Genomic DNA, 54,994 nt, shown 5'->3' with positions numbered 1-54,994 from the left:
CCGGAGATGCGGTTGCGGTCGACGACGATGCGCTCCGCCACGGGGATGGCGCCCAGGGGGGCGAGCTGGTCGCGCGACAGCCAGTGACAGGCCGAGCGATAGCCGTCCAGCAGACCCGCACCGGCGAGGATCAGGCTTCCGGCGCAGACGGAGGTGACGTAGCGGGCCGAGGCGCCGGCTTTCGCGACGAAGGCCATGACCTCCGGATCGTCCATCACGGCGATCTGGCCGGGACCGCCGCCGACGCAGAGCACGTCCAGCCGGGGGCAGTCCGCGAAGGCCGTGGTCGGCATGAGAATGAGGCCGACGTCGCTGGTGATCGGCTCGATGCGCTTCCACAGGAGGTGCATACGCGCCCCCGGCAGCCGCGCCAGCACCTCGAAGGGGCCGGTGACGTCGAGCTGGGTCATGCCGGGGAAGAACAGCAGCCCGATCTCCAGAGGGGGTGTCGTCAAGATGGCCTCCGTCCGTGGTGCACGCGGTCACTTTGGCCATGACAGGAGGCGGCGGAAACGACATTCTGCCCTCCTTTCCTGCCACGCGGGAATGCGACCCTCTCGAAGGACAGGCCAGTGCAGCGTCACGTCGTCTTCGTGGTCTTTCCCGACGCCCTGATCCTCGATCTGTCGGGTCCGCTGGCGGCGTTCGAGATCTCCTGCGAGACGGCTCCCCGTGAGGCGGCCCCCTATTGCCTGACGGTCGCCTCCGTCGCCGGCGGCCTCGTTCGCACCTCGTCCGGGCTCGAGATCATGACGCGGTCGCTGCACGAGGTCGGCGATGTGGACACGCTCCTCGTCGTCGGTGGCCCCGGCGTGCACGAGGCGGCGAAGGACCCGGAGCTCGTCCGCTGGCTGGCGGACAATGCCGGCCTCACCCGGCGCCTCTGCTCCGTCTGCACGGGCGCCTTCGTCCTCGCCTCGGCCGGGCTACTGAAGGAGCGCAAGGTCGTCACCCACTGGGGCTCGTGCCAGCTCCTGCAGGACCGCCACCCCGAACTCACCGTCTCTCCCGACGCCATCTTCGAGAGGGACGGTTCGATCTGGACCTCGGCCGGGGTCACCGCGGGCATCGACCTCGCGCTGGCCATGATCGAGGAGGACCGCGGCCACGCCGAGGCGATCCGGGTCGCCAAGCGGCTGGTCGTGTTCCTCAAGCGTTCCGGAGGGCAGGCGCAGTTCAGCGTGCCGCTGGCCCTGCAGGAGGCCGACGACGACGGTTTCGAGCCGCTGCACCGCTGGATGGAGGACCACCTGGACGCCGACCTCAGGGTGGAGACGCTGGCCCGGCGCGTCGCCATGAGCCCCCGGACCTTCGCCCGGCTCTACACCGCGCGCACCGGCCGCACGCCGGCGAAGGTGGTGGAGGACATGCGCCTCGAGGCGGCCCGCCGCGCCCTGGAGGAGACCCGTCACAGCATCAAGGACATCGCCCGCAAATGCGGCTTCCTCGACGAGGAACGGATGCGCAGGGCCTTTCGGCGGCGGCTGGGCGTCAGCCCCCAGGACTACCGGATGCAGTTCGGCGCAGCCCCGCCCGCATCACCCGCGCCGACGCGCCAGGTCCCGGCCTGAGGCGGCTCCCCCCTCCCGCTCACCCGCGCCGGACGTTCCAGAACACCGGGTTGCCGTTGAGAATGCCGGTGAGGTTGCTGCGGAAGGCGGTCGGGAAGAACCGCTGGCCCAGCGGGATATAGGGCACCTCCTGGAAGGCGAGTTCCTGCATCCGCCGGGCGATCGCCACCTGCGCGGCGGCGTCCGGGGCCCGGAACCAGTCGTCGCGCATCTGCTCCATGGCCGGGATGCTGGGCCACCCGGGGGCGGCATTGCGCCCGTGGGATCGCAGGAAGGCATGGCCGGCCGGCGTGAACAGGTCGGTGCCGCTCCAGAAGGTGTGGAACACGTTCCAGCCGCCCTGGTCGACGGGATCGGTCTTGGCGCGCCGCTGCACCACCGTGCCCCAGTCCGAGAGCTGGTAGTCGACGTTGAAGCCGAGCTTCTTCAGGAGGTCGGCGCCGACGTCCGACAGGGCCTTGGAACTGGCGATCTCCGCCGCCCCGAGCACCACGACCTTCTCGTCCTTGTAGCCTGCCGCGGCGATGGCGGCCTTCGCCTTCTCCAGTTCGCGCGGTCCGGTGATCGCGGCCATGCCGGCCTCCGTCGCCATCGGCGTGCCCGGGCAGAAGATGCCGACGCCGTCCTTCCACAGCTCGCGGTCGCTGGTCTGCGCCTCCATGAAGTCCGACTGGGTGACGGCCGACAGAACGGCGCGGCGGATCGCAGGATTGTCGAAGGGCGGCACGAGGTGGTTCAGCCGCATGGTGGAGATCCAGCCCGTGGGGTCGATGACGCGGGTCGAAACGCCGCGCATGGCCTTCAGCGCCGGCAGCAGGTCGGCGTCGGGGGAATACCACCAGTCGATCTCGCCCGCCCTCAGGGCTCCCATGGCCGTGTTGGGGTCGGGCATGATCCGCCATTCCACCCGCTCGAAATGGGCGACCTTAGGCCCCGCCGTCCAGTCCGGCGTGCCGCCGGAGCGCGGCACGTAGCCGTCGAACTTCTGGTAGGCGATCAGCGCGCCGGGAACCCGCTCGCCGGCGAGGTAGCGGTATGGGCCGGAGCCGACCATCTCGGTGACACGCTCCATCGGCGGGGTGTTCGCCAGCCGTTCCGGCATCATCGCGCACATGTTGGGCGATGCCTTGCCGAGGGCGTCGGGCAGCAGCGGGAAGGCATGCTTGAGGCGGAAGCGAATGGTCTTGTCGTCGGGCGCGGAAAGCTCGTCCGTCGCCGCCATCAGCACCTGGCCAAAGGCGTCGCGGGCACCCCAGCGCTTGATCGAGGCGACACAGTCGCGCGCGAGGACGGCCGAACCGTCATGGAACTTCAGCCCGTCGCGCAGCGTCAGCGTCCACACCCGCCCGTCGCTTTCGGTGGTCGCGCCGGCGAGCATCTGCGGCTGCATGCGGTACTGGCCGTCCATGCCGAACAGCGTGTCGAAGACCATGTAGCCGTGGTCGCGGGTCGGATAGGTGGTCGTCCAGACCGGATCGAGCACCGCCACGTCGGTCTGCGGCACGAACTTCAGGACGTTGGCGCCCTGCGCCAGCGACAGGGAGGGTGCGGCGAAGGCGGCAGCGGAGGTGGCGAGAAAGCGGCGGCGAGAAAACTGACGGGCCATGGCAGCACCTCATGAACGGGGGAGGGCGCAGGATGGGAGGGCGAGGTTTCTCTGTAAAGTCCACTGTCCCGACAATAATGCCGCAAGTCGGCTTCGCCCGGCCGAAATGAAACGCGTGGAGAGACTGAAAAAAATACCAGTTTCAGCGAGTGATTTCACGGTGAAGGCGTATTTTTCCAAATATAGACTGTGAAAAACGCCGGATCCGCTGCGGAGATTGCCGCTGGCGGTGGTATGAAGATAACGTTTGATGTGTGTGAGGCGCGTGGCCAGACGGGAACCCTTCGGTCCGGGCCTCCTAGCGTCTGAGGCCGGGCGCCTCGATCGGCAGGCCCTGCGCCCGCGCCGCGAGATAGAGCTCGAGCGCGAGGTATTCCGGTGACCCCAGCGAGAACTGCGTCGCCCTGACGCCGAGCGAGCAGGCCCGGAGCCGGCGGTGCAGCGACCCCATGGTGTTCCATTCGAGCCGGTAGGCCGGGAACCCGGTGCCGACGCCGCTGGAGATGATGTCGCCGCGCAGCCGCCGGCCGACATTCTCCGCGTGGCACTGGGCGCAGGAAAGGTTGAACTGGCCCATGCGCGTCTCGAACAGCCGCCGGCCCTCGGCGACGAAGGACGCGGCCGGTCCGTCGGTGGCGACCGCCGTCGGCAGCCCCCTCGACTGCAGCGCGACGGCCGCCGTGAGCGAGAGCAGCGGCTCGCTTTCGTAGCCGTAGGCCGGCGCCTGCTGGTGGCGGCTGCGGCAGGTCTCGATACGGCCTTCGAGGTTGAGGAGGCGTCCGTCCTCGGCCACCTGCGGATAGCGGGTCGCAACGCCGCGCATCCCGCCGATGTCCCCGTGGCAGCCCTGGCAGGACGGGCGTCCGCCGGCCGGCGGCGCGCGCCAGTGCGCCTCGCCGGAATCCACCCAGAGCCAGCCGGGATGCCGCGAGGGGTCGTCCTGCAGCGCCCTGAGGTCCGGGGACAGGAACGCCGCCGGCGCACGCACCTCGCCGGCGCCGGCCGCCACTGCGGCGAGGAGCAGGGCGAGGGCGATCGCCGCCCTCATGTCACGGTGAAGCCCTGGCGGCGCTCATAGGTGACGCCGCCGTCCTCGATCCATTCGAACACGAGCTCGCCGCTCCGCTCGGCGCGGATCGTGAAGGCGACATAGGGATTCGCGGCGATGCCGGACGACAGCTCCATGCGGAAGAGCTCGTGCCCCTCCTGGCTGACGCGCAGGGTGTGGATGATCTTGCGCGCGACGGGCCTGAGGCCGGGGGCGTCGATGGCCCGCTCCATCGGATGGCGGGCGAGAACGCGGATCTCGACGATCTCGCCGCGCTTCGCCTCTGCCGGCATGGTGATGCGGGCGGGCAGGGTGGCATTGGCCATGGCTCAGCCTCCGTCGACGCAGGCGCCGAGAATGACGATGACCTCACGGGCCCCGCGATGGACGACGCCGCGGCTCGTCTCTGCCAGCACCACGATGGTCTGCGTCTCCGCAAGGCGAATGCGCGTCGCAACGTCGGCGCGGCCGGCCTGCGGGCCGATGTGGAAGGTCGCCACCCGCGGCACAGGGTTCTTGTCCGCGAGGACATGGATGCGGGCGACGTGGTCGGCGGCGCTCATCGGGCTGTCCACCCTGACGGCGATGTCCACCGCATTGCCGTTCTCGGAGAGCTGCGGCATCTCGATGGAGAGGCCCGACGCTGCCGGCTCGCGGCCGGCGAGGATCGCCCGTTCGGCGGCGGCGAAGGTTTCCGCAGGGGCCGTCTGGCCCGAAGCGGCGGCGGGAACGAGGGCGGCGGCCGCGGCTGCGGCAATGGCGCCGCGTCGCGTCAGGAGGTCTGGCCGGTCGGACGGAGGTTTGGGCATCATTCACTCCTTCAGGGCGGACAGATAGGCGACCACGTCCTCGATGTCCTGTGCGGAGAGGACCGGTCGCCCGCGCCAGCGCGCGTCGACATGAACGAGGCCGGCTGTGCGATGATAGGCCGGCATCACCGCGTCAGGGTTGGCGAGCGTCGGATCGATCAGCCTGAGCCGGATCTGGCCGGCCGCGAGGCGCGCGCCGACCCCCGCAAGCGGCGGCCCGACCTCGCCCATGAACGCCTCGGTGGCATCGGGGATCGTGTGACAGATCAGGCAATTGGCTGTCTCCCGGTTACGCACGATCCGCCCGCCGCGCTCGGCCGAGCCCGCAAGCCCGCCGAGCGGTGCTGCGACGACGTCGCCGGAGACGACGAAGGGAGCGACCTCCTGCCCCGCCGCGGCTGCGGCGAGGCCGAGGAGCACCAGGGCGGCGAGGGTGGCCCTCACGCCCGCCTGAGGTCCTGGTCCTTCAGCGGCACCGAGCGGATGCGCTTGCCCGTGGCGGCGAAGATGCCGTTCAGCACCGCCGGCGCCGCCACCATGATGGTCGGCTCGCCGACGCCGCCCCAGAAGCCGCCGGAGGGCATGACGATGGTCTCCACCGGGGGCATCTCGTCCATGCGCAGCACGTTGTAGCTGTCGAAATTGGTCTCGACGATCTGCCCGTCCTTCACGGTGCAGGCCCCATAGAGAAGGGCGGAGAGGCCGTAGACGAAGGAGCCCTCCACCTGCATCTCGATCTGGCGCGGGTTGACGGCGACGCCGCAATCAGTGGCCGCGACGATGCGATGAACCTTGAGGCGGCCCTGCGCATTCACCGAGACTTCGGCCGCGGCGGCGACATAGCTGCCGAAGCCCATCTGCTGGGCGATGCCGCGATGGACGCCGGCCGGCGGCGGCTTGTCCCAGCCGATCCGCTCGGCCACCGCGTTGAGCACGGCGAGATGGCGCGGGTGGTTGCCCATCAGCTTGCGTCGGAACGCGAGGGGATCCTGCCCCGCCGCATGGGCGAGTTCGTCGAGGAAGCACTCGAGGTAGATGGCGTTCTGGTTGTGGTTCACGCCCCGCCAGAAATGAGGCGGCACGTGGGTGTTCCGCATGGCGTGGTCAATCAGCAGGTTGGGGAACGAATAGCCGATCTGGCTGTCGTTGCCGCCGGCGTTGAGCCCCTGGAACTGCACGGGGTCGCGGCCGCTCTGCAGCGCCGTGGGGAAGACGTAGGAGAGGATCGACTGGCCGGAAATGCGCATGTGCAGCCCGACCACGTTGCCCTGGGCGTCGAGGCCGCCGGTCATCTTGGCCATGGTCACGGGGTGGTAGCGCCCCTGCACCATGTCCTCCTCGCGCGTCCACTGCGTCTTGATCGGGACGCCGGGGACCTGCTTGGCGATGGTAACCGCCTGGATCAGCCAGTCGTGGGTGGTGCGCCGTCCGAAGCCGCCGCCGAGGTCGACGCGGTGGACGTCGCAGGCCGTCTGCGGCAGGCCGGCCGCCTGGGCGGTGGCGGCCAGCGCCGCCTCGCCGTTCTGCGTCGGGCACCAGACGTCGCAGCGGGTCGGTGTCCACACCACCGTGGCGTTCATCGGCTCCATGGGAGCGTGGTTCTGGAAGGGATAGTCGTAGACCGCCTCGATCTTGCGCGCTGCGCCGGCAATGGCGGCGCGGGCGTCGCCGTTGGTATTGCCGACGAAGGCCTCCGGCGCCTCGAGCCCCTCGCGCAGCTGCGCCGCGATGGTCTCGGAGGAAACCGACCGGTTGGGGCCGTAGTCCCAGGTGACGGGCAGGGCGTCGAGGGCCGTCTTGGCCTGCCAGAACGTGTCGGCCACCACGGCCACCGCGGTATCGGCGACCTTGAGCACGTGGCGCACGCCCGGCATGGAGGAAACCTTGGCGGCGTCGAACGATGCCACCTTGCCGCCGAAGACCGGGCATTCCTTCGGCACGGCCACCAGCATGCCCGGCATCTTGAGGTCCGAGCCGTAGACGAGGGCGCCGGTGGTCTTCGCCGCGGTGTCGAGACGCTTCACCGAGGTGCCGATGACCGTCCAGTCCTTCGGGTCCTTCAGCGGCACGTTGGCGGGCGGCGTCAGCCGCGCCGCGGCCGCTGCGACCTGTCCGTAGCGCACGGAACGGCCTGAGGCGGCGTGCGTAATGACGCTGTCCTTGGCGGTGCACTGTGCCGCGGGAACGCCCCAGGCGTCGGCTGCGGCCTGGATCAGCATGACGCGGGCGGTGGCGCCGCCGCGGCGGACGTATTCGTGGCTCTGGCGAATGCCCTGGCTGCCGGCGGTGAGGAAGGCGCCCCAGGCGCGATTGCGCGCCAGCGACTGGCCGGGCGTGACGTATTCCGTGACGATCTTCGACCAGTCGCAGTGCAACTCCTCGGCGATCATCTGGCAGAGGCCGGTACGGGTGCCCTGACCCATCTCGGAGCGGGCCATGCGCAGCACCACCGTGTCGTCGGGCCGGATGACGACCCAGGCGTTGATCTCGGGCGTTGCCGCGGGTGCCGGTTGCTGGGCGAAGGCACCGGTCGGCAGGCAGAAGCCGACGGTCAGTCCGGCGGCGGCCTTGAGGACGGCGCGGCGGGAGGTGGTCGTGGTCTCGATGAGCGTCATGTCGGCCTCCCTCAGCCCTGGCGGTTCGCGGCGGCCTGCTTGATGCCGGCGCGGACACGGTTGTAGGTGCCGCAGCGGCAGATGTTCGTCATCGCCGCGTCGATGTCCTCGTCAGTGGGGTTCGGCTTCTCGGCGAGCAGTGCCGCCGCCGCCATGATCATGCCGGACTGGCAGTAGCCGCACTGGGGAACGTCGAGGTCGCGCCAGGCGACCTGGACAGGGTGCATGCCGTTCGGCGACAGGCCCTCGATGGTGACGATCTTCTGGTCAGGGGTGACCGCGCTCAGCGGCATGGCGCAGGAGCGCACCGCCTGGCCGTCGATATGCACCGTGCAGGCGCCGCAGGCGGCGATGCCGCAGCCGTATTTCGTGCCGGTGAGGCCCGCATGCTCGCGCAGGGCCCAGAGCAGCGGCGTGTCCTCCGCCGCCTGGACGTCGACCACCTGGCCGTTGATGTTGAGTTTCGCCACCGCAGTCTCCCTTGTCCCACCGGCCCTTGCACGGGCTCTTGTCTGGAACGAGTCCACATTGGACGGCCGATCGGCACAACCCGCTTTGGTGCAGGGCTCCTTCACTTTGTCGAGAGGCGGTGGCCGTCTCGGGTGGTCCGCGGCGCCTTGGGTTATGCGGCCCTGTGCAGCGCCCGTTCCTCGGCCGCCAGATAGGCCTCCATCCGGCCGACGAACTGTACTGCGGCCGCGGGCTGGGCAAGCTCGGCGGGCGCGACGGAGGTCAGGCCGACGATGCCGACATGGCCGAGGTTGGCTGCGGCGCCCTTGATCTGGTGGAGCAGGCCTTCCAGGGCCGTGACGTCGCCCTTGTCGGCTGCGGTGCGGATGTCGGCCAGCAGGCGGCGCGCCTCGTCCACGAAGGTCCCGACGAGCCGTTGCCCGACCTCCGGACCGATGGCATCGAACAGGGAGTTGCGAACGGAGAGGTCCACCCCACCCTGATCCACCTGTTCGGCGGGCGCCGGGGCCGACGAATGCCGCGCCACGACCGCCTCGAGCTTGGCGCGCGTGACGGGCTTGGCGAGGAAGTCGTCCATGCCCGCGTCGAGGCAGGCCTGCCGGTCCGAGGCGAAGGCGTTGGCCGTCAGCCCGATGATGGCGGTGTGTGCGTTCGGTCCGGTGCCGGCGCGCAGGGCCTGGGCGGTCCGGACCCCGTCCATGACCGGCATGTGCATGTCCATCAGGATGACGTCGAAGGCCTGGCGCCCGGCGAGGTCGAGGGCGACCTGGCCGTGGTCGGCGACAGTCACGGTGTGGCCCATGGCGGTGAGCAGCAGCGTTGCCACCTGCTGGTTCACCGCGTTGTCCTCGACGAGAAGCACGCTGAGGTGGTTCGGCAGCCTGGTTCGCGCCGCCCGTTCCGCCGGCTGGGCGACGGCCTTCGCTTCAGGCGCCGGCACGTCGAACCAGAAGACCGAGCCCTTGCCGAGGGTGCTTTCGACGCCGATCTCGCCGCCCATGGCGTCGACGATGCGCTTGCAGATGGCAAGTCCCAGGCCGGTTCCGCCGAAGCGGCGGGTGATGGAGGCGTCGACCTGCGAGAACTCCTTGAAGAGGTGCACGTGCGAGCCCTCGGCGAGGCCGATGCCGGAATCGATGATCGAGAAGCGCAGGCCCTGGCGGCCGCCCGCGAGGGTGCGTGAGCCCACTGAGAGGATGATGCCGCCCGTCAGGGTGAACTTCACCGCATTGGCCACCAGGTTGATGAGAACCTGCCGGATGCGCGTGCCGTCGGTCTCGATGGAAGCCGGCACGTCGTCGGCGATGACGACGTCGAAGCTGAGCTTCTTCTCATGCGCCCGCGGGCCGAGCATCTCCCTGACCGAGGTGGCCAGTCCCCGCACGTCCACGGCCGTCTGCTCCAGCTGGATCGCTCCGGAATCGAGTTTTGCGTAGTCGAGCACGTCGTTGACGATGTCGAGCAGCGCTTCGCCGCATTCGTGGATGGTCTTCAGGTGGCCGCGCTGCTGGGCCGAGAGTTCGGTCGTCTCCAGGATGGACGACATGCCGATGATGCCGTTGAGCGGCGTGCGGATCTCGTGGCTCATGGTGGCCAGGAAGGCGGTCCGCACCTGGGACGCCTTCTCGGCGACGTCGCGGGCATCGCGAAGCGCCGTCTCGAAGCGCTTGCGCTCGGTGATGTCCGTGTAGGTCTGGACGAAGCCGCCGCCGGACAGGTGGCGTGTGCAGATCTCCAGAACCGTATTCCCTCGGACGTGCTCGCGCACAGCGAGGTGATCGGGATCGGGCGGCGCGCCGCCCTGCTCGTCCATCACGATGCTTTCCCCGGTGGCGCGTTCGTGGAGAAGCAGGACCTCGAGAGGGAAACCTTGCCGCGTGAAGGTGGCTGGTAGGCCGAGCAGATCGAGGGCGTTCTGGTTGACCACGGCGACGTGACCGTTGCCGTCGACCATCAGGATGCCCTGCGCCATGTTGTTCAGGGTCAGCGCGAGTTCGCTGGTCGCCGCCCTGGCCGCAGCCTTGCTCCGGGTGAGTGCGGCGAGGGCTGACCCGAAACGACGCCAGTAGGCGATCCCGAGCAGGATCACGCCGAGGACGCCGACCGTGAGGCCCGTAGCGATCAGTCGCATCTGGGCCGCGGTCGCGATCCGGCGCTGCCGTGCATCCGTGTCGTCAACGCGCACGGCGACGATGAGCGGCCAGTCGTTGATCGCCCTGTAGGCCGTCGCCCGGCCCCGCTCCTGGTTCTCGCCCATCTCCACGACGAGCCCGTCGGTGAGGGCCCTGGAAAGGGCTTCTTCGCCTTCGTAGCGGCTGCCGAGCGCCTGGCGGGTCAGGCCCGCCATGGCCCGCACGACCCGGTCGCGGCCGACGACCGCGATGCCGCCGCCCCTCCCAAGATCGATCGTCTCGTAAAAGCGCGACAGGTAGTACGGGTCCAGCGAGGCGACGATGACCCCGCGGAAGGTGCCGTCGGCATCGCTGATCCGCCGCGTCAGCTGGATCGACCAGCGTCCCGACGCCCGACCGAGGACCGGCTTGCTGATGAACAGCGTGTCCTGGTCCGCATCGAGATGCACGCGGAAGTGCTCCCGGTCGCTCAGGTCGACCCGCGGGGTTGCCCCGGCCGTGGTCGTCGTCTCCATCCGGCCGTCGGCCCCGATGATGGTGAACTGCAGCGCCAGTTCCTTGAAGCTGTATTGGTTCGTCACCCAGGCCTGCAGATCGAATGCCCCCCCACCACGCAGATAGTCCTGGCGGATGAACTTGATCGTGTTGTCGGTCTCGTTGATCGCCTGGCGGATATGCTCGTCGAACAGGCGCGCATAGTTCTGCGCGGTCTGGCTCGCCGTCCGCTGGGCGAAGGCCTGCTCCTGGCGGATGTCCATTTCCACTGCGGTCCAGATCATCCCGATCACGGCAAAGCCGAGAGCGGATGCCAGGGCAATGAGACGCCGGACGGATTTCTGCGCGCTGACCTGCGACTGCGCCATGGGATGTTGCCTCGACCGAAGATGGCGGACGCTGTCATGCCCGTCTTCCCCAAGCGTAAAGATCGATCTTGCACGGCCGGATATTTGTGTCTGTGCTAACAACCACTTTCCCTGATGGTCGAAGCTACCCAGGGATGTGGTGATGAGGTCATTTACCTCTTTGCGCTATGCGATAGGGTGCGCCGGCCGAGCGATGGCTGATGAACGAGCGGGATCGCCCATGCCTGTGATGATCGTCGATGACGCGGAGACCAATCTCCTCGTCATCAAGTCCCTGGTTGAGGCCTGCGGAGTACCGGGTTCGACGACGTTCAAGAGCCCGACCGAGGCCATCGACCGGCTCGACGATCTCGCGCCGACCCTGATCCTGGTCGACTACATGATGCCGGATCTCGATGGCATCGCGTTCATCCGTCTGGTCCGGTCGAGGCCGCGGTTCGCCGACACCCCCGTCGTCATGGTGACCACCGCCGACCAGCGTTCGGTCCGCCTGGAGGCCCTGGAGGCCGGGGCCACGGATTTCATCCTGAAGCCGATCGACCCGGCGGAGTTCAAGGCGCGCTTCCGCAACCTGATGCAACTCGCCGACGCCCAGGCGAAACTGAAAGATCAGGCGGCCTGGCTGTCCAGCGAGGTGCACAAGGCGATGGAGGTCGCGCGCGGACGCGAGGCCGAGATCGTCACCCGCCTCGCACGCGCCGCCGAACTCCGCGACCCCGAGACCGGCCAGCACCTCGAACGCATGTCGCGCTATTCCGAGAAGATCGCGCGGGCGCTCGCCCTCGACGACGAGTTCTGCGAGCGGCTGCGGATCGCCGCCCCGATGCACGACATCGGCAAGATCGGCATTCCCGACTCGATCCTGCTCAAGCCCGGGCCTCTCACGCCAGCCGAGCGTCTCGAGATGCAGAAGCACGCCCAGCAGGGTGGCGAAATCCTCGAGCGCTCGACGTCCGAGCTCATCCGCCTGGCGGGCGAGATCGCCATCTCCCACCACGAGCGCTTCGACGGTTCGGGCTATCCCTTCGGCCTCGCCGGAGAAGCCATTCCGCTCTCCGGCCGGATCACCTCCCTCGCCGACGTGTTCGATGCCCTGACGTCCGTGCGGCCCTACAAGAAGGCCTGGGCTCCCGAGGAGGCGCGCTCCTACATCCTCGCGGAGCGGGGGCGTCATTTCGACCCCGCCTGTGTGGACGCGATGATGGCGGCCTGGACCGAGATCCTCGCCATCCACGCCAGTTCCGCCGATCCCGACGGCAAGGCCCGGAGCTAGTGCCCTCCCGGGCACCGACGTCGTGCGGGTGATCGCGCGAGCGGATCACCGGATGCACCGCGGGGGCCCAGGCTGCTATAGCGGACGGTAGGCCGGCCCAGAAAGAGGCCGGCTCCCGGCGCGCTCCTGGAATGCGATCATGGTTCAAACCGACAGCCGCGGCTTGCCCATCACCACCCGGTCGGACGAGGCCGCGAGCCTCTATCGCGCCGGCGTCGACCTCCTTCTCTCCGCCTGGCCCGGCGCCGTCGAGACGCTCGGCAGGGCGGTGGAGGCTGACCCCGACTTCGCACTCGCCCGCGCAGCCCTGGCACGGGCCCATGCCGTGCGGGCGGAGCCCGAGGCGGCGCGGAGCCAGATCGCGAGGGCAGCCGAGCTCGTGGCGGAAGGCGGCACGGACCGGGAGAAGAGCCATGTGCAGGCCCTCGCCCTGGCGATCGCCGGGCAGGGCGCCCAGGCCCTCGATCGCGTCCTCGTCCATCTGGAAGCCTGGCCCCGCGACGTCCTCATCTTCGGGCTTCCCCTCGGCGCCTTCGGGCTCTTCGCCTTTTCCGGCATGGCCGACCACGACCAGGCTCGTGTCGATCTCTGCGACCGCCATGCGGCGCAGTTCGGCGCCGACGACTGGTGGTTCCTGACCTATCGCGGCTGGTCCCATGCCGAGAACGGCGCAGTGGCCTTCGGACGGAGCCTTGCGACGAAGGGTTTCCACCTGAGGCCCGCCAATGCCAATGGCGCCCATGCGGTGTCGCACGCCATGTTCGAGGACGGGGCGGGCGCCGAGGCCGATGCCTTCATCGCCGGCTGGCTGCCGGACTACGACCGGACGGGCGTGCTGCACGGCCACATCGCCTGGCACCAGGCGCTCTCCGCACTGGAGCGCGGGGACGCGGATCGGGCTCTCGCCATCTATCGGACCTTCGTCCAGCCCGCAGCCTCCGCGGGCCTTCCCATCAACATCGTCACCGACTCCGTCTCGCTGCTCTGGCGGCTCGAGGCCTATGGCCACGCCGTTCCCGCCCCGCTCTGGGACGAGGCGGCGCGCTATGCAGGCGAGAGGTTCCCGGGCGCCGTCCATCCCTTCGTCGAGGTGCATCTGGGGCTCGCCGAGGCCATGACCGGCCGCGCCGACCGGCTCGCCGTGCGCATCGACGCCGCCAGCCGCCTGGTCGAGGCCGGACAGCTGCCGGCGGGTCCCGTCGTGCCGGCTCTGTTCAGGGCGGCTCTCGCCTTCGCCGAGGAGCGATACGCCGCCTGCGTCGCCCTCCTCGAGCCCTTGGCGTCCGAGGTCGTGCGGATCGGCGGCAGCGGCGCCCAGCGCGAGGTCTTCGAGGACACGCTGCTGGTGGCGCTGATGAAGGGCGGCGAGGCGGAGAAGGCCCGCGCGCTGCTGGACGAGCGCCTGCACCGCCGTCCCTCGCCCCGCGACAGCGCCTGGCGAGGCGGGCTGATCGCCTGACGGAACAGGCCCCTAGCCCGCCACCGGCGTCAGGCGCGTGATGCGGCTCGGATTGACCTCGGCGAGATAGAGCGTGCCGTCGGCGGTGCCCCAGATGCCGTGGGCGCCGTTCAGCACGGGGCGGCAGGAGCCGACGAGGCGGCCGTCGCGATCGAAGCGGGAGAGCCGCGGCACCTGATCCGTCACGAAGACCGAGCCCTCGGCGTCGCTCCACACGTCCATGGCACGCGGCATGTCCGCCCAGGCGTCGAGCGGCTCGCCTTCGGCCGAGAAGACCTGGAGGCGGTCGTTCTCGCGGTCCGTCACCAGCACCCGCCCGTCGCCGGCCACCCAGACGCCGTGCGGCGTGCTGAACTCGCCCGGCCCCGTGCCGCGCCGGCCGAAGCTCCGGATGAGGTCGCCCGCCGCCGAGAAGTGCTGCACGCGCGATGCCCCGTACCCGTCGGCGACGTAGAAGCTGCCGTCGGCGGCAAAAGCGACGGAGGAGGGGTGCGAGAAGGTCTCGCCCGGGCGTTCCGGCGTGCCAAGCCTGCGCACCACCTTGCCGTCGGAGCCGAAGACGACGATGCGATGGGCGTCACGGTCGACGACGACGACGCGGTCCTCCGGGTCGACCGCCAGCATGTGGGCGTCGAGGATGTCTTCCGCGCCGAAGGACCTGACGAAACCGCCCTGAGGGTCGAGCTCGACGACGGGATCCGCCGGCGCGTCCACCAGCGGGTCCAGCCGCAGCAGCACGAAGACGTGGCCGCGGCTGTCGCAGGCGACGTCGCTGACGATGGAGCGCCCGCGGTCGAAGGCGCCGAAGGGTCGCTCGACGCGGTAGCGCTGCGCGCCCAGCGACACGTAGAGGCTGCGCGAGCCCGGTTCGGCGGTCATGGCGGCGCTCCTGGCGTTGCTGGCGGGACTAGATCGAGGCCATCCGCTTCAGGCCCACCAGCCGGTCGCAGACGATGAGGGCGGCGATGGTGCCGAGGATGAGAAGCGCCGAGATGGCGGCGACCGTCGGGTCCGGCGACATCTCCACCTGGTTCAGGAGCTGGATCGGCAACGTCTTGGTGCGCACGTCCACGAGGAAGATCGAGACGGGATAGTTGTCGAACGAGGCGATGAAGGCGAAGAGCCCGCCGCTGACGAAGCCGGGCAGGATGTTCGGCACCAGCACGGTCCACAGCGCCGCCGGGTAGGACCGGCCGAGCATGCGCGCCGCGTCGACCATGGCGAAGTCGAACAGCGACAGGCTGGCCAGCACCGTGCGCATGATGAAGGGCATGGTGATGACGACGTGGGCGATCAGCAGGGTCGAGTAGGTGTCGCGCAGGCCGAAATCGCGCGCCGCCTGCAGGAAGGCGATGCCGAGCACCAGGCCCGGCAGCATGAGGGGCGAGGCCATGAAGGTCGCCACCGCCTTGGCGCCGGGGATCATGCCGCGCGTGATCGCGATGGCGCAGAGCGTGCCGAGCACCAGCGAGACGGCGGTGGACAGGGCGGCGATCTGCGTCGAGAGCCAGACCGCCTGCAGCATGGAATCCGCGTTGGCGAGGGATGCGTACCAGCGCAGCGAGAACCCGGGCGGCGGGAAGGCGAAGACCGCCGACGAGGAGAACGACACCGTCAGCACGATGAGGATCGGCAGGAACAGGAAGGCGATGACGAGGCCGAGGACGAGGCGGCAGAAGAGCGAGCCGAAAAGGGCCATGGGTCAGCGCCTCTCTCCGCCCGGCGTGCGGACGAGGTAGGAGGAGGCGAGGATGAGCGCTGCGGAGATGACCAGCATGATCACCGCCATGCTCGCGCCCAGCTGGAAGTCGCGGATGTTGAGATAGGCCTTCGCCATGACCTGCGACATGGTCATGAAGCGGTCGCCGACGAGCAGGCCCGGCGTCACATAGGCCGCCACCGAAATGGAGAAGACGAGCGTCCCGCCCGCGATGATGCCGGGCATGGTGAGCGGCAGCGTCACGCGCAGGAAGGTGTGGACCGGGCCGGCACCGAGCGAGGCGGAAGCGTCGAGCAGGCGTGGATCCAGCATGCGCATGACCGAGTAGAGCGGCAGGATCATGAAGGGCAGAAAGACGTTGACCATGCCGAAATAGAGGCTGAACTCGGTGAAGACGAGCCGCATCGGCCGCTCGATGAAGCCGAGGTTGACGAGCATGAAGTTGATGATGCCGTCGCGGCGCATCATGATCGTCAGGCCGAAGGTCTTCACGACGATGGAAACGGTCAGCGGCAGGAAGATCAGCGCGAAGAGGATCACCTGCCAGGCGCCGCGGATGCGGGCCAGCGCCCAGGCGGCGGGATAGCCGATGATGAGGCACGCCCCGGTGGTGATGCAGGCGAGCTGCAGCGAATTGCCGATGATGCCGACATAGTAGGGGTCGCCGAGCACCTTGCGGTAGCCGGCGAGGCTGAAGCCGTCGCGATCGACGAAGCTGTCGCCGACCAGCATCAGAACCGGCACGGCAAAGGCGAGCGCCATGAAGACGAGGCCCGGCGCGGCGATCAGCGCCTTGGCGTCGAACGACCAGCGGGCGGGCCTCGCCGCCGGCATCACCGCCAGATCGTCTCGGGCGAGCGTCATCGGTCGGCACCGCCCGGTGCGGGAAAGACGCGGCTGTCGTCGAGCCGCCAGCGCACCGTCATCTCGACGCCGGGCGCGACGGTGTCCGGCAGCCGGTTCAGCTCGACGTGGAGACGGTCGCCGTCCTGCGCGGTGCGGAAGTGGAGGAGGGTGCGCGAGCCGAAATAGATGACCTCGGCGACGGTCCCCCGCACGGTGTTGTACTCGCCGGCCGGCCCTTCGCCCGCGGCGATCGCTTCCGGCCGGACGCCGACGACCACCTTGCTGCCGGTGAGAAAATGGCCCGGCGCCCGGATGATGCCGAAGGGGGTGTCGATCTCGACGATGCCGTCGCGCCCGCCCGTCACCACCCCGCCGATGCGGCTCGACTGGCCCACGAACTCCATCGTGTAGAGCGACTTCGGCCGGGCATAGACCTCGGATGGCGTACCGAGGTGCTCGATCCGCCCCTCGTTCATCACGGCGATGCGGTCGCTCATGACGAGCGCCTCGTCCTGGTCGTGGGTGACGAAAATCGACGTGATGCCGAGGTTGCGCAGGATGTGGCGCAGCTCGATCTGCATGGTCTCGCGCAGCTTGCGGTCGAGCGCCGAGAAGGGCTCGTCGAGGAGGAGGAGGCTCGGCTCCACCACCACGGCGCGCGCCACCGCGATGCGCTGCTGCTGGCCGCCGGAGAGCGCCGTCACGGCACGGTCGGCGAAGGCCTCCATGCGCACGAGCCCGAGGGCGTCCGCCACCTTCTTCGCCTGTTCGGCCTTCGGCACGCCCTTGGCCCTGAGACCATAGGCGATGTTCTCCGCGACAGTCAGATGCGGAAACAGCGCATAGTTCTGGAACACCACGCCGATGTTGCGCCGGTGGGCGGCGACCCGCGTCAGGTCGCGCCCGCCCACCTCGATCGCGCCCTGGTCGGGCGCGAGCAGGCCGGCGATCAGCCGCAGCAGAGTCGTCTTTCCGCAGCCCGACGGGCCGAGGAGCGAGACGAACTCGGCCCGTCCGACGGAGAGGCTCAGGCTGTCGAGAACGGTGGCGGCCCCGAAACGCTTGGTGACGTTGGAGACCGCCAGGTATCCCGGCTCATGCTGTGCCTCTGCCGCGGGCGGCAGGGCCGTCGCCTGCTGGCTCATCGCGAGGAAACTTCACGCTCGAAGCGCTCGATCATCGCGTTGCGATTGTCGGCGAAATACTCCCAGTCGAGCGCGATGAGTTCGGGGAAGCTGATGCCCTGCGGCAGGACCGTCTTGGCGTTGGTGGGCTTCGACCAGAAGGTCCGGGCGATGAGGGCCTGCGTCTCCGGGTTCAGCATCTCGTTGATGAAGGCGATGCCGAGGTCCTGGTTGGGGCCGCCCTCGACCAGCGCAACGCCGGCGGGCATGGCGAGCACGCCTTCCTTGGGCATTCCCTGGTCGACAGGCGCGCCCTGCGCCTTGCGGAACAGCGTCGTGCGGGAATCCGGCGCCATGTAGAGGTCGCACTCGCCCGTCTCGAGCAACTGCTGGGCCTGCGGCGCGTTGGACGAGACCTGGATGACGTTCGGGCGCAGCTCCTTCAGCCGCTCGATGCCCGCGCCCCACTCCTTCAGCGCCTGATCGAGAGGCTTCTTGGTGGCGTAGGAGGCGGCCGCGACGAGCGGCGCCACCGCCTGCGTGATGCGCATCGAGATCATGATGATGCGCTCGCGGAATTTGCGGTCCCAGGCGTCGTTGTAGGAGGCGAGCCCCTGCGGCAGGGCGCGGTTGTTGTAGGAGAACGAGCACATCGGCTGGCACCAGTTCACCCACATGGCGTCGCGCGGCTTCGCTGCAGCCGGCACGTCGGCGAGGTTGGTGATGTCGGCGGGGAGCTTCCGGATGACCTTCTCGCGCTCGGCGAGGACGAGGACGGGATCGTCCATCATCGTCACCGTCATCGTCGGACGCGCCTTGTTGGCGCGGATCTTCTCCAGGTTGATCAGCGAGTTGGTCCCCTCGAAGAGGATCTTCATGTTGTGCTTGCGCTCGATGACCGGGAACAGGATGTCCGTCAGCCCCGGCGAGGCGGGGCCGCCGACGAAGATCTCGCGGGTCTGGCCGCGCACGATGTTGGGAAAGCCGGTCACGGCGAGGAGCGAGCCGGCGGCGAATGTACGGCGCGAGATGCGGGTCGGGGAGGCCATTCTGCGTCATCCTTGCGTGAGGAAGCGGCGTTGCGCTCGACCGGATCGCTCGCAAGCGCCGTGCCAGCCGGGCGATGGATATGACGTTACGTCAGGTGAGGGTGCCGTCGACGGCGTTGAACGGCGTCGGGAAACGCTGGAGCGGCGTGATCATGGGGTAGGGCTCCCGCGCGATGAAACGCCCGCCGCCCGCGGCGCCGACAACGGTCTCGCCGTCGAAGACCTTATGTCCGCGCAGGTAGGTGGCGACGGGGTAGCCCTGCGTCCGGTAGCCCTCGTAGGGCGTATAGTCGCCGCCGTGGTGCATCAGGGCGTTGGTCAGGGTCACCGCCTTTTCCGGGTCCCAGATCACGAAGTCGGCGTCGCTGCCGACGGCGAGGCTGCCCTTCTGTGGGAAGAGGCCGAAAAGCTTCGCCGGATTGGTGCTGGTGAGACGGACGAAGGTCTGCAGGTCGATGCGGCCCTTCGAGACCCCTTCGGTGAAGAGGACGGGTAGCCGCGCTGCGAGCCCGGGGATGCCGTTCGGCACTTTGTTGAAGGGGGCGGGGTCGCCCGCGAACTTCTTGCCCTTGGGGTCGTCGAAGCGGGTCGGCGAATGGTCCGAGGAGATGACCTCGATGACCCCGCGCTTCAGATAGCCCCAGAGGGCCTCCTGGTCGGCCTCGGTCCGCGCCGGGGGGCCGAAGATGTACTTGGCACCCTCGAAACCGGGCCGGTCCAGGTCGGCGGCCGTCAGCGTCAGGTAATGGACACAGGTCTCGCCCCAGACCTTGAGCCCGCGGGCCTGCGCCCGGGCGATCTCCTCGGCTGACTGGGCCCCCGACACGTGGAAGATCTGGATGGGGACGTCGAGCGCCTCCGCGAGGCTGATGATCCTGTATACAGCCTCCCGCTCGGCGATCATTGGTTTGGCATATGCATGAAATTTAGGCACAGTTAATTCAGCAGAGACCAACTGTTCAGTTAGCCAGGCGATCAGGTCGTGGTTCTCCGCGTGGACGCAGACCAGAGCCTCGTTGCGGCGCGCCGCCGCCAGCACGCGCAGCACCTGGCGGTCGTCGAGGCGGACGCCGTCATAGGTCATGAAGACCTTCACCGACCGGCAGCCTTCGGCAATCAGCTGCGGCAGTTCCACCTCCAGGACCTCCGGCGTCGGGTCGGTCACGGTGAGGTGGAAGGAATAGTCGACCCGGGCCTTCTGCGCCTTGATCCGGTAGTCCGCGGCGACGGCGGCGAGCGAGCCGCCTTTCGGTTGCCACGCGAAGCAGACGACGGTGGTCGTGCCGCCCGCGGCGGCCGAGGCGGTGCCGCTCTCCCAGGTGTCGCACATCTCGGGCCCGAGCCCGGTCTGTTCGAGATGGACGTGGGTATCGACCCCGCCGGGAAGGATCAGCATGCCGGACGCGTCAATGACCTCCGCGCTTGTCCCGAGATTCTCCCCGACGGCGGCGACCAGACCGTCGCGGATCGCCAGATCGGCCCGGAAAACGTCGCTGGCGGTCGCGATGGTGCCGCCGCGAACGATCATGTCGTAATCTGCCATGGGGCATCTCCTCGGCGCCGTCACCGCGGCGCTGCGAGGGATGGGTCAGCAACTGTCGTGCCGAATGCCCGGCGCGCGTCACCCGGAGCGGAGGTCGTCGGCCCGCTGCGGTTTCACGCCGCGCTGCGGACCCAGCGCCACGCCTCGTCGAGGTCGTCGAGGGGGAAGGCCCGCGCCTCGACGGGGGACAGGGGCGACATCAGCGTGATCATGGCCTTGGCCCAGGCGGGCGCGCCGACCACGGCATAGCGGCGGACGTGGAACACGGAGCGTGCCTGAGCCTTCAGGCTCTCCATGTCGAAGACGGCCCCCATTTCCGCGCCGTCGTAATGGTGCATCACGAGAATGATGTCGATGACGTCGGCCTTGGCGAAGGCATCCTGAACCTGGCCCGCCATCCACGCGATGTCGGCCTTGTCGATCCTGCCCCAGATTTCGAAGCCCAGCAGATCGGGGCGTCCCGTCTCCTGCCGTCGGATGGAGCGCCCCGGCGCCGATGCGATGGTCATGGATGTCGCTCCTCGCAGGTCGTCCGGCGCGCCGGGACCGGGGTCGACCCCGTTACCCGCCGCACCGTTCCAATCCGGAGGCCGCCTTCAGGTTCCGTATCGCTTCGCTCCGGCGACACAGGCGACCACGGCGACCGTCGCGCCGATCATCGCCGCGCTCACCGGCTCGCCGAGGAGGGTGGCCGCGAGGGCGAGGCCGAAGAAGGGCTGCAGCAGTTGCAACTGGCCGACCGCGCCGATGCCGCCGAGGGCGAGGCCGCGATACCAGAACACGAAGCCGATCAGCATGCTGAACAGCGACACATAGGCGAGGCCGATCCACGCCGGCGCGGTGACGGCGCTGAACGAGGCCGGTCGGCTCGCCGCCGCGAGGACCGCCATCACCGGCAGCGACAGCGCCAGGGCCCAGGAGATGACCTGCCAGCCCCCGAGCCGGCGCGACAGTTTCGCGCCTTCCGCATAACCGAGGCCGCACACCAGCACGGCCGCCAGCATCAGCAGGTCCCCGGTGACCGAGGACGCGCCGCCGTTGGAGAAGGCAAAGCCCGCCACGAGGGCACTGCCGAGGCAGGAGAAGATCCAGAAGGCGGGCCTCGGCCTCTCCCCGGCGCGCAGGACGCCGAAGGTGGCCGTGGCGAGCGGCAACAGGCCGATGAAGACGATCGAACGCGCGGCGCTGATGTGCTGCAGGGCGAGCGCCGTCATCAGCGGGAACCCCACCACCACGCCGAGGGCGACGACCGCGAGCGGCGTGAGGTCGCTGCGGAGCGGCCTCCTCACGCGGAAGACCGCGATCAGTCCGACCGCGAGGACCCCTGCGATGGTCGCCCTGAGCCCGGTGAGGAAGATCGGCTCGAAGTGGACCACCGCGACGCGCGTCGCCGGCAAGGATCCGCTGAAGATGATCACGCCGAGGAGGCCGTTGATCCAGCCTTCCGTAGCCCTGTCCATTGTCGCACCTCCCATGGGTCGCCGCACCATGCAGACGGGTGCTGGCTCTTCAAGGGACGCTTCGGTACAATTTTGGGAAACTGTCATCAGCCAGTGAGCAGTACGGATGGATCGCCATGACGCCGGCCTCCCGGGAAGTCTCACGGATCGCGTGGTCGGTGAGGTCAGGCAACGCGTCCTGACCCGTGCCCTAGGGCCCGGCGCCCGCCTGCCGTCGATCCGCGCCTTCGCAGCGGCGATGAAGGTGTCGAAGTCCACCGTCGTCGAGGCCTACGAGCGCCTGTCCGCCGAGGGGGTCATCCGCTCCCGCCCAGGCTCCGGCTTCTATGTCGATGCGCCGCTGGCGCCGCTGTCCCTCGCCGATCTCGGCCCGAAGTTGGATCAGGAGGTGGATCCGCTCTGGATCACCCGGCAATCGCTCGGCCGCAACGAGGACCTTCTGAAGCCCGGATGCGGCTGGCTGCCGCCCTCGTGGATGCCGCAAGAGAGCCTGCGTCGTGCCCTGCGGACAATGGCGCGCGCGGATGCGGTCGCGCTCACCGACTACGGCACGCCGCTCGGCCTGCCTGCGCTGCGGCAGGTCATCGTTCGTCGGCTGCTGGGGCAGGGGATCGAGGTCTCGTCCGACCAGATCATCCTCACCGAATCCGGCACCCAGGCGCTGGACCTCGTCTGCCGGTTCCTCATCGAGCCGGGCGACACGGTCCTCGTCGACGATCCCTGCTACTTCAATTTCCACGCCCTGCTGCGGGCGCACCGGGCGCAGGTGGTCTCGGTGCCCTATACCCCGCAGGGTCCGGACCTCGAGCTCTTCGAACAGGCGCTCCTCCAGCACCGCCCGCGGCTCTACATCACCAATTCCGGCATCCACAACCCGACCGGCGCGACCCTGTCCCCGATCGTCGCCCATCGCCTCCTCAAGCTCGCCGAGCGCGCCGATCTGACCATCCTCGAGGACGACATCTTCGCCGACTTCGAGGACAGGGCGGCGCCGCGGCTCGCCGCCTTCGACGGGCTCCAGCGGGTGATCTCCTGCGGAAGCTTCTCCAAGACGCTGTCCGCCTCGGTCCGTTGCGGGTTCCTGGCCTGCAGGCCCTCGTGGGTCCAGGGTCTCGCGGACCTGAAGATCGCCACGACCTTCGGTGGCGCCGGCCTTTCCGCGGAACTGGTGCTCGCGGCCCTGACGGACGGGGCCTACCGGCGCCACGTGGTGGCGCTGCGCGCCCGGCTCGCCGGGGCGCGGGCCGAGACGAGCGCGAAGTTGAAGGAACTCGGGCTCACCCCCTGGCTCGAGCCGGAGGCTGGCATGTTCCTCTGGTGCAGGCTGCCGCGGGATCTCGATGCGGCGGAGGTCGCGCGCCGCGCCCTCGCGGACAACGTCGTCCTCGCGCCAGGCAACGCCTTCAGCCTGTCGCAGACCGCCCGCGGCTTCCTGCGCTTCAACGTCGCCCAGTGTTCCGACCCCCGCATCTTCGCGATTCTGCGCAAGGCGATGCGGTCGGCATCCTGACGCGTCTTCCGTCACTCCGCCAGTTCGCGCATGACGGTGATGAGGTCGCTCTTGCCCTCGAAGCCGATGCCGGGGAGGTCCGGCATGGTGATCCGGCCGTTCTCGACCCTCACGCCGTCCGGGAACCCGCCATAGGGCTGGAACAGGTCGGGGTAGCTCTCGTTGCCGCCGAGGCCGAGGCCGGCGGCGATGTTGAGCGACATCTGGTGGCCGCCATGGGGAATGCAGCGTGCGGGTGACCAGCCGCATTCAGCCAGCACGTCCAGCGTGCGCAGGTACTCGACGAGGCCGTAGGAGAGCGCGCAGTCGAACTGCAGCCAGTCGCGGTCCGGCCTCATGCCGCCATAGCGCAGGAGGTTGCGGGCATCCTGGTGGCTGAAGAGGTTCTCGCCCGTGGCCATGGGGCCGGGATAGAAGCCGGCGAGCGCGGCCTGCAGCGCATAGTCGAGCGGGTCGCCGGCCTCCTCGTACCAGAACAGCGGGTAGTCCCTGAGCATCCTGGCATAGGCGATCGCAGTCTCGAGGTCGAAGCGGCCGTTGGCGTCCACCGCGAGCCGCGCCCCGGTTCCGATTTCGGCGAGGACGGCCTCGATGCGGCGGCGGTCCTCGTCCAGCGGCGCGCCGCCGATCTTCATCTTCACGACGGTGTAGCCGCGGTCGAGATAGGACCGCATCTCGGCCCGCAGCGCGGCGTCGTCCTTGCCCGGATAATAGTAGCCGCCTGCCGCATAGACGAAGACCGAGGGCTCGGCCTCGCGCCCGTGCGCATCGGCCAGCAGCCGAAACAGCGGCTTGCCGGCGATCTTCGCGGTGGCGTCCCAGATCGCCATGTCCAGCGTGCCGACGGCGACCGAGCGCTCGCCGTGGCCGCCCGGCTTCTCGTTCGCCATCATCGCCGCCCAGATGCGGTGCGGGTCGAGATTGTTGCCGGCATCGTTGACGAGGCTCTTTGGCTCCGCCTCGAGGATGCGCCCGCGGAACCGCTCGCGGATGAGCCCGCCCTGGCCGTAGCGGCCGTTCGAGTTGAATCCGTAGCCGACGACCCGCCGCCCGTCGCGCACGACGTCGGTCACGACCGCGACGAGGCTCGCCGTCATTTTCGAGAAGTCGATGTAGGCATTGCGGATCGGCGAGGCGATCGGCTTGGTGACTTCGCAGATATCGACGATGCGCATGCCCTGGCTCCCGCGTGTCTGGCCTCCGCTCCCGTGCTCGTCCCCTGGGAAGAGCTCGCGACGGCCCTGTTCGGCTCTCGATCGCAGAATTCGCCCTCTCCAGTCCAATGCCGATCATGCTAGAATCCATGCCGGCTGTGCATGGGATAGGCGCCGTGGATATCGGTTTGATCGAGGATCTCGTCGCCCTGGTGCGGCACCAGACCTTTTCGCGCGCCGCGGACGCTCGCCATGTGACTCAACCCGCCTTCAGCCGGCGCATCCAGATGCTCGAACGCTGGGTGGGGGTACCGCTCGTCCGCAGGCTTCCGCGCCGCGCGGTGCTGACGCCGGCGGGCGAACGCTTCCACGCCCTGGTCGAGGCCATGCCTCAGGCCCTCAGACTGGCCCGGTCCGAAGCCCTGGAGGCAGCCGGACGGGCTGAAAGGGCCCTCACCATCGCCGCAACGCATGCGCTTTCCTTCACCTTCTTTCCCGAATGGGCTCGGTCGAACATCGATGCCGGTCGTCTCGGGGCCCTCAGCCTGCTGTCCGACAGCATGGATGCCTGCGAGCAGATGATGCTCTCGGGTGAGGCGGACTTCCTCCTGTGCCATCGCCACGCGACCGACGGCGGCCTTCTTCCCGCAGCCCGCTTCGCCTGCCGGCAGGTCGGGTCTGACGTCCTCGCGCCGTTCTGTGCGCCCGATGGATCGGGAAGGCCGCGGTGGTCCGTCGCGCCCGCGTCGCCGGGCGAACCGGCGCCCTTCCTGTCCTACGCGCCCGAGTCGGGCCTCGGCAGGATCCTGGCGGCCGACTGGCGGGCGCGCAGCGCCGCGCCGCGGGTCACGAAGGTCCTGGAGGCGCGGCTGGCGACGGCCCTGCTGCGCCTCGCCGAGGACGGCCGTGGCATCGCCTGGCTGCCGCTGTCGCTCGTCTCCGACAGTCTGCGCGGCCGGCGGCTGGTGAGCGCCTCGGGGGACGATCGCTGGACCATTCCCTTGCAGATCGTGCTCCGCCGGCCGGTGGGGCCGCTGGGGGCGGCCGCCGAGGCGCTGTGGCGCGGGCTCCCCGCCGATCCCGCTTGAAACAATTCCCTCTTGCAGTGCAACATAGTGCACGGCGGGCAGTTGGGAACGTGTCATCGCTGTATCGGCATGACCGCAGGGGACAGCCGCATGCGCAGCATTTCCGACACGATCGCCCGCCTGAAATCGGGCCGCGGACTGGCTGGCGCTCACCCGCCGCCGATCTCACGGCTGTCGAGGCTCGCCGACTTCGGCGCCAATCCGGGCGCGCTCGGCGCCCACATCTACGTTCCCGCGAACCTGCCGCGCAACGCGCCACTCGTCGTCGCCCTGCACGGCTGTACCCAGACCGCCGCCGGCTATGATCATGGCACGGGCTGGTCCCGTCTCGCCGACCGCCACGGCTTCGCCCTGCTGTTTCCCGAGCAGCAGCGGCCGAACAACGCCAACCTCTGCTTCAACTGGTTCGCACCCCAGCATGTCGCACGCGGCTCCGGAGAGGCCCTGTCGATCGCGCGGATGGTCGATGCGGTGGTGCAGGGGCACGGAATAGACCGGACCCGGATCTACATCACCGGGTTGTCCGCGGGCGGGGCCATGACCGCTGCGATGCTGGCGACCTATCCCGAGTTGTTCGCGGGCGGCGCCATCATCGCCGGGCTGCCGTTCGGGTGTGCCGGTTCAGTGCCGGAGGCCTTCGACCGGATGCGCGGCCACGGGCTGCCTTCCGAGCGGGAGCTGGAGGCGACAGTTCGGCAGGCCTCGAGGCATCAGGGCCCCTGGCCCACGCTCTCGCTCTGGCACGGCACCGCCGACGCGACCGTCGCGCCCGTCAACATGGACGCCCTCGTCGGGCAATGGCGCGGTCTGCATGGCCTTGCGCGGGAGAGTTCGGAACGGAACGCCCTCGGCCGGCATCGGCAGCGGGTCTGGCGCGATGCCGCCGGCACGGCCCGGATCGAGGCCTATGAGATCACGGGGATGGGCCACGGCACGCCGCTCGACGGTACCGACGACATCGGGGCGCCCGGCGCCTTCATGCTCGATGCGGGGATTTCCTCGACCCGCCACATCGCCCGCTTCTGGCAATTGACCGCCCCGGGTAGCGAGCTGTCCTTGCCGGAAGAGGATCGTGCAGAGAGATCGTCCCCGCGGCCCACGAGGCCGGTCGACGAGGCGCCTGCGCTCCCCTGGCAGGGCGGAACGTCTTCCGGAGGCGTCGGCAAAGTCATCGAGGATGCGCTGCGGGCGGCTGGACTGATGCGTTAGCCGGCGATCGCGAAGACCGCCATGCCCGCAATGACCAGAATGCCGAAGACTGCGAAGGCGACATTGACGTGGTGCATCGACCTTTCTCCTGAAGGTCTAACGCACGAGGTCGCCGCTCGGCTCCGTGGTATCGAGGTCGGGTGCGAAAAAATCGGGGTTCACAGGGCGGCGGCCAGGATCATCGCCGCAGCGGCGGCCGATATGCAGGCGACGGAAAGGAGCAATCGCCAGGGCATGAGACTTCCGATCAGACGGCAAGCGTGGGGTGTCCCGCGCTTTCGGCCCGAAGACGTAACAGCTGGTGCGACAGACTGTTCCCGCCTGGCCTCGGTCGGACGGCCTCTCGCCGCGCCCGCCTTCCGTTCCGGGGACCGTGCCTCAGCCCATTCCGGGTCGGGCAGGGCTCGCCGTAGCTCACCGAGCAATTGCAGATGGATTCGTGTTCTCCGCGAGTCTATGGCTATGGAATGGGGATCGCGGGCTGCACACGAAAACAGCTGAACGCAGTCGTCGCGGCGGTCGCGATGGTGGTCGCCGTTCTCCTGTCGTATCCCGCCTCCGCGACCTCCAGCGTCTTCGTCGGACCCCGTGCGGACTACCTCATCGACCTGCCGGGAACGCTGACGATCGCCGATGTCACCAGTCCCACCGGCGCCGCCCGCTTCACGCGCGCCGACGGCGTGAAGGCAGCGAACTACGGCGCCGCGCACGGTCCCCATGCAGCGATGTGGCTGCGCTTCGTCGTGCCCCGTGAGCTTGCCACGGAAGGCGGCTCGCTCGTGCTCACCCTCCGGGAAGCCCGCGTCCGCACCCTTGACCTCTACTGGCCCCGTGGCAACGGCCTCGAGACGCGGGCCTGGCGTCTGGGCGTGCCGGCCGAAACGGCCCTTCTGTCGACGCGATATCCGACGGTCGCGCTGCCGGAGGCGGCGCGCGGCGAGACCGTCTTCATCCGCTTCCACACACCCTCGTCGATGCGGGCCGCCGTCTGGGCGCAGAATGCATCGAGCTATCTGACCACCTATGCGGCCGAGACGATGTTCTTCGGCGTGATCTTCGGTGTTCTTCTGGCGCTGCTGGTCTATTTCGCGGCGGGTGCGATCGCCAGCCGTGACGCGGCCACGGGCGCCCTCGCCATCCTGACCCTGAGCTTCGTCTGCCACATCATGGGCGATCAGGCGTTCATCGAGACCTACATCATTCCGGGGGCGGCGGATCTGTCCCGCGTCGTCTCCATCACGGCGACCTTCGCCATCTACACGACTTCGCTCTTCTATGCGGTCCGGGCCCTGCACGTGCGCGAGAGCTTTCCGCGGGCCGCGCGCGTGCTGGAGGCCGCTGTCGTGCTGCTGGTGATCCTGACCCTGGCGGCAGCGGTTGCGACGGCCCTCGGATCGCCCCTCCTGCGGCGGTTCAGTCCCGTCATCGGCCTCACCACCATCGTCACCGTCCTGTCGCTGGTCGTGGCGACGGCGATGGTGCAGGTGCGCCGCTCGCTCGTCTTCGTCCTGTGCTGGGGGCCGGCGCTGGCGACGGGCATCGCCCGGCTCATGCCCGACCTCGTCCCGCAGGAAGGCTTCAACCCCATCCTGATCAATCTTCTCTACCCGGCCTTCGCGACCTCGCTCCTTCTGGCCGGCATCGCGGCGGCAAACGACATCCGTGCCCGGCAGAACGCGCTCACCCAGGCCGTCGCCGAGAACGCTGCCCGCATCCAGGCCTTTGCCGAGAGTGCATCGGACAGCTTCTGGGAAACGGATGCGTCCGGACGCATCACCTTCGCCTCAGGCCCGGCCTGCGCCGTGGCGGGTTTCTCCATCGGGCAGCAGGTCCAGGCGGTGCTGGAGCAGGACGGCCCGGCCCGTCTGAAGGCGGGGGCGGCCCTCTCGCGGGCGCCCCTGCTACGGGGGGACGCGGCGGGCGGCGTCCGCCACCTGCACCTCTCGGCGGTGCCCATCGCGGGTGGCGGCTGGCGGGGGATCGTCTCGGACGTGACGGACGACGTCGTCGAAGCCGAACGGAGCAACCGGCAGCGCCGGATGGCGGCGATCGGACAGATGGCCGGCGGCGTCGCCCATGAGATCAACAACCTGCTCCATCCTGTGATCAACCTCAGCCGGCGGGCAGGGGAATCCTTCGCCGAGAGCGACGAGCGGCGGCGTTGGCTGGAGATCGTGCGCACGTCCGGCCTGCGGGCTGCCGAAATCGTCTCGGCCCTGCTGGCCTCCGTCCGGCCCGTGCCGGGCGAGGGCAAACGGGCGCCGGTGGGCACCGCTCTCGCCGTCATCATCGACGAGGTGCAGGCGCTGGTCCCGGCGTCGGCGACGCTGGACGCAAGGATCGGGACCGACGACGGCCCGGTGGTTCCCGTGACCGAGGTGTTCCAGGTCGTCGCCAATCTCGTGACGAACGCCGTCCACGCGACGAGTGGCGGCGGTGTCGTCCGCCTGACCTACGCCGCAGCCGAGGGGCCCTCGGGCAAGACGTTCGAGCTCGCCGTCGCCGACGACGGTGTCGGCATGGACGAGGCGGTCCTGTCGCGGGCATCCGAGCCCTTCTTCACGACCAAGTCGCTGGGTGAGGGCACTGGACTCGGACTGTCGATCGTGCACGGGCTTGCGTTGAGCTGGGGCGGCGAGCTGAAGATCGCGTCGGTACCGGGCAAGGGGACGTGCGTCACGATCATGCTGCCGCGAGCGGAACCAACCGCTCGGGAAGGGGAGGCGATGGATGAACATTCTCGTGGTTGACGACGTCCCTGCCATGCAGGTGTCCATCGCCGCCGCTCTCGAGGCAGCCGGTCACACGGTGAGCACGGCCTCCAGCGGCAGCCGGGCCCTCGCCTGTGTGGAAGACGGCGACTTCGACGTCATCGTCACCGACATCTGGATGCCGGACGGTGATGGGCTTCGCCTGATCAAGCAGGTCAGGGAGCGCCCCGATGCCCCCAGGGTCATCGTCATCACCGGGGGTGGCCCCAAGCTGTCGATCGAACTCGCGGGATCGCTGGCCGAGGTCTGGGGGGCAGACCACGTCCTCGTGAAGCCTTTCGACGACCGCCGCCTCGTGGCCCTGGTGGAAGGGCTCAGGCCTCCGGGGTGAGGCCTTCCTCACCGTCGGCGCCCTGCAGGCGGAACAGGACCGATTCCAGCGCCAGGGCGAGCACCTTGCGGTCCGGCGCGGACAGGCCCTCCAGCGCTTCGACCATGCCGAGCATGGGGTCCTTGCCGAGCAGGGCCTGTCCGGCTTCCGTCACCTCGACCAGCTCGAACCGGCCGCGCGTCGCCTCGCTCTTCTTGAGGAGCCCCTTGCCGATCAACGTGCGGACCGTGCGGGACACGGGACCGAAGGCCATGCCCTGGTAGGCGGCGAGGGCGCTGGCGCTGCGCAGTCCGGGCTCGGCGCCCGCGAAATAGCGCAGGGCGGTCCACTGCGCCGGAAACAGCCCATGACTATGACCGCGAGAGTGGATCGCGCGGCTGGTCTGCTCGACGAGCCGGGCCAAAAGGGCCGTCTGAATTGTTCTGGTCGCCATCGGCAGCCTGCATGCTGGAACCTCGGCACGACCGCGCCGGGCCCCCAGGCACCGATCCCCTGATACGGCGAACGGCGCCGGTTGCCCGTCCGGGGGCGCGGGGTGCAACTTGCGCCCGACATAGCCGGCTCACCCCGATGCGCGCAAGCGGGCGATGGGCGTCGGCAGTGAGGCAATGTGGCTCACCCGGCTCGAGCGAACCTCAGTTTACCCCGTCCGCATCTTCCCACCGATCACCGATGAGCCGAAATGCAACCAAGCGAACCGCGGTATCCCAATGCCGCGTCAGCCGTGACGACATGTATAGCTCAGTGAGCTACAAAGCTGATCCTCGGCGTAGCACGATATTGGTTTTCAGAAAAACTGGCGGTGCGCTCTGAAGGCCGATGGGCTGCATATGTATAGAGTGCAAAACCGCTGGTGAGATTTACGATAAACTGTGAAGAACTGAATGTATACACAATAATAACCCCGTAAAATCCGAAGGAAAGACGCGCGAAAAACGCAGAGCGAGCCAATTGACGACTGATGTAAGCACCAATAGGCTTTGGGGAAATCGAATGACGCCTACGGAAGCGGTTCACGATATCGTCGGGACGGGGCGTCGGGGCGACGGGGAGGGATCCATGAGGCTTTCGGCGATTGCGGCGGTTGCCCTGACGGGCGGCGCTCTGCTCCTGCACGCACCCGTCGCTCAGGCGGCGGGGTGCGGCGGCTACGTCAACGTGTTCGTGTCGGGTTGCGCCCCCTGGGACAACAACCCCCGCCGCATGCCGGGCGCCCCCGGCTACGCGGCGCCGCGTCTGACGGCACCGCGGATCGCGGCCCCGGCTCCACCGCCGCGGATCGTCGCACCGACGACGGGCAACCGGTTCATTTCAGACCAGGGTGGTGGGCTGATCAGCAACAATCGGGGTGGCGTCATCGCGCGTGACGGAGCCAGCCTCGGCGGCAACAGCGCCGGCTCGATGCGTCGTTGAGGATCATGACCATGAAGCACCTCTCGGCCTCAGCTGTCGTCGGCCTCGTCACCCTTGCGGCGGTGACGCTGCCGCAGCCTGCTCGGGCAGCCGGCTGCGGCGGCTACGTCAACGTTTTCGTCTCGGGCTGCGCGCCTTGGGACAACAATCCCCGTCGCATGCCCGGGGCGCCCGGCTATGCCGCCCCGCGCCCGACGTCACCGGTGATCGGGCAGCCGCGGATCGTTTCGCCGCCAAGAGTCATCCCACAGCCGACCTTTGGCGGAGGCCGGATCGTTGGAGACCACGGGGGCGGCCTCATCAGCAACAACCGGGGCGGCCTCATCTCCGATAACGGACTGGGCGCCCGCGGCAGCACCATGCGGCGGTGATGGGCCGAGGCATCGTCCGCGGCCAACGCTCGATGCCCGCGGTGATGCACAGAAGCCACATACGTCACTGAATAGCTCACTGAGCCTGCGTTGGGCTTGTATGCCCTGAAGGCCGATGCGATGCCGTGTGGGTCTGAGATTGGAGAAGCCTCCGTGGTGAAGCGTTACGTGACCGCACTCGGGATCGCCGCAATCATGCTCCCCGCATGGGGGGCGGATGTGGCGGCTCAGGCCCAGCCCGTCGGAACCGCCGTGCAGGTGTCGTCGGGATGGGCGCTCGTCTTCGACACAGAGGCCCGTTACACCTCGTGGTCGGGTCCGCGCGGCTTTCCCAACAGCTATGCTCCCGGTACGCCGGCCCGCGGCTCGCTGTTCCACATGCCGATGGCGATGGCGCTCACCGGCCTCGTCAATCCCGACCTCAAGCTGGAGCTCCTCGCCCGCACCGGCCTCGTCGAGGCCCGCCAGAATGCGGGCGGCGGCCTCGTCGGTACCGTGAGGACCATGACGGACACCGTCGTCTCGGGCACCGTCACCTGGCTCGGAACCCCCGGCATCCAGCCCTTCTTCGCGCTCAACGCCAACCTTCCCACCGGCAGCGCCTATCTCAACGGAACGTCGGCCTTCGCCCGCATGGATCCCGATCTCGTCGAGGTCCCCACCTTCGGCGAGGGCTTCAACCTCGGAGCAACTCTCGGCGCCAACGTGCCGATCGGTGAGAATTCCATGGCGACCTTCAGCGTCAGCCATACCCATCGCGGCGGCTTCACCCGCGACCCCACCGACATCTTCGGCGGCCCCGACACGCGCATCCAGCCGGGTGCATCGACCTCGGGCACGGCGCAGCTGGCTCACATGATGGGGGCTCTGCTGTTGCGCGCCGCGGCGACCTATACCTACACGAGTGCGACGCGGATCGACGGCGGCCTCGCCGTCATCCAGGGCGATTCCTTCGCTCTGACCGGCACCGCGGCCTATACCTGGAGCCCGGAGCACCAGACGACCTTCACGGCCGCCTACAGCCACACCCGGTCCAACGCCAATTTCATCCTGGCGCTGAACCAGTTCCAGCGTGAAGCCTTCAACTCGAACAGCAACGCCCTGCGGCTTCGCCTCGACCATTCCTGGCGCGTGACGCAGGACTGGACGCTCGGCGTCTATGGCACCTGGTTCAACCGCGACGCCAACGCCTATATCCCGACGGCCTTCCAGTTCATCCCCGCCAAGACGAAATGGGGCCTGGGCGGTTCCGCCCGCTATCAGGTGGCGCCGAACGCCGCGATCACCGGCCGCTTCGAGCACTTCTGGGTCAACCAGTCGAGCAGGCCGGACATCGACTTCGGCGGCGTCATCCCCGGCAGCGCCATTCCCGCCCTGTCGTTCACCGGGTGGACCGTGTCCCTCGGCGGCAACATCACGTTCTGAGGCACCCCATGCGCACCCTCACCGCAGCATTCGCTCTCGCCCTGGCCATGGCGCCGCAGGCGGCGACGGCCCAGCAGCCTCAGGCCATATGTCCGGAGGGCCGGACGTTGCAGGGCACCTGCGTCAATCCCGCGCTGGCGCAGGCCGCCCGGACCATCGCCAACGTGCGGGGCCAGTCGCGTCTGTCCTATTTCATCCTGCCGGTCCTGCCGAGCCAGGACAACGCGGCCCGCGACCCCACCCTGCGCAACCTGCGGGCCTTCTACGAGATCGACGTCGTGCATCCGTGAGGAGCGCGCGGGCGCTCCTGCGTCCGTGCCGTCAGCGCTCCGGAGTTCCAGCCCCCGGGAGGACCCGACGATGAGGACAGCCTGTTTCCTCGCTTCCGCCGCGCTCGTCGCGGCGACCCTGACCTCCAGCGCCCCTGCGCTCGCCGCAGGTTGCGGCGGTTACGTCAACGTCTGGGTGTCCGGCTGCGCCCCGTGGGACAACAACCCGCGCCGCATGCCCGGCGCGCCGGGTTACCAGGCGCCGCGCGCCACGGCTCCCGTAGCCCAGCCGCGGTTTGTCCAGCAGCCCCCCTCGACCCGACCGGCCCTGCAGCCGGGCGGCATCAACGCGCGCAGCGGCCTCATTTCGGAACGCGGCGGCAGCCTCATCTCGGATCGCGGCGGCGGGCTCATCTCGGACCGCGGCGGCGCACTCATCGGCAAGATTCGGTAATCCGAGCCGCAAGATCGGGCCGCGAGGCACGGCTCGACGGCCTGACGCCGCTCCTAGACCCCGCGGAACAGGGCGAGGCCCCAGGGGGAGAACTTCAGGGGCAGGTGCACGTGCGGCCCCGGATCGTCGATGACGAACCGGAAGTCGAGACGATCGAGGAAGGGGCAGGGAATGCCTCGGGGCGTATAGAAGTCGCGGATGGCGAACGAAGCGACGTAGACGCCGGCGACTATTCCCTCGCCCGCGGCGACGGGGTGGTCGAGCATCCCGTTGGTTCCGAGGGTCCCCTCGGCCACGGTGACGTCGTCGGGCGCGATGCGCCGGATCGTGACCCACATCCCCGTCGCAGCATGGCCGCTGACGACATCGACGGCATGGAGCGAAATTCCTCCGGCGGTCATTCCGTGATCCTCAAGGTGTGCGGGCGAGAGCCCTGACGCGATCGTCAGCGGCGGGCAGGAAGCGGGGGTCGAAGACCGCGGCTGTCGCCGGCCGGCGGCGGAGGCCCTTGACCTTTGCCACGAGGTCGATGGCCCGGTCGAGACGGGCGGGGTCCACGGCGCCGATGCCGTGGATGGCACCGTCGGGATGCGCCATCTCGAGGGCGAGCGTTCCCCTCAGCCGCGCGAGGTTGGCCATTACGTCGATGCCGGGGTCGCGCCGCTGCACGGCGGCGATCCCCGATGGAGGATCGGCAACCACATCCGCCAGAGCCCGGTTGACGGCCCGCACGAAGCCGCGGACCGCATCGGGATGCGCGGCAATGAAGGCCGGGCTGGCGATGACCGCCGCGCCGCAGAGGTCGGGGACGATGGTCCGCCATTCGAAATGGCGAAAGCGCGCCGGGTCGAGCCCGGCCTCGATGGCGGCCGATGCCAGGGTGTTGACGAAGCCGAACAGCCCGTCCGCTTGGCCCTCGAGGACGAGGGGCAGCATCTCGCGGTGATGGCGGGCGTCGGGTGTCACGGTCACGCGCGCAGGATCGAGGCTCGTCGCTGCGGCGAAGGTGTCGAACATCTTCCAGGCAGCATCATTGGCATGGCTGAGAAGCTTCCGTCCCGCCAGATCGCCGGGCGTCCTGACGGGCCCGTCCGCTGCCACCGCGATCGTGTAGGGCGAGGTGTTGTGCATGATGAAGACGGCGGGGGGAGCGACGCCCGGGGCTTCCGCGGCGAGGGTGATCACCGCATTGAGGTCGCCGTAGCCGAGATCGAAGGCGCCGGATGCGACCTTCGGGACGGCGTTGGCGAGGGTGTCGCCGGGAACGAAGGTGACCTCGAGTCCCTCCGCGGCGAAGTAGCCCTTGTCGTCCGCGACGAAGAACCAGGCCTGGGGGCCGGAGACGAAGGTGTTGAGAATGAAGCGGACGTGGAGCATGGCCGCTAGTCCGCGTTCAGCGCGGTCTCGCGCGTCCGCTTGAAGCTGGGCAGGGCCATCAGCAGGAGCATGGCCACGGTCGCCAGCAGGAGGAAGGCGCTGATCGGCCGCGTGACGAAGGGCTCCAGGCTGCCGCCGGAGAGGATCATCGCCCGCTTCAGGTTCTCCTCCATCATGGGGGCGAGGATGAAGCCGAGCAGCAGAGGCGTCGGCTCGAAGCCGAGCTTGATCAGCAGATAGCCGACGACGCCGAACCCGACGGCGAGATAGACGTCGAAGGCCGAGTTGTTGATCGAGTAGACCCCGATGCAGCAGAAGAACAGGATCGCCGGATAGAGGATGCGATAGGGGACCTGGAGCAGCTTCACCCATAGCCCGACGAGGGGCAGGTTGAGGACGACCAGCAGTAGATTGCCGACCCACATCGAGGCGATCATGCCCCAGAAGAGCTGGGCGTGCTCCACCATGACCTTGGGGCTCGGGGCGATGCCCTGGATCGTCATCGCCCCGGCCATCACCGCCATGATGGCGTTCGAGGGCACGCCGAGGGTGAGCAGCGGCACGAAAGAGGTCTGGGCCCCCGCATTGTTGGCGGCCTCCGGCGCCGCGACGCCTTCCGGCGCACCCTGCCCGAACCGTTCCGGGGTGTCCGACAGCTTCTTCTCGATGGCATAGGCGCCGAAGGAGGCGAGGAGCGCGCCGCCACCGGGGAGCACGCCGAGAACCGACCCTATCAGCGTTCCCCGCAGCGTCGGGCCGACCGAGCGGCTGATTTCCTCGCGGCTGGGAAACAGGTCCCGCATCGCCACGGGCGCGACGCGCTGCAGGTCCTTTTCCAGGTTCAGGATGATCTCGCTGATGCCGAAGAAACCGACGGCGAGGGCGACGAAATTCACCCCCTCCGCCAGCGCCGGAACGCCGAAGGTCAGCCGCGGCATCGGCGAGTTCGCATCGGGCCCGACGAGGCCGAGGAAGGCGCCGGCCAGGATCATGATGATCGCCTTGGCGAGCGAGCCCGAGGCGAGGATGACCGAGGCGACGAGGCCGAGCACCATCAGGGAAAAGTACTCGGCGGGGCCGAACTTCAGCGCCAGCTGCGCCATGAGCGGCCCGGCGACGGCGATGAGGAGGGTGGCGACAGTGCCGGCGACGAAGGAGGCGAGGGCGGCGATCGACAGGGCGGCACCTGCACGCCCCTTCTGGGCCATGGCATAGCCGTCGAGCACGGTCGCCACCGACGAGGCCTCGCCGGGGAGCTTGACCAGGATGGCGGTGGTCGAGCCGCCATACTGGGCGCCGTAATAGATGCCGGCGAGCATGATCAGGGAGGTGGCCGGCGGCAGATGGAAGGTGACCGGCAGCAGCATCGACATGGTCGCAACCGCGCCGATGCCCGGCAGCACCCCGATCAGCGTGCCGAGCAGCACCCCGACGAAGCAGAACAGGATGTTGACCGGCGTGATGGCGACCGAGAAGCCGAGACCGATATTGGCAATGAGATCCATCGGACGCCCCCCGTCTCACCTGGGCCAGATCGGAATGGCGAGCTTGAGCCCGACGATGAAGACGAGCACCGCGCCCGCCGCGAGACATCCGGCGATGAGAGGGGTTTCCCGCCAGCGGCTGATGGGGCTGGCGAGGCCCGCGAGCAGGGTCATGCCCACCACGGCGATCACCATGCCGTACCTGTCGATCGAGGCGCCGAAGAAGAGGACGGCTGCGGAAATGGCGACCAGCGGCCTCAGGTGCAGGTCGGGAATGGGCGGATGGGTGCGCAGCACGGCCAGCCCCGTCATCGCCAGCCCGGCCACGACCAGCGCCCAGGCGACCAGGCGCGGCAGATAGCCGGGGCCCATGTCGTTCGCGGTCCCGATGTCCAGCGACCCGATCGCAGACAGTCCGAGAACGCCGAAGGCGACGACCAGCAACCCCGACGCCACCTCGCTGTTGATGAGCCGCCGCATGGGTCGCTCCCCCCGGGTCCGCGTCAGCGTTCCTGCGCCCCGGCCTCGATGATCAGCGGGCGCCACACCTGAATCTGGTCCGCCACGAAGCCGGCATAGGCGGCCGAGGTCATGGCCTTCTGTTCGACGCCCCAGGACATCAGCCGCTCCTTCACCGGAGCGAGGGCGAGAACCTCGCTCAGTGCCGTGTGCATGGTGGCGACCACCGGCGCGGGAATGCCGGCGGGGCCCGAGACGCCGAGCCAGTTCTCCAGGACCAGGTCGACGCCCTGCTCGCGGAAGGTGGGGACCTGGGGGGCCTGCGAGATGCGCTCCGGCGCGGCGATGGCGACGCAGACCGCCTCGTTGGCGGACAGGAGCGGCACGTTCTGCGCGACGAGGTCGTAGAAGCAGGTGAGCACGCCGGCCTTGAAGTCCTGGATCGCCGGCGCGGTCCCGCGATAGGGCACGTGGACGACGTTGATCCCGGCCCGCCGCTTCAGCGCTTCGCCGAGCACGTGGTGGATCGATCCGACGCCGGACGAGCCGTACTTGATCTGGCCCGGCTGCGCCTTCGCTTTGTCGATGAACTCCTTCAGGGTCTTCACGCCGAGCGAGGGCTGGACGAAGAGGCCGGGAGCGGAAGCGCCGATATAGGCGATGTGGGTGAAGTCCTTCACCGTGTCGTAGGGGATCTGCCGGAACTGCGTCGGCGAGATCGTGAAGGGCGCGTTGTTGGCGAGCAGCAGGGTGTGGCCGTCGGCCGCCTCCTTCTTCACGATGTCGGCGGCGAGCGTGCCGCCCGCGCCGGCGCGGTTATCCACGATCACCTGCTGGCCGACCTTCTCCGACAGGTACTGGCCGACGAGGCGGGCGACGATGTCGCTCGTGCCCCCCGGCGGGAAGGTCACGACGATCCGGATCGGCTTCGTGGGCCAGGCCGTCTGTGCCCGGCCGATCCCCGGGGCTGCGAGAAGCGAGGCGCCAGCCAGAAGCGTGCGCCGGTTCAAAATGAAGGTCATGTCCGTCTCCTGGCGTCAGTCATGGAATAGCGATGGGGCCGAGCAGCAGCGTCAGGCGGCCCCGGGTCACGTCGATGACCTCGTTCAGCGCGGTCGCCAGTTCGACGTCCGGCGGCTGGCCGAGACGCCGGTTCAGGTCGTCGAAGACCTCGTCGAGCGTCGCGCGGCGGCGAAGGGCCACCACGTAGGGAAAGCCGAAACGCTCCCGATAGGTGCGATTGCCCTCGACGAGGGCTGCGAGGCTCGCCGCGGGGAGCCTGTCGAGGCCGAGACGGCCCTGTTCGGTCGTGGAGGCAGCTGTCATCGTTCCCGCCGTCGCCTCGCGTCCCGCGAGCTCGGGATGGCCGCGCAGGAGCCTGATCTGGTCCTCACAGGGCGCCGAGCGAATGACGTTGCCGATGGCCTGAAGGACCGCTGCCGGTCCGTCGAACGGCCGCGACGCGGCAACACGCTCGCAGATCCACGGCGCGTTCTCGACGGCCGGCGAAAGGAGGCGAACGAATGCGTCCGGCGGCGCCCGGTTCAGTTCGGCGATCGGCAGGAACCGACCCTCCGTCAATGCCTGCTGCGCCAGATCCATCGTCCCGTGCCCCTCATCGACACAGTGACCCATGGCGGCCGGGCGGGCCATCGCATAATAAGAGATACCTTGTTCTGTAATTGAGAATGGTCTCATGGCGTTTCCACTCGTGCCGCGCGCCTTGCGCTACGTCGAGGAAGTGGCCCGCCAGGGGTCCATCCAGGCCGCGTCCCGCGAACTGGGGATCGCCGCATCGGCGATCGACCGGCAAATCCTCATGCTGGAGGACGAACTCGGGGCTCCGCTGTTCGAGCGCCAGCCGACAGGCATGCGGCCGACGCCGGTCGGCGGCCTGATCATTTCCCTGTCACAGCGATGGAAGACCGATGCGGGGAACCTGGCGGCCGCCGTCCGCCAGATGAAGGGCGTCGACATCGGCCATGTGCGGCTTGCGGCGATGGACAGCCACGCCAACGGGCTGTTGCCCGCCGTGATCGGCACTTTGGTCAGCCGCCATCCACGGATTGCCCTGGAGGTGGAGATCGTCTCGACCGACGCGGCCATCACCATGCTGATGGATGACAGGGTAGACCTCGTCGCCGCGTTCAACGTCAAGCCGCGCCGGGAAATCCACGTCCTCTGGTCAACCGACCTCCCGCTTGGCTGTGCCGTGGCGCCCAGCCACCCGCTCGCCACGCAGGCCTCGGTCCGGTTGAAGGACGTCGTATCCTTCCCCCTCGCCAGTCAGAGCCGGAGCCTCGCCATCCGCCGCTACATGGACGACCGGCACGCCTGGATGTTCTCGGAAAGGGACGCACCGATCGTCACCAACTCCCTGCAGCTGATGAAGAGGCTTGCCGTCAGCGGCAGCCATGTCGCGATCACGTCGGAGCTCGATACGGCGCCCGAGCTGCTGGCGGGCGACCTATGCTTCCTGCCGATCATCGACGACACGGCCCGCCCGCAGACGATCGCCGTTGCGATCAGCGCCCGTCGCCCGCTGTTGCGCACGGGCCAGATCGTGGCTGATCTGGTCCGCGACGAGGTCGTGCGCACCCTCGCAGCGGTGAGAGAACGCGTGCCCGGCGCCGCGAAGGGGTGAGGGGTCGGGCATCACATGGGCGCGAGGGCCAGGCGCCCGAGGGCCCCCAGGGTGCGGGGCCCTACGACCTTCGGGTTTTCATGCGTTGCTGAGACCGGGGGAGTACTGCGAGGGAAAGGCGATCCCGGCCTCCGCCAGCGCCAAGCGACCCTCGGCGCTGCCCTGATGCCAGGGCTTGGCCAACTGATCCGTCAGCGCGTTGATTTCGACCATGTACCGGCGCCCGTCCGTGGAGAGGGCCTGATCCATGGCCGACAGGTCGGGAAACGCACCGAAGGCCTTCCACCAGATCGCCCGACCCGCCAGGTAGCCGTTGGCGCCCGCGCGATAGGCAAATCCGAGCACCCGTCGGAACTCCTCCATCCCCGCGCCGGCGCTCAGCATCACCCAGGGCTTGTCAATGAGCGCGCCCAGGCGGTCGAACCATGCCTGCGCCTCCCGCGTGTCGGGCCCATCAGCCGCCGGGTCGGGAAGGGAGCCGGCGGGCAGGGGGCTCTCCAGCTTGTAGATGTCGACACCGAAGTCGGGTGAGGCAAAATCGCGGACACTCCGCAACACGAGGTCGGGGCGCTTGGTCCGGTCCTCGATATAGTCCGTCGTGTGTCCCGCCTGGCCGGCGAAAGGATAGACCAGCAACTCCAGCAGCAGGGCGATATCATGCTTGGCGCAGGCGTCCCCGACGTCCCGGACGAGTTGCTGCTGATGGGCGAGGACATCCGCCGTGGCGTCGGGCCGATACCAGAGCAGGAGCTTTACCCCGTCCGCGCCCATCCGCTTGATCTTCGCCACGGACCAGTCCCTGGGCAGGCGGGTCTTGCGACCGCCGGGCGTCTCCTCAAATCGAAAATCCTCGAGCGTGATGAGCAGTCCGCGGTCGGGGCGGATGTCCGGTTCGGCGGTCGTAAACCCATAGTCGGGATCGATCAGCAGGGCCGATCCATCGGCGCTGAGGCGCCGCGTCAGGAGCGCCTTGACGCCGGCAACTTCCTCGTAGGCTGCCGGACGGCCCATGCGCTCGCCGATCGCCTTCAGGAGCGGCGGCCGTTGGTCCACGGCCACCATCTTGAAACGACCGGACGGGTCGGCGAGACGCTTCAGACCCCGAAGCTTACCGGCAGAGATGCTCATGCTGTTGTCCTTGATGTCTGGAGGAGAGCTTCGGTCTCCTCGCGCGTCGGAATGCCGGCGCGACCGCCGAAACGGGTGCACTTGAGCGCGGCGGCCGCATTGGCGAAGCGACCGGCCTGCCGCATGTCGCGCCCTTCGGCGATGGCGAGAGCGAAGGCACCGTGAAAGACATCGCCGGCACCCAGCGTATCGATGGCGCTGACCGCGAATCCCGGCTCGTGCTCGAGGCGCCCTGCATCCAGCCAGAGAAAACCTTCCGCGCCGAGGGTGACACCGACACGGCCCTTGCACGCCCGCTGGGCGGCCGTCAGACCGTCGCCTGGCGAGGTCTGGCCGGTGAAGCGACGCAGTGCAGGGAGTGAGAAGATCGCGTAGCCGGCCAGCGGCACCAGCGTGCGGGCGATGTCGTCCGTGGTCAGGTCCGCGTCGAGCACGCTGGGGATGCCCTTGCGCTGGGCTTCGTGGAGCACGCGTTCCGACGCCTTCGGCCAGCGCAGGTCGACGAGGACGCAGTCGGCCGAGGCCAGACGCTCCATGGGCAGCCATGCCGTGTCGGTGTCCAGCGCGGGGTCGGCGAAGGCGAAGATCAGGCGTTCGCCGTCATTGGCAACCGCGATGCTCGACACGCCGGATCGGCCGCCCGGCACGTGGCGGACCTGGGGGACCACGCCCCACTCCTTCAATTCCTCCACGATGCGTCGGCCGATGGGGTCATCGCCGACGCGGGCCCACAGCTCAACCTCGCCGCCAAGGTGGCTGGCCGTGGCCGCTCCCGTCGCGGCGGGGCCGCCGCCGATCTCCGTGCAGGACCGCGCGAAGACCTTGGTGGGCTCCGTCGGGATCGCGTCGATCGCGAAGATGCGATCCATGACGGCGATGCCGACGCTGATCACCCGTGCCGCCATGACGTCGCCTCCAGCCGGTCCCGGCATCACTCGGCACCGGCTGCGTGGACGCGCCGGGTGAGGGCGATCTGGCGCCGGATGGCACTGACGGCGGCGAGAAGCGCGACGATCAGGATGCCGCAGGCGATGGGCCGCGACAGGAAGATCATCGGATCGCCCTGCGACATCGCCAAAGACCGGCGGAAGTTGGACTCCGCCATCGCGCCGAGGATCACCGCCAGCACCATCGGCGAGACCGGAAAATCATAGAGCTGCATCAGGTAGCCGATGATGCCGAAGATCAGGCACACCCAGACATCGGACGGGTTGTTGTTGAGGGCGTAGGCGCCAACCAGGCTGAACAGGACGATGGTCGGCACCAGGAGGCGACGATCGACGTTCAGCACCTTGGCGAAGTACCTGGCACCAAGCAGCCCCAGCACCATGAACGAGATGTTCGCAACGATGAGCGCGGCGAAGATCATGTGCACGACGTCGGCGTGGTCGCGGAAAAGCAGCGGGCCGGGCTCGAGGTTGTGAATGATGAGTGCGCCCATCAGGACCGCGGTTGCCGCATCGCCGGGGACGCCGAGGGTGATCATCGGCAGCACGTCGCCACCCGTCGACGCATTCTCTGCGGTCTGGGCAGCGACGACGCCTGCGGGCTCACCCTTGCCAAAGTCGTCGGGGCGATCGGAACTGCGCTTCGTTTCCGCGTAGGACATGAAGGCGGCGGTGTCGGGTCCCATACTGGGCATGACGCCGACCGTGATGCCGATGAGGCAGGCGCGCAGCATGGTCCACTTGTGGACCACGAGTTCGCTGATGCGCGGCACCACCCGGCCGATCTTCGCGGTCATGCGCTCGACCGTCTCGATGATCTCGATCTGCCGGAACGCCTCCGACAGCGAGAAGAGGCCGATGAGCATGGGCACGAAGGCGATGCCGCCGGCCAGTTCGGTGGTGCCGAGCGTGAAGCGCGGGAATCCACCGATGGGGTCGAGGCCGACCATCGCGATGACCAGGCCGAAGGCGGCGGACAGGGCCCCCTTGAGCGGTGAGCGACCGGTCAGGGTCACCGTCACCGACAGACCCAGAATGGCCAGGGCGAAGAACTCGGGCGCACTGAACCTGAGCGCAAAGGCTGCAAGCAGGGGCGCAAAAATGGCGAGGCAAAGAGCGGAGAAGAGGCCGCCGATCCCCGATCCGACCGTGGCGAGACCCAGCGCCTGGCCCGCGAGGCCCTTCTGCGCCATCGGGTAGCCATCCAGCACCGTCACGACGGCCGCCGGCGTCCCGGGCGTGCGGATGAGGATGGAAGCGATGCCTCCGCCATAGATGCCGGCCGTGTAGACGGCGAGCAGCATGCAGATGCCGGCTGTCGGCCCCATCGAGAAGGTGAAGGGGATGAGGAGGGCGATCGCCATGGTCGCGGTCAGCCCCGGCAGGGCGCCGACGATGATCCCGCCGATGGTCCCCATCACCAGGATGAACAGGTGAGAGGGCTGAAAGACTGTGCCGAAGCCCTTGGCGAGGAGAGCGAGGTCAAGCATCGCAGACCTAGAGCGGCCACTGGGCTGGAGGCAGAGGCACCTTCAGCGCCACCGCGAACAGCAGGTAGAAGGCCGCAGGGAGCAGCACCGAGTAGCCGATCAGCATGCGCCAGTCGCGCAGGCCGAGAACGGCCGTGAAGACCGCGAGATAGAGGATCGTCGCGGGCAGGAAGCCGACCTTTTCCAGGACCGCGGCATAGGCGGCGGTGGCGGCCACCATGATGGCGATCCGCCGGAACTGGGTGGCCTGCAGAGGTTCTTCGACAACAGCTGACCTGCCCATCAGTGCGGTGCGCAGGAGAAGTCCCGCACAGACCAGCAGGACAGCGGCCACGAGCAAAGGAACCACGGCCGGCCCGCCCACGAAGTCGGGGGCCGGCCATCGTCTGGATTCGATGACGATCCACACGGCCACAGCCACCGCGACCATCGCGGCGGCCATGTCGGGCATGGTCATCCTCACCTTGCGGTCGGATGCCTGCTCATTCATCGCCGGAGCAGCCCGACTTCCGCCAGCGCCGGCTCCAGCGACGTCTCCATCGTGCCGAGGAACGTGGTGAAATCGGCGCCGTTCATGTACACGCGCGGCAGGGCCACCTGATCCATCAGCGCGATGAAGTCCGGGTCATTCGCCATCTTGGCGAAGCCGTCGTTGAGCGCCCTGGTGATGTCCGCCGGCATGTTCTTCGGCCCGGCGACGCCCCGCCAGTCGTAGACGATCTCCTTGATGGGGAAGCCCGCCTCGGCGACCGTCGGCACGTCGGGGAAGCTGGGATGCCGCTGCTCGCCGACCATCGCGAGGAAGCGGACCTGGCCGGTCTTCACATATTGCAGGACTTCGTCGGGGCCCGAGACGAGGGCCGAGACATGGCCGCCGACCATCGCGGTACGAGCGGGGGCCCCACCGTCGAAGGGCACGAAAGACAGACGGATGCCAGTGTTCTTGGCGAGGATCGCCGCCGACAGGTGGGTATTGGCGCCCGCGCCGCTGTTGGCGATCGTGACCACGCCGGGATTGGCCTTGGCGTAGTCCACCAGGTCCTTCAGCGTCTTGAAGGGAGAGTCGGCCTTGACGCTGAAGGCGGCTGGGGTGCGGTTCAGCAGGGCGAGGGGCTGGAAGTCGCGATAGCTCAACTGGCTGAGGCCCATCAGCCGGTAGGCCGACAGGTGGAAGGTGATGAGCCCGACGGTGTAGCCATCGCCCCGCGCCGTCGAGACGGACTGCATGCCCACGGCGCCCGTGCCACCGGTGCGGTTCACGACGTTGATGCCGACGCCGATATGCTGCTTGGCATTCTTCACCAGTGTGCGCGCGAGCGTGTCGGTGCCCCCGCCCGCCGCCCATGGCACGACCATGGTGATGTCGCGCTGGAACGTCTGCGCGATCGCCGGAGCGGACAGGACCGTTCCGAGTGCCGCGCCTGCAATGAGTGTCCGTCTGTCGAGCGTCATGGCGCCCTCCCTCTTCCGCGTTTCATCCCGAGTGTTTTGCTTGGCCCCGGTGGCGTCGAGGCCACCGGGGGATCGATGCAGCCGGAATGTTCCGGACTGGATTCAGGCGGCGCCTTTGACCGATGCGTGGATGCCGAGGCCGGCCAGCGCCTTGGTGATGGCCACCTGCTGTGCCGCGGAGGCCACCGGCATCGGCTGACGCGGGAACATCGAGGGCACCCCCTGCAAGCTCTGCGCGAATTTGGTGCAGGCAGGCAGGTTGTCCGCGATCATCGCGTTCCACAAGACGAGAAGCTTCTGATGGAGGTCGAGCGCAGTCGCATGATCTCCCACCTTCACTGCATTCCAGAGGTCGACCGACGCCTTTGGCGCCGCGGCGAGGATGGCAGCGATCGAGCCTGCGGCCCCCAGTGCATAGGAGGGGTACATCAGGGCATCGACGGCCGAGAAGATCATCTTGTCCCGGGGAGCGGTGATCATCAGGTCCGCGAAGAGCTTGAGGTCACCTGCGCTCTGCTTGACGCCGACGACCAGCGGGACCTCGGTCATGATCCGGACGAGAAGCGCCGGCGACAGGTAGCTCCAGGGGACCACGTTGTAGATGATGATCGGCATGCCCGTTTCGTCCGCCATGGTCTTGAAGTGCCGCACCATGGCGTCATCGTCGGGCTTGAAGAGGTAGTGGACCGGCGTGACCTGCAACGCCGCCACACCGAGATCACGCACCATGCGTCCCCGGCGGATCGCATCGCGGGTGGAGTCGACGATGATGCCCGCCACGACGGGAATGCGGCCGGCCGTGGCATCGACCGTGGCCTGCATCAGATCACGGTACTCTTCCGGGTCGAGCGTGTGGCCTTCCCCCGTCGAGCCGCCTGCGGCAAGGCCGTGGGACCCGGCCGCAACGAGGAAATCGACCTGCGCCTTGACGGCATCGAGCACCAGCTCACCGTCGGCGCGGAAGGGCGTGGTCATCGGGGGAATGACCCCCTTCAGTTCGGAAGTCATGGACGTTTTCCTCAGTGGTCTTGTATTTTTATCCCGGTATACGGAACTCAATACGCTGAAGGGCACTTCGTCAATCGCCATTTTCCGATTTCGCTCGTTCCGAAAGGCGGGTATGAGTGGACCGCATGGACGGCGACCGAACTGCAGTCGAGAGCGTGAAGGCGAGGGCGATCCGCTCCAGCGCGCCGTCAAAGGACCTCGTGCAGTCCCTGCACAAGATGTCTCGGATCCTGCAATGCTTCACGGCGCATGACCGGACCCTGGGCCTGAACGAGATCCACGAGCGCACGGGGTTCCCGAAGGCGACGGCCCATCGCCTGCTTTCGACGATGAAGGAGATTGGCTTCGTCGAGCAGGCCCGCGGGCGCGATCGCTACCGTCTGGGCCTCAAGCTGTTCGAGCTCGGCACGCTCTTCGTTGCCAACCTCGATCTCCATCGCGAGGCGCAGCCCCATGTCGACCGGCTGGCCAAGCTGTCCGGGGAGGTCGTCCACCTTTGCATCTTCGACGGGTTCCACGCCGTCTTCGTCGATCGCAAGGAACTGGAATCGGGACCGAGTTCGGTTGTCATGACCATCGAGGGGGCGCCGAGCTACTGCACCAGCGTGGGCAAGGCCATCCTGGCGTGGCGCGACGAGGAGACCGTGGACCGCGTCATCGCAGCCGGTCTGCGCCGCTTCACGCCGTCGACCATCACGGAGGGCGCGGTACTGAAGGCCGATCTGGCAGCGACGCGGGACCGCGGCTACTCGATCGACCGCAGCGAGCATCAACCGAACTTGCAGTGCATCGGAGCCCCGATCCGAGATGCCGGTGGTTCCGTCTTCGCCTCCGTCAGCGTGTCGGGCCCGACGGAGCGCGTCACGGATGCCCGCATCCCGGTGCTCGCGCCATTCGTCGTCCAAACAGCCGACGAGATTTCGCGGGCTTTGGGCTACGCCACGACGTCAGGGCGGGCGACCATCGGGTGAAACCGGTGCGACCGGTGGGCGCTTCGCGCAGCCCTGGCGGACATAGGCTGGTGTCCCGCGAGCAGCCTCCGACAAGCCAGGCGGCCACAGAGGGTCACCGAGCGCTGTCGAGCGCGACGATGCCCCCCGAAACCGAGGGTCCGTTGGCGCCGGTTGCACGCCGCATGAAGTCGTCCGCGGCATCGTGGATGGACTCGTGGACGGAGACGCGCCCCAGTGCGCCGCGTTCTCGTTGTGCGACGAAGAAGAGGTCATGCTCGGCGTCGCCGATGACGATTGTGATGTCCGGATACCCTGAAGGGCCGGGTGTTCCAGGCGGGCACAGATCGAAGGAACGGTCGAACACCTCGTAGGCGAGGGGAGGCCCGCTCGCCCGCAGCAGTTCTTCGATGCGTCGGGCGGTCTCGGCACGATCGACCCTGCGCGCGAGCCCGACTCGGAGGCTATGCGACAGACCTGTCCACCGGTTGGCGATGGGAAGTGGAGGGGTGGGAGCCATGCGCATCAGCCTTCTGTTGCCGAGCGTCCCGGCGGGCGCAAAGACCCGCCTGCCGATAGGATTCCCGGTACGGGCCCGCCCGAGGGAACGCCCTAGCGCGGCACCACGGATGCGTTGTCGGCCACCTCGCGCCGCCTTTTGCGGTATCCCAGGAGCAGCCCGATCGCGAGGGCGACGGCACCGGCGATCATCAGCGCGATGCCGTCGACATGGTACTGGCGCAGATTCAGATTCCGTCGCTCCAGCGTGTTGGCGTAGGTCAGGACCTCGCGGCTGCCGCGGCTCAGCACATAGACATCCTGCTCGGAGTCGAACTCCGCCCGGACCGGCCCGCCGATGAGCGAGCGCACATCCGATTCCGAGATCTCGATGGTGGGAACGCGCAGCTTCAACTCGGTGGCGCTCAGCCGTGGCTTCAGCGTCATCTCGTAATAGGAGGAGGTCGTCCCCGTCCGACGGCTCCGACGGGTCACCCGTGACGCCTCGCTGATCGTGCCCTCCACCACCTGGAGGCTGCTGCGCGCGGGCGGGCCCGACATCATGCCGTAGCCGACCATGCCGAGGCCCACCACGATGGCGAGGCCCGCCAGCATCACGATCCACGAATAGCGAGCGATCTGGATCAAGTCCTGCACCGTCTGTTCCCCCTCTGCCGGGTGGCGCCGAGCCGACGCGCAGGTCGCAGCGTCGAAAATCCTCGGGCAATCCGGGCCGGTTTAGGCACGTCCGGAAGGGAAGGGTGTGCGCTTCCGCACAGGCTGGATCACCGCCGCACCCTAAAGCGGCTGGAATCCGCAGCATGGTCTCAGGAGGAATCGGGTGGGCTCCAGGCGTTCGGGCACCCGGAAAGGCCCCACTGTCTCGGCAACGGCCGAGCTGTCGCTCGCGCTGGCGCGAGCGCTGAAGAGGTGCGGCTTCCGCCAGCAAGGCCGCGCCGCGCTGTCGTCTGGCCCTTTTGCCCCCCCCGCCGACGACGACGTCTTCATCCGGCAGGACCCCTCTGGCTTCGCCATCGCCTTTGTCACGAGGCTGGCTACGGAGGCCGATCTGGTCCGCTTCATCGACCACCAGGGTCTGAAGGCCTGGGGCTATGACCTGAACCTAGACCAACATGCCCACCGGACGATGGTCATCGACGAACTGCGTTTCGTCATCACCGGGTATGGCGTGGCCATCAGCGCCGAACTGCCGTGGAACGGCTATGCGCCGCAGGACGGCATCTGGCGGCATGACGATCGCCACTGTTCGATCCCGGCGCTCGGCCCGGCCTTCACGGCCCCGATCTATCCCTGTCTCGGCTGGGTCCTGCTGCCCACTGCCATCAACGAGTTCGGCGCAGCCGAACAGAAATCGGGTTTCTGCACGACCGAGGTCCCCGAAGGGGCCTTCGCCAACCACGCGACGCGGGGCTTTTCCTTCGTCTATGACGGCTATCCCCTGCGCACCGTGACCCGCCGTCGCACCGTGACGCTGATCGATCCGTCGCTGTCGCCCGCCGAGGCCTTGCATCTCGCCGATAAGGCCGTGGCCGTCACCTATGGTGGTCTGTGAGCCTCAGCGAGCCTTGGTGGAGAGGTCGCCGACCTCGTCGCTCATCAGGGAGGGCAGGGCACGGAGGACCGCGAGCCGGGATCGAGACAGACGGGTGGTGGAAGCCCGTTCAGATCGCGCAGCTCCTTCTCCACCGCCTCGAGCGCCCGGTTTTCCCGCTCCCGCGCCAGCTCGTGACAGACCGGCACAGGAGGGCCGAGCCAGCAGCGAAGTCTCGAGGCAAGCTCCGGCGCGTCGCTCATGACGGACGCGCCAACGGTGAGTGCCAGACAGGCCGCAGCGAGAACGGTCGCAATCAGTCCCTTCCTGCTGACCTCCATCCGGGCACCCGTCACGCCTTCCGGCTGGGCGAACCGTCGCCGCGGACCGCCAGCCGGTCCGGCGGTCCGCCATGCGCTCAGAGGGTGCGGTTTCGGACGGCCAAAGATTGTGCGCCCGCGCACCAGCCGGAGGCCTGCACGGATCGCCCCGTCCGACGCTAGCGACGGGGCGGACGGGCGAACGTAGCGACCTCGGACACGTCTCCGCCGGCAAAGGTCAATTTGACCGTGACGCTCTGGACTGAGGGAGCAAGGCCCAGGAAGTGGCGCGCTCCGGCGGGAACGCCGAATGGCTGGCCGGGGTCACAGGGGGGCAGCGGGAAGACCGTCCCCGGTGCCTGCCCGTTGAAGCCGATCTCGACCTTCTCGATCGCGCAGCGATAGCTGATGAGTGCCGTCAGGTAGACCCGGTCGCTGTTCTGGTCCGTGCCGAAGACGGCCCAGGAGGAGGCGACGCCCTGGAGGATGTCCCTCATGCCGCGCTGCAGGGCTGTCGTCGGCTCGAATGCAACGGTGGTGACCGGCGAGGCCACCCCCGACGCATCCACATAGCGCAGGGCGATCTCCACGGCGTCGCGCCTGTGGGGAAATGCGATGTTCGGCCGCGGCACGGGCCGTCCCGTCCGCGGCTCGACGACCTGCATCAGGCCTGTCGAACGGAACGGCCCGGAATCGGAGAGTCGGTATTCGATCGTGACGGCAGGTTCGGGCAGGGTGATGGTGCCGACCCAGCCGGACGTGGTCGGCATGAAGGCCATCGACGGTCGGTCGCGTCCGTCGGCGAAGAGCCCTGCCAGCAAGGCCTGTCGATCCCGAGCCCGCTCCATCCATGACGCCCGCGTCGCCGGGTCGATGAGGAAACGCGGCAGCGCGCCCTCCTGGCTTGCAGCGAGGAAGCGGCCGAGGGCGTCGCGCTCGCGGCGCTTTTCGGCAAGCGTCCGGCCCTCCTGCCGGGCTCCGGACAGCTCCGCCGCGATGAGGTAGTGAACGGGGGCGAAGGCGGGATCGGCCGCTGCGATCCCCTCCAGCCGTCGCAGGCGTTCGGCCCCGTCGGTCTGCAGGGCGTGGACCAGGGCAATCGTTCGCTCATGCCCACCGGCAAGGTCCCCCGCCGCGTCAGCCCCCGCATCCCGGCCCTCCTGTGCCCTCACGAGGGACGCCAAGCGGAGCGCCGGGTCGATGACCTCCGTCCCGAGGCGAACCAGGGCGGCATACTCCTGCCGGGCCGCACCGACATCACCACGCTCCTCCAGCCGGCGAGCGCTCCGGTAGCGCTCGGTCAGTCCCGCGGTGCCGGGGGTGCGATCATCGGGGCCGGGCGGCGATGGGCGATCCGGCGGCGCCTGTGCCACGCCCGGCGTTTCGGTCGGGGACCCGCCCTCGCCGGGGCCGGGCGGGGCGCTGGCCGGGATCCGGGCTTCGGTCCCGACAGGCGCCCGGGATCTGTTGATCCACAGCAGGCTGGCGCCGGTGGCGGCGACGAGGATCCCGGCGATCACCCATATCGCGAGCCGTCGGGGGGGCGCCTGGGCCTGGCCCGTCGCCTTGGGTGGCCCGGCGGGCGCGCCGGCCGGCCGCCTCACGTCGATCCTGAAGACGTGCACCGGATAGGGGAGGTTCTTCACCTCGCGATGGCCCATGTCGAGCGAGGGCACGGAGGTCTTGTTGGCGACGGCCTCCTGCACGCTGCGGGAGACGCAGATGGACCCCGGCTCGGCAAGGGCCTGCAGCCGCGCCGCGATGTTGACCACGTCACCCAGCAGGTCGCCATCGCGCTCGACGACGTCACCGATCGAGATGCCGATGCGGAAATGCATCTGCCGATGGGCGGGATAGGAGAGGTTGCGGGTGCGGAAGGATTCCTGGATGTCGATCGCGCAGCGCGTCGCCTCGACGGCGCTGGGAAACTCGCACATGACGCTGTCGCCGGCGCTGTTGAAGACGCGCCCGCCCGCCCGCACCACCAGATCGTCGAAGACCTGACGATAGGCTTCGAGCCGCGACAGCGTTTCGTCCTCGTCTTCGGCTGTGATGCGGGTGTATTCGGCGATGTCCGCCGCCATGATGGCGGTGATCTTGCGCTTGAGGGGTGGTCTCATGGCGTTCACGCGCGGTCGGCCGATACCCTTGCGGGCACGGATGCGTCATCCTCGCGTGGTCTTGCCAGTTTGTACCCCGCCTTGGCAAAGAATGCGTCGCGGATATTGCGCACGTTTGCCGCCGAGCGGCCGCCGCTTGGACCGGGTGCGCCGATGAAGCGGGACATTGGCATGGCATCGATCGCGCAGGTCGGCATCTTCCAGGGCATCAGCGACCTCGACCTTTCCCGTTTCGACCACCGTTGCATCTGGAAGAAAGTCGACGAGGGCCAGACGATCATCGATTTCGATGATCCCTCGAGCGATGTCTATTTCATCATTGCGGGGGAGGTCCGCATCCAGCTGCGAACGACGGGTGGTCGCGAGTTCATTCTGGCCGATCTTCGCGAGGGGGAGTTTTTCGGGGAACTTGCCGCGATCGACGGCGAGCCGCGGTCGGCGAACGTGACGGCGCTGACCCGGACGACCATCTGCATCGTGGCGGCGGCGCTGTTTCGCGAGATCCTCAAGGCGTCTGCCCAGGTGTCGGAGCGGGTGATGGTGCTGCTCGCCAGGCGGGTTCGCGACCTCAATGCCCGTCTGCTCGAACATGCCGTCCTCGACATTCGCCACAACCTCTACGCCGAACTCATCCGGCTCTCGATCCAGCGCGCCCGCGGTTCCCCGGCGCGGATTGTCTCCCCGCCGCCCTATCATCACGTGCTGGCTGCCCGCATCGGGTGTCGACGCGAGCAGATCACCCGGGAACTTCGCACCATGGAGCAGGACGGCCTGATGCAGAAGGCGCGGGGTGGGCTCATCCTTCCCGATCCGGACGCGCTCCGTCAGCGGATCGCCCTGAAGATGCAGGAACTGGGGTAGCAGGGATCAGGGTGCCTCTCCCGGGCTCCGGCAGCTGGCCCGCGCCCTCATCGCGCAAACCGCGCCGCTATCGGCACGAGCAGGACGTGCCGGAGCGCATGTTGTTGTTGCGCGAGAAGTTCTCCGCATCCGACCGGTAGCTGAACCGCCGGATCGTGCAGTAGCTGGTGCCGAAGGCACTCCGCAGCTGGGCCTCGTCCCGGGAGTCGATATCGTAGCGGCCGCTCTTGCAGATGACGGCATAGGCGCTGGCGGGCGAGACAGCCAGCAGGGTGAGGAGGGCAGCCGCCGCAAGGGCAACGGGGCGAACCTGCGAAGCGAAGGTCATGGGGTAATCTCCACGTGTGCGGGACGGACCGGGTCGGCCATCAGCAAGACGATACAAGCACGCCGCCCCCCCTCGCCACGTGCGACAGCGCACAGTGCCCGGACCTCTGCTGAAGCCAGCATCGGCCCCGGGTGGTCCCTGCGCGTGTGCCTGACGTGGAGCGGCTCCCACAGGGAGGGCCGACCGGCATGTCAAGACGCAACACAATGCGCCGCGGCAACGGTGGCTGGGTTCCGGCCCGAGCCTGGGCATCGGCTTGTGTCGTGCTGCTCCTCCTTCTCGCCCCTGTCTCCGCAGACGAACCGCTGACCTATCGAGAGGGCTTTTACGGAACGTGGGCGAGCGATGCGCACTGCCGCTGGTCCGAAGTCTTCATGCTCGTTTACGACCGCACCAGCGCCAGTCTTCCGGAACGGAGCTCGGGAGAACCGGCCCTGCATTGCCAGATCGTCAGCGTCTCCGGCAGCCGGCCCCAATGGAGGCTTCGTCTCTCTTGCCAGACCTGGCACAGGCCTGAGTTGATCAACAGGTCCATCGAGGTGCGGCAAACCCTGACGCAATCCGACGTTGGCTATGAAATGGTCGTCGAGACCGAGCCCTTTCTCGGCTACCCCGGACGGCGGGAAGAAACCCGCTACTGCCGCGCTGCTGACGCCCCGCCGCCGCCACTCATCTGCTTCGACGCCGAGAAGGCGCAGACCTATCCCTGCGAGCCCTGAAGCCACGTCATCGTGGCCCTCGGGGCCGCGTCGCGCGTCGCTGTCCGCAGCCACGCGCCTTGGCCGCGCGATGGTCGCGATCACCTCGTCCGCGCCTGCATGAGCGGACCTTCGCACCTCGGCAACTCAAACGTCGGATGCGACGACAAGGCCGATCACGGCACTGGGAATACCCGAAGGCCCGCCGAACCCCGCCGCGCCCGCCGTGATGGTCTCATCGGCGTGGATCGGACATCGTTTGCCGGACGGCGATCCGGCCGTCCGCCCCATCACGGTGACCTGCCTTCTCTGTGCCAGCCACCTCCGCGCCACGCGAGAAGAGACTGCCGACAGGATGCAGCTGAACGGCCAGCGACCGCCATTCCGGGTGTGCAGGGCGCCCGCTGGCTCGATGCCCTTGGCAAGGGTCGGCGCCTCGCGGTGACCTGAAGGTGAATCGGGGATCGCTGGACGCCGGTCGCCTTTAACGGAGTACCAATCAATTTCATTGCGTAGTGCAAAATAGCGGGGGCGTTTGCGGAGGCGGATGTGGTGAGCAACATACCGCCAGTTCCGGACGAGCCGGACGAGCCGGAGTGGCTCAAGTCGAAAGGCACGGTGAAGTTTTCGTCGTTGCCGGCAACCACCATTCCCGTTTTGGACGCCACTGTCGCCGTAGCGACGGTCGCTGCCACCCTGCCGAGCGTGACAGAATCGCCAGCGAGTGCGACGTCGAGCCATGGGGTGGCCGATGGACCCGCGGCGGAATCTTTCAAAAGCCCGCTTGTTCCGTCCTTGTCGGAATCCATCAGCGAGCAAGCCCTGCCCGGGCCGGTGATCCCGGACGTTGGCCCAAACTACGGGCTCCTGGCGGTCACTCCGCTTGCGGTCCCAGATACAGGCCCAGGCGTCGCTATTCCGTTGGCCAATACCGCCGTCATGGACCCTCATGCCAGCGAGCCGGAGGCGGTGGCTGGTGCCGATCATCGTTCTGGCGCTGCAGCGCTTCCCGCATTGTCGCCGCCGCCCTCGGCTGAACCGGGCGATGCGCCGGATGAGGATGAAGCGCCCCCGCTTCCCGAAGGCCCGCTTCTAGAGCCCGATCCTGTAGCGCTCGACGAGTTCGACGTGACGGCCCCTGTCGATGCGGATGCGGCCTCCAACAGCATCGCGGAGAACGCTGCGGCCGGGACGAAGGTCGGGATCACGGCCTCTGCCTTCGACGCTGACGCCACGACCAGCGGGGTCACCTACTCACTCGCAAACGATGCCGGCGGCCGCTTCGTGATCAACGCCGCCACCGGTGAGGTGAGCGTAGCGGCCGGAGCAAGCTTCGACCGGGAGAGCGAGAGCGCGATCACCGTCGCGGTGACGGCGACGTCGCAGGACGGGTCGGCCTCGACGCAGTCCTTTGCGATCGCGGTGACGGACGTCGACGAGTTCGACGTGACGCCGGTCAGCGACAGCAATGCCGCGGCCGATGCGGTCACCGAGAACGCCGCCATCGGCACGACGGTCGGCGTCACCGCCTTCGCCTCCGACGGCGATGCCACGAACTCCGGCGTCACCTACGCGCTCACCGACGATGCCGGCGGCCGCTTCGCCATCGACGCCACCACGGGCGTCGTCACGGTGGCCGGGGCCATCGACCGCGAGGCCGGGGCGACCCAGGCGATCACCGTCCGCGCCACCTCGGCCGACGGCTCGACGGCGACCCAGAGCTACAGCATCGCGGTCGGCGACGCCGACGAGTTCGACGTGACGCCGGTCGCCGACAGCAATGCCGCGGCCAATGCGGTCACCGAGAATGCCGCCACCGGCACGACGGTCGGCATCACCGCCTTCGCCTCCGACGGCGATGCCACCAACTCCGGTGTCACCTACGCGCTCACGGACGATGCCGGCGGTCGCTTCGCCATCGACGCCACCACCGGTGTGGTCACCGTGGCCGGCGCCATCGACCGCGAGGCCGGGGCGACCCAGGCGATCACCGTCCGCGCCACCTCGGCCGACGGCTCGACGGCGACCCAGAGCTACAGCATCGCCATCAACGACGCCGACGAGTTCGACGTCTCCCCGGTCAGCGACAGCAAT

General features: G+C 68.5%; 54 protein-coding genes (1 of these 54 cut by a window edge). 19 read left to right on the top strand and 35 right to left on the bottom strand.

Features of this window, described 5'->3' with window-relative positions:
* On the bottom strand, nucleotides 1-455 hold the 5' portion of the coding sequence (locus ACT6XY_RS03205) for a DJ-1/PfpI family protein (RefSeq protein ID WP_444746885.1). It extends 256 nt beyond the left edge of the window; the window shows 455 of its 711 coding nt (coding positions 1-455); its start codon is at nucleotides 453-455; its stop codon lies beyond the left edge, outside the window.
* 117 nt (nucleotides 456-572) lie between these two features.
* Here ACT6XY_RS03205 and ACT6XY_RS03200 point away from each other — a divergent pair, with 117 nt between their 5' ends.
* Nucleotides 573-1,571 carry a GlxA family transcriptional regulator gene (locus ACT6XY_RS03200; protein WP_444746884.1) on the top strand — a complete coding sequence of 333 codons (999 nt, stop codon included), beginning with the start codon at nucleotides 573-575 and terminating at the stop codon, nucleotides 1,569-1,571.
* Between the two features lie 19 nt (nucleotides 1,572-1,590).
* On the opposite strand, the gene ACT6XY_RS03195 is transcribed toward ACT6XY_RS03200, so the two are convergent.
* From ACT6XY_RS03195 to ACT6XY_RS03160, 8 genes are all read right to left on the bottom strand, one after another.
* Nucleotides 1,591-3,177, bottom strand: a complete 1,587-nt coding sequence (locus tag ACT6XY_RS03195; protein WP_444746883.1) for an ABC transporter substrate-binding protein — start codon at nucleotides 3,175-3,177, stop codon at nucleotides 1,591-1,593.
* A 298-nt stretch (nucleotides 3,178-3,475) separates the two neighbouring features.
* Nucleotides 3,476-4,225 (bottom strand): sulfur oxidation c-type cytochrome SoxA, encoded by a 750-nt coding sequence (gene soxA / locus ACT6XY_RS03190; protein ID WP_444746882.1) that lies wholly within the window; start codon nucleotides 4,223-4,225, stop codon nucleotides 3,476-3,478.
* Entirely contained in the window at nucleotides 4,222-4,551 is a 330-nt protein-coding gene (locus ACT6XY_RS03185; RefSeq protein WP_444746881.1) for a thiosulfate oxidation carrier complex protein SoxZ, read from the bottom strand. Before ACT6XY_RS03185 ends, soxA begins: the two co-directional genes overlap by 4 nt.
* Before the next feature lie 3 nt (nucleotides 4,552-4,554).
* A complete protein-coding gene (locus ACT6XY_RS03180; protein WP_444746880.1) occupies nucleotides 4,555-5,034 on the bottom strand; it encodes a thiosulfate oxidation carrier protein SoxY in 480 nt (159 codons plus the stop codon).
* Nucleotides 5,035-5,037: 3 nt separating this feature from the next.
* A complete protein-coding gene (soxX, locus tag ACT6XY_RS03175; RefSeq protein WP_444746879.1) occupies nucleotides 5,038-5,478 on the bottom strand; it encodes a sulfur oxidation c-type cytochrome SoxX in 441 nt (146 codons plus the stop codon).
* On the bottom strand, nucleotides 5,475-7,649 hold the full coding sequence (locus tag ACT6XY_RS03170; protein ID WP_444746878.1) for a molybdopterin cofactor-binding domain-containing protein: 2,175 nt from the start codon (nucleotides 7,647-7,649) through the stop codon (nucleotides 5,475-5,477). The genes soxX and ACT6XY_RS03170 overlap by 4 nt, the downstream gene beginning before the upstream one ends.
* 11 nt (nucleotides 7,650-7,660) lie before the next feature.
* Nucleotides 7,661-8,119: a (2Fe-2S)-binding protein gene (locus ACT6XY_RS03165; RefSeq protein WP_444746877.1), complete on the bottom strand. Its 459-nt coding sequence runs from the start codon at nucleotides 8,117-8,119 to the stop codon at nucleotides 7,661-7,663.
* Nucleotides 8,120-8,271: 152 nt separating this feature from the next.
* Nucleotides 8,272-11,115 (bottom strand): ATP-binding protein, encoded by a 2,844-nt coding sequence (locus ACT6XY_RS03160; protein WP_444746876.1) that lies wholly within the window; start codon nucleotides 11,113-11,115, stop codon nucleotides 8,272-8,274.
* Between the two features lie 220 nt (nucleotides 11,116-11,335).
* Between ACT6XY_RS03160 and ACT6XY_RS03155 the strand changes: the two genes are divergently transcribed.
* Entirely contained in the window at nucleotides 11,336-12,388 is a 1,053-nt protein-coding gene (locus ACT6XY_RS03155) for an HD domain-containing phosphohydrolase (RefSeq protein WP_444746875.1), read from the top strand.
* Between the two features lie 139 nt (nucleotides 12,389-12,527).
* Nucleotides 12,528-13,847, top strand: a complete 1,320-nt coding sequence (locus tag ACT6XY_RS03150) for a tetratricopeptide repeat protein (RefSeq protein WP_444746874.1) — start codon at nucleotides 12,528-12,530, stop codon at nucleotides 13,845-13,847.
* 12 nt (nucleotides 13,848-13,859) lie between these two features.
* On the opposite strand, the gene ACT6XY_RS03145 is transcribed toward ACT6XY_RS03150, so the two are convergent.
* The 8 genes from ACT6XY_RS03145 to ACT6XY_RS03110 form a co-directional block, all read right to left on the bottom strand.
* Nucleotides 13,860-14,726, bottom strand: coding sequence for a hypothetical protein (locus ACT6XY_RS03145; protein ID WP_444746873.1), 867 nt, complete (start codon nucleotides 14,724-14,726; stop codon nucleotides 13,860-13,862).
* A gap of 28 nt (nucleotides 14,727-14,754) precedes the next feature.
* Complete coding sequence (locus tag ACT6XY_RS03140) at nucleotides 14,755-15,546, bottom strand: ABC transporter permease (RefSeq protein WP_444746872.1); 792 nt, start codon at nucleotides 15,544-15,546, stop codon at nucleotides 14,755-14,757.
* Between the two features lie 3 nt (nucleotides 15,547-15,549).
* Nucleotides 15,550-16,431, bottom strand: coding sequence for an ABC transporter permease (locus tag ACT6XY_RS03135; protein ID WP_444746871.1), 882 nt, complete (start codon nucleotides 16,429-16,431; stop codon nucleotides 15,550-15,552).
* The gene (locus tag ACT6XY_RS03130) at nucleotides 16,428-17,558 is read right to left on the bottom strand and encodes an ABC transporter ATP-binding protein (protein WP_444746870.1); all 1,131 of its coding nucleotides are present in this window, start codon (nucleotides 17,556-17,558) and stop codon (nucleotides 16,428-16,430) included. Before ACT6XY_RS03130 ends, ACT6XY_RS03135 begins: the two co-directional genes overlap by 4 nt.
* Nucleotides 17,555-18,586 (bottom strand): extracellular solute-binding protein, encoded by a 1,032-nt coding sequence (locus tag ACT6XY_RS03125; RefSeq protein ID WP_444746869.1) that lies wholly within the window; start codon nucleotides 18,584-18,586, stop codon nucleotides 17,555-17,557. The genes ACT6XY_RS03130 and ACT6XY_RS03125 overlap by 4 nt, the downstream gene beginning before the upstream one ends.
* A 91-nt stretch (nucleotides 18,587-18,677) precedes the next feature.
* The gene (gene hydA, locus ACT6XY_RS03120) at nucleotides 18,678-20,129 is read right to left on the bottom strand and encodes a dihydropyrimidinase (RefSeq protein ID WP_444746868.1); all 1,452 of its coding nucleotides are present in this window, start codon (nucleotides 20,127-20,129) and stop codon (nucleotides 18,678-18,680) included.
* A 113-nt stretch (nucleotides 20,130-20,242) separates the two neighbouring features.
* Nucleotides 20,243-20,638 (bottom strand): STAS/SEC14 domain-containing protein, encoded by a 396-nt coding sequence (locus ACT6XY_RS03115; RefSeq protein ID WP_444746867.1) that lies wholly within the window; start codon nucleotides 20,636-20,638, stop codon nucleotides 20,243-20,245.
* An 87-nt stretch (nucleotides 20,639-20,725) separates the two neighbouring features.
* Nucleotides 20,726-21,589, bottom strand: coding sequence for a DMT family transporter (locus tag ACT6XY_RS03110; RefSeq protein ID WP_444746866.1), 864 nt, complete (start codon nucleotides 21,587-21,589; stop codon nucleotides 20,726-20,728).
* A gap of 106 nt (nucleotides 21,590-21,695) precedes the next feature.
* On the opposite strand from ACT6XY_RS03110, the gene ACT6XY_RS03105 reads away from it, so the two are divergent.
* Nucleotides 21,696-23,099 carry an aminotransferase-like domain-containing protein gene (locus tag ACT6XY_RS03105; RefSeq protein WP_444746865.1) on the top strand — a complete coding sequence of 468 codons (1,404 nt, stop codon included), beginning with the start codon at nucleotides 21,696-21,698 and terminating at the stop codon, nucleotides 23,097-23,099.
* Nucleotides 23,100-23,110: 11 nt separating this feature from the next.
* Here ACT6XY_RS03105 and ACT6XY_RS03100 read toward each other — a convergent pair whose 3' ends face one another.
* Nucleotides 23,111-24,274, bottom strand: coding sequence for a mandelate racemase/muconate lactonizing enzyme family protein (locus tag ACT6XY_RS03100; protein WP_444746864.1), 1,164 nt, complete (start codon nucleotides 24,272-24,274; stop codon nucleotides 23,111-23,113).
* 155 nt (nucleotides 24,275-24,429) lie between these two features.
* Here ACT6XY_RS03100 and ACT6XY_RS03095 point away from each other — a divergent pair, with 155 nt between their 5' ends.
* The 4 genes from ACT6XY_RS03095 to ACT6XY_RS03080 all read left to right on the top strand — a co-directional run bounded on the left by ACT6XY_RS03095 (nucleotide 24,430) and on the right by ACT6XY_RS03080 (nucleotide 29,652).
* The gene (locus ACT6XY_RS03095; protein WP_444746863.1) at nucleotides 24,430-25,341 is read left to right on the top strand and encodes a LysR family transcriptional regulator; all 912 of its coding nucleotides are present in this window, start codon (nucleotides 24,430-24,432) and stop codon (nucleotides 25,339-25,341) included.
* A 90-nt stretch (nucleotides 25,342-25,431) separates the two neighbouring features.
* Entirely contained in the window at nucleotides 25,432-26,550 is a 1,119-nt protein-coding gene (locus ACT6XY_RS03090; protein WP_444746862.1) for an extracellular catalytic domain type 1 short-chain-length polyhydroxyalkanoate depolymerase, read from the top strand.
* Nucleotides 26,551-27,074: 524 nt separating this feature from the next.
* Nucleotides 27,075-29,300: an ATP-binding protein gene (locus ACT6XY_RS03085; protein ID WP_444746861.1), complete on the top strand. Its 2,226-nt coding sequence runs from the start codon at nucleotides 27,075-27,077 to the stop codon at nucleotides 29,298-29,300.
* On the top strand, nucleotides 29,281-29,652 hold the full coding sequence (locus tag ACT6XY_RS03080; protein WP_444746860.1) for a response regulator: 372 nt from the start codon (nucleotides 29,281-29,283) through the stop codon (nucleotides 29,650-29,652). Before ACT6XY_RS03085 ends, ACT6XY_RS03080 begins: the two co-directional genes overlap by 20 nt.
* Here the strand turns inward: ACT6XY_RS03080 and ACT6XY_RS03075 are convergent.
* Complete coding sequence (locus ACT6XY_RS03075) at nucleotides 29,636-30,085, bottom strand: MarR family winged helix-turn-helix transcriptional regulator (protein ID WP_444746859.1); 450 nt, start codon at nucleotides 30,083-30,085, stop codon at nucleotides 29,636-29,638. The two genes, ACT6XY_RS03080 and ACT6XY_RS03075, sit on opposite strands and share 17 nt — an antisense overlap.
* 626 nt (nucleotides 30,086-30,711) lie before the next feature.
* On the opposite strand from ACT6XY_RS03075, the gene ACT6XY_RS03070 reads away from it, so the two are divergent.
* From ACT6XY_RS03070 to ACT6XY_RS03050, 5 genes are all read left to right on the top strand, one after another.
* Nucleotides 30,712-31,065, top strand: coding sequence for a hypothetical protein (locus ACT6XY_RS03070; RefSeq protein ID WP_444746858.1), 354 nt, complete (start codon nucleotides 30,712-30,714; stop codon nucleotides 31,063-31,065).
* 11 nt (nucleotides 31,066-31,076) lie between these two features.
* Entirely contained in the window at nucleotides 31,077-31,436 is a 360-nt protein-coding gene (locus ACT6XY_RS03065) for a hypothetical protein (protein ID WP_444746857.1), read from the top strand.
* A 153-nt stretch (nucleotides 31,437-31,589) separates the two neighbouring features.
* Complete coding sequence (locus tag ACT6XY_RS03060) at nucleotides 31,590-32,861, top strand: hypothetical protein (RefSeq protein WP_444746856.1); 1,272 nt, start codon at nucleotides 31,590-31,592, stop codon at nucleotides 32,859-32,861.
* Nucleotides 32,862-32,869: 8 nt separating this feature from the next.
* The gene (locus ACT6XY_RS03055; protein ID WP_444746855.1) at nucleotides 32,870-33,151 is read left to right on the top strand and encodes a hypothetical protein; all 282 of its coding nucleotides are present in this window, start codon (nucleotides 32,870-32,872) and stop codon (nucleotides 33,149-33,151) included.
* 70 nt (nucleotides 33,152-33,221) lie between these two features.
* The gene (locus ACT6XY_RS03050; protein ID WP_444746854.1) at nucleotides 33,222-33,584 is read left to right on the top strand and encodes a hypothetical protein; all 363 of its coding nucleotides are present in this window, start codon (nucleotides 33,222-33,224) and stop codon (nucleotides 33,582-33,584) included.
* Between the two features lie 53 nt (nucleotides 33,585-33,637).
* On the opposite strand, the gene ACT6XY_RS03045 is transcribed toward ACT6XY_RS03050, so the two are convergent.
* From ACT6XY_RS03045 to uraD, 6 genes are read right to left on the bottom strand one after another with little or no spacing between them, the layout of a single operon-like run.
* Entirely contained in the window at nucleotides 33,638-33,985 is a 348-nt protein-coding gene (locus ACT6XY_RS03045) for a hydroxyisourate hydrolase (protein WP_444746853.1), read from the bottom strand.
* Nucleotides 33,986-33,995: 10 nt separating this feature from the next.
* Nucleotides 33,996-34,961, bottom strand: a complete 966-nt coding sequence (locus ACT6XY_RS03040) for an ABC transporter substrate-binding protein (protein ID WP_444746852.1) — start codon at nucleotides 34,959-34,961, stop codon at nucleotides 33,996-33,998.
* A 5-nt stretch (nucleotides 34,962-34,966) separates the two neighbouring features.
* The gene (locus tag ACT6XY_RS03035) at nucleotides 34,967-36,466 is read right to left on the bottom strand and encodes a tripartite tricarboxylate transporter permease (protein WP_444746851.1); all 1,500 of its coding nucleotides are present in this window, start codon (nucleotides 36,464-36,466) and stop codon (nucleotides 34,967-34,969) included.
* Between the two features lie 15 nt (nucleotides 36,467-36,481).
* Complete coding sequence (locus tag ACT6XY_RS03030) at nucleotides 36,482-36,925, bottom strand: tripartite tricarboxylate transporter TctB family protein (RefSeq protein ID WP_444746850.1); 444 nt, start codon at nucleotides 36,923-36,925, stop codon at nucleotides 36,482-36,484.
* Nucleotides 36,926-36,948: 23 nt separating this feature from the next.
* Nucleotides 36,949-37,926, bottom strand: a complete 978-nt coding sequence (locus tag ACT6XY_RS03025; protein WP_444746849.1) for a Bug family tripartite tricarboxylate transporter substrate binding protein — start codon at nucleotides 37,924-37,926, stop codon at nucleotides 36,949-36,951.
* A 19-nt stretch (nucleotides 37,927-37,945) separates the two neighbouring features.
* On the bottom strand, nucleotides 37,946-38,506 hold the full coding sequence (gene uraD / locus ACT6XY_RS03020; protein WP_444746848.1) for a 2-oxo-4-hydroxy-4-carboxy-5-ureidoimidazoline decarboxylase: 561 nt from the start codon (nucleotides 38,504-38,506) through the stop codon (nucleotides 37,946-37,948).
* Between the two features lie 94 nt (nucleotides 38,507-38,600).
* On the opposite strand from uraD, the gene ACT6XY_RS03015 reads away from it, so the two are divergent.
* Nucleotides 38,601-39,548 carry a LysR family transcriptional regulator gene (locus ACT6XY_RS03015; protein WP_444746847.1) on the top strand — a complete coding sequence of 316 codons (948 nt, stop codon included), beginning with the start codon at nucleotides 38,601-38,603 and terminating at the stop codon, nucleotides 39,546-39,548.
* Nucleotides 39,549-39,626: 78 nt separating this feature from the next.
* On the opposite strand, the gene ACT6XY_RS03010 is transcribed toward ACT6XY_RS03015, so the two are convergent.
* The 6 genes from ACT6XY_RS03010 to ACT6XY_RS02985 form a co-directional block, all read right to left on the bottom strand.
* Nucleotides 39,627-40,676 carry a tagatose 1,6-diphosphate aldolase gene (locus ACT6XY_RS03010; RefSeq protein WP_444746846.1) on the bottom strand — a complete coding sequence of 350 codons (1,050 nt, stop codon included), beginning with the start codon at nucleotides 40,674-40,676 and terminating at the stop codon, nucleotides 39,627-39,629.
* Nucleotides 40,673-41,581, bottom strand: a complete 909-nt coding sequence (locus ACT6XY_RS03005) for a PfkB family carbohydrate kinase (protein WP_444746845.1) — start codon at nucleotides 41,579-41,581, stop codon at nucleotides 40,673-40,675. The genes ACT6XY_RS03010 and ACT6XY_RS03005 overlap by 4 nt, the downstream gene beginning before the upstream one ends.
* A 26-nt stretch (nucleotides 41,582-41,607) precedes the next feature.
* Nucleotides 41,608-43,113 carry a tripartite tricarboxylate transporter permease gene (locus tag ACT6XY_RS03000; RefSeq protein ID WP_444746844.1) on the bottom strand — a complete coding sequence of 502 codons (1,506 nt, stop codon included), beginning with the start codon at nucleotides 43,111-43,113 and terminating at the stop codon, nucleotides 41,608-41,610.
* A gap of 7 nt (nucleotides 43,114-43,120) precedes the next feature.
* Entirely contained in the window at nucleotides 43,121-43,570 is a 450-nt protein-coding gene (locus ACT6XY_RS02995; protein ID WP_444746843.1) for a tripartite tricarboxylate transporter TctB family protein, read from the bottom strand.
* Between the two features lie 29 nt (nucleotides 43,571-43,599).
* On the bottom strand, nucleotides 43,600-44,565 hold the full coding sequence (locus ACT6XY_RS02990; RefSeq protein WP_444746842.1) for a Bug family tripartite tricarboxylate transporter substrate binding protein: 966 nt from the start codon (nucleotides 44,563-44,565) through the stop codon (nucleotides 43,600-43,602).
* A gap of 102 nt (nucleotides 44,566-44,667) precedes the next feature.
* Entirely contained in the window at nucleotides 44,668-45,573 is a 906-nt protein-coding gene (locus ACT6XY_RS02985; RefSeq protein ID WP_444746918.1) for a dihydrodipicolinate synthase family protein, read from the bottom strand.
* Nucleotides 45,574-45,698: 125 nt separating this feature from the next.
* On the opposite strand from ACT6XY_RS02985, the gene ACT6XY_RS02980 reads away from it, so the two are divergent.
* Nucleotides 45,699-46,544 (top strand): IclR family transcriptional regulator, encoded by an 846-nt coding sequence (locus tag ACT6XY_RS02980; RefSeq protein ID WP_444746917.1) that lies wholly within the window; start codon nucleotides 45,699-45,701, stop codon nucleotides 46,542-46,544.
* Between the two features lie 94 nt (nucleotides 46,545-46,638).
* On the opposite strand, the gene ACT6XY_RS02975 is transcribed toward ACT6XY_RS02980, so the two are convergent.
* A complete protein-coding gene (locus ACT6XY_RS02975; protein WP_444746841.1) occupies nucleotides 46,639-47,043 on the bottom strand; it encodes a hypothetical protein in 405 nt (134 codons plus the stop codon).
* A 92-nt stretch (nucleotides 47,044-47,135) separates the two neighbouring features.
* Entirely contained in the window at nucleotides 47,136-47,669 is a 534-nt protein-coding gene (locus tag ACT6XY_RS02970) for an LPXTG cell wall anchor domain-containing protein (protein ID WP_444746840.1), read from the bottom strand.
* 193 nt (nucleotides 47,670-47,862) lie between these two features.
* On the opposite strand from ACT6XY_RS02970, the gene ACT6XY_RS02965 reads away from it, so the two are divergent.
* Nucleotides 47,863-48,594: a hypothetical protein gene (locus ACT6XY_RS02965; RefSeq protein ID WP_444746839.1), complete on the top strand. Its 732-nt coding sequence runs from the start codon at nucleotides 47,863-47,865 to the stop codon at nucleotides 48,592-48,594.
* Nucleotides 48,595-49,072: 478 nt separating this feature from the next.
* On the opposite strand, the gene ACT6XY_RS02960 is transcribed toward ACT6XY_RS02965, so the two are convergent.
* On the bottom strand, nucleotides 49,073-51,013 hold the full coding sequence (locus ACT6XY_RS02960; RefSeq protein ID WP_444746838.1) for an adenylate/guanylate cyclase domain-containing protein: 1,941 nt from the start codon (nucleotides 51,011-51,013) through the stop codon (nucleotides 49,073-49,075).
* A gap of 171 nt (nucleotides 51,014-51,184) precedes the next feature.
* On the opposite strand from ACT6XY_RS02960, the gene ACT6XY_RS02955 reads away from it, so the two are divergent.
* Nucleotides 51,185-51,874: a Crp/Fnr family transcriptional regulator gene (locus ACT6XY_RS02955; RefSeq protein WP_444746916.1), complete on the top strand. Its 690-nt coding sequence runs from the start codon at nucleotides 51,185-51,187 to the stop codon at nucleotides 51,872-51,874.
* A 67-nt stretch (nucleotides 51,875-51,941) separates the two neighbouring features.
* On the opposite strand, the gene ACT6XY_RS02950 is transcribed toward ACT6XY_RS02955, so the two are convergent.
* A complete protein-coding gene (locus tag ACT6XY_RS02950) occupies nucleotides 51,942-52,202 on the bottom strand; it encodes a hypothetical protein (protein ID WP_444746837.1) in 261 nt (86 codons plus the stop codon).
* Nucleotides 52,203-52,408: 206 nt separating this feature from the next.
* Between ACT6XY_RS02950 and ACT6XY_RS02945 the strand changes: the two genes are divergently transcribed.
* Nucleotides 52,409-52,921: a hypothetical protein gene (locus ACT6XY_RS02945; RefSeq protein ID WP_444746836.1), complete on the top strand. Its 513-nt coding sequence runs from the start codon at nucleotides 52,409-52,411 to the stop codon at nucleotides 52,919-52,921.
* A gap of 1,107 nt (nucleotides 52,922-54,028) precedes the next feature.
* Nucleotides 54,029-54,994, top strand: a 966-nt coding sequence (locus ACT6XY_RS02940; RefSeq protein ID WP_444746835.1) for a cadherin repeat domain-containing protein, incomplete at its 3' end; no start/stop codon positions are given.

The organism is Phreatobacter sp. (genome assembly GCF_052440005.1).
Classification (GTDB): Bacteria; Pseudomonadota; Alphaproteobacteria; order Rhizobiales; family Phreatobacteraceae; genus Phreatobacter.
Note: the sequence above shows the minus strand (reverse complement) of the source record. Positions and strands in the feature narration are given on the sequence as shown.

What these genes read in the sequence shown, in the direction of transcription:
- ACT6XY_RS03195 (WP_444746883.1), bottom strand. Translation starts at nt 3,177, where the DNA reads ATGGCCCGTCAGTTTTCTCGCCGCCGCTTTCTCGCCACCTCCGCTGCC.
- soxA (WP_444746882.1), bottom strand. Translation starts at nt 4,225, where the DNA reads ATGAGGGCGGCGATCGCCCTCGCCCTGCTCCTCGCCGCAGTGGCGGCC.
- ACT6XY_RS03185 (WP_444746881.1), bottom strand. Translation starts at nt 4,551, where the DNA reads ATGGCCAATGCCACCCTGCCCGCCCGCATCACCATGCCGGCAGAGGCG.
- ACT6XY_RS03180 (WP_444746880.1), bottom strand. Translation starts at nt 5,034, where the DNA reads ATGCCCAAACCTCCGTCCGACCGGCCAGACCTCCTGACGCGACGCGGC.
- ACT6XY_RS03170 (WP_444746878.1), bottom strand. Translation starts at nt 7,649, where the DNA reads ATGACGCTCATCGAGACCACGACCACCTCCCGCCGCGCCGTCCTCAAG.
- ACT6XY_RS03160 (WP_444746876.1), bottom strand. Translation starts at nt 11,115, where the DNA reads ATGGCGCAGTCGCAGGTCAGCGCGCAGAAATCCGTCCGGCGTCTCATT.
- ACT6XY_RS03155 (WP_444746875.1), top strand. Translation starts at nt 11,336, where the DNA reads ATGCCTGTGATGATCGTCGATGACGCGGAGACCAATCTCCTCGTCATC.
- ACT6XY_RS03150 (WP_444746874.1), top strand. Translation starts at nt 12,528, where the DNA reads ATGGTTCAAACCGACAGCCGCGGCTTGCCCATCACCACCCGGTCGGAC.
- ACT6XY_RS03145 (WP_444746873.1), bottom strand. Translation starts at nt 14,726, where the DNA reads ATGACCGCCGAACCGGGCTCGCGCAGCCTCTACGTGTCGCTGGGCGCG.
- ACT6XY_RS03140 (WP_444746872.1), bottom strand. Translation starts at nt 15,546, where the DNA reads ATGGCCCTTTTCGGCTCGCTCTTCTGCCGCCTCGTCCTCGGCCTCGTC.
- ACT6XY_RS03135 (WP_444746871.1), bottom strand. Translation starts at nt 16,431, where the DNA reads ATGACGCTCGCCCGAGACGATCTGGCGGTGATGCCGGCGGCGAGGCCC.
- ACT6XY_RS03130 (WP_444746870.1), bottom strand. Translation starts at nt 17,558, where the DNA reads ATGAGCCAGCAGGCGACGGCCCTGCCGCCCGCGGCAGAGGCACAGCAT.
- ACT6XY_RS03125 (WP_444746869.1), bottom strand. Translation starts at nt 18,586, where the DNA reads ATGGCCTCCCCGACCCGCATCTCGCGCCGTACATTCGCCGCCGGCTCG.
- hydA (WP_444746868.1), bottom strand. Translation starts at nt 20,129, where the DNA reads ATGGCAGATTACGACATGATCGTTCGCGGCGGCACCATCGCGACCGCC.
- ACT6XY_RS03115 (WP_444746867.1), bottom strand. Translation starts at nt 20,638, where the DNA reads ATGACCATCGCATCGGCGCCGGGGCGCTCCATCCGACGGCAGGAGACG.
- ACT6XY_RS03110 (WP_444746866.1), bottom strand. Translation starts at nt 21,589, where the DNA reads ATGGACAGGGCTACGGAAGGCTGGATCAACGGCCTCCTCGGCGTGATC.
- ACT6XY_RS03105 (WP_444746865.1), top strand. Translation starts at nt 21,696, where the DNA reads ATGGATCGCCATGACGCCGGCCTCCCGGGAAGTCTCACGGATCGCGTG.
- ACT6XY_RS03100 (WP_444746864.1), bottom strand. Translation starts at nt 24,274, where the DNA reads ATGCGCATCGTCGATATCTGCGAAGTCACCAAGCCGATCGCCTCGCCG.
- ACT6XY_RS03090 (WP_444746862.1), top strand. Translation starts at nt 25,432, where the DNA reads ATGCGCAGCATTTCCGACACGATCGCCCGCCTGAAATCGGGCCGCGGA.
- ACT6XY_RS03085 (WP_444746861.1), top strand. Translation starts at nt 27,075, where the DNA reads ATGGTGGTCGCCGTTCTCCTGTCGTATCCCGCCTCCGCGACCTCCAGC.
- ACT6XY_RS03080 (WP_444746860.1), top strand. Translation starts at nt 29,281, where the DNA reads ATGAACATTCTCGTGGTTGACGACGTCCCTGCCATGCAGGTGTCCATC.
- ACT6XY_RS03075 (WP_444746859.1), bottom strand. Translation starts at nt 30,085, where the DNA reads ATGGCGACCAGAACAATTCAGACGGCCCTTTTGGCCCGGCTCGTCGAG.
- ACT6XY_RS03070 (WP_444746858.1), top strand. Translation starts at nt 30,712, where the DNA reads ATGAGGCTTTCGGCGATTGCGGCGGTTGCCCTGACGGGCGGCGCTCTG.
- ACT6XY_RS03065 (WP_444746857.1), top strand. Translation starts at nt 31,077, where the DNA reads ATGAAGCACCTCTCGGCCTCAGCTGTCGTCGGCCTCGTCACCCTTGCG.
- ACT6XY_RS03055 (WP_444746855.1), top strand. Translation starts at nt 32,870, where the DNA reads ATGCGCACCCTCACCGCAGCATTCGCTCTCGCCCTGGCCATGGCGCCG.
- ACT6XY_RS03050 (WP_444746854.1), top strand. Translation starts at nt 33,222, where the DNA reads ATGAGGACAGCCTGTTTCCTCGCTTCCGCCGCGCTCGTCGCGGCGACC.
- ACT6XY_RS03045 (WP_444746853.1), bottom strand. Translation starts at nt 33,985, where the DNA reads ATGACCGCCGGAGGAATTTCGCTCCATGCCGTCGATGTCGTCAGCGGC.
- ACT6XY_RS03040 (WP_444746852.1), bottom strand. Translation starts at nt 34,961, where the DNA reads ATGCTCCACGTCCGCTTCATTCTCAACACCTTCGTCTCCGGCCCCCAG.
- ACT6XY_RS03035 (WP_444746851.1), bottom strand. Translation starts at nt 36,466, where the DNA reads ATGGATCTCATTGCCAATATCGGTCTCGGCTTCTCGGTCGCCATCACG.
- ACT6XY_RS03030 (WP_444746850.1), bottom strand. Translation starts at nt 36,925, where the DNA reads ATGCGGCGGCTCATCAACAGCGAGGTGGCGTCGGGGTTGCTGGTCGTC.
- ACT6XY_RS03025 (WP_444746849.1), bottom strand. Translation starts at nt 37,926, where the DNA reads ATGACCTTCATTTTGAACCGGCGCACGCTTCTGGCTGGCGCCTCGCTT.
- uraD (WP_444746848.1), bottom strand. Translation starts at nt 38,506, where the DNA reads ATGGATCTGGCGCAGCAGGCATTGACGGAGGGTCGGTTCCTGCCGATC.
- ACT6XY_RS03015 (WP_444746847.1), top strand. Translation starts at nt 38,601, where the DNA reads ATGGCGTTTCCACTCGTGCCGCGCGCCTTGCGCTACGTCGAGGAAGTG.
- ACT6XY_RS03010 (WP_444746846.1), bottom strand. Translation starts at nt 40,676, where the DNA reads ATGAGCATCTCTGCCGGTAAGCTTCGGGGTCTGAAGCGTCTCGCCGAC.
- ACT6XY_RS03005 (WP_444746845.1), bottom strand. Translation starts at nt 41,581, where the DNA reads ATGGCGGCACGGGTGATCAGCGTCGGCATCGCCGTCATGGATCGCATC.
- ACT6XY_RS03000 (WP_444746844.1), bottom strand. Translation starts at nt 43,113, where the DNA reads ATGCTTGACCTCGCTCTCCTCGCCAAGGGCTTCGGCACAGTCTTTCAG.
- ACT6XY_RS02995 (WP_444746843.1), bottom strand. Translation starts at nt 43,570, where the DNA reads ATGACCATGCCCGACATGGCCGCCGCGATGGTCGCGGTGGCTGTGGCC.
- ACT6XY_RS02990 (WP_444746842.1), bottom strand. Translation starts at nt 44,565, where the DNA reads ATGACGCTCGACAGACGGACACTCATTGCAGGCGCGGCACTCGGAACG.
- ACT6XY_RS02985 (WP_444746918.1), bottom strand. Translation starts at nt 45,573, where the DNA reads ATGACTTCCGAACTGAAGGGGGTCATTCCCCCGATGACCACGCCCTTC.
- ACT6XY_RS02980 (WP_444746917.1), top strand. Translation starts at nt 45,699, where the DNA reads ATGGACGGCGACCGAACTGCAGTCGAGAGCGTGAAGGCGAGGGCGATC.
- ACT6XY_RS02975 (WP_444746841.1), bottom strand. Translation starts at nt 47,043, where the DNA reads ATGGCTCCCACCCCTCCACTTCCCATCGCCAACCGGTGGACAGGTCTG.
- ACT6XY_RS02960 (WP_444746838.1), bottom strand. Translation starts at nt 51,013, where the DNA reads ATGAGACCACCCCTCAAGCGCAAGATCACCGCCATCATGGCGGCGGAC.
- ACT6XY_RS02955 (WP_444746916.1), top strand. Translation starts at nt 51,185, where the DNA reads ATGGCATCGATCGCGCAGGTCGGCATCTTCCAGGGCATCAGCGACCTC.
- ACT6XY_RS02950 (WP_444746837.1), bottom strand. Translation starts at nt 52,202, where the DNA reads ATGACCTTCGCTTCGCAGGTTCGCCCCGTTGCCCTTGCGGCGGCTGCC.
- ACT6XY_RS02945 (WP_444746836.1), top strand. Translation starts at nt 52,409, where the DNA reads ATGCGCCGCGGCAACGGTGGCTGGGTTCCGGCCCGAGCCTGGGCATCG.